53 protein-coding genes and 3 pseudogenes (1 of these 56 cut by a window edge) are annotated in these 56,366 nt (G+C 60.3%); 32 read left to right on the plus strand and 24 right to left on the minus strand.

Annotated elements, in window-relative coordinates; genetic code table 11:
* Window positions 1-264 carry the end of an HAD family hydrolase gene (locus tag PSCI_RS08425; protein WP_045485211.1) on the plus strand. It extends 393 nt beyond the left edge of the window, so 264 of the gene's 657 nt are visible here — the last part of the coding sequence; its start codon lies beyond the left edge, outside the window; its stop codon occupies window positions 262-264.
* 56 nt (window positions 265-320) lie between these two features.
* Here the strand turns inward: PSCI_RS08425 and PSCI_RS08430 are convergent, their stop codons facing one another.
* Window positions 321-1,403: an aminopeptidase gene (locus PSCI_RS08430; protein ID WP_045485213.1), complete on the minus strand. Its 1,083-nt coding sequence runs from the start codon at window positions 1,401-1,403 to the stop codon at window positions 321-323.
* A gap of 89 nt (window positions 1,404-1,492) precedes the next feature.
* Here PSCI_RS08430 and PSCI_RS08435 point away from each other — a divergent pair, with 89 nt between their 5' ends.
* On the plus strand, window positions 1,493-1,909 hold the full coding sequence (locus PSCI_RS08435; RefSeq protein WP_045485215.1) for a PA0061/PA0062 family lipoprotein: 417 nt from the start codon (window positions 1,493-1,495) through the stop codon (window positions 1,907-1,909).
* Here the strand turns inward: PSCI_RS08435 and PSCI_RS08440 are convergent, their stop codons facing one another.
* Together PSCI_RS08440 and PSCI_RS08445 are read right to left on the minus strand one after the other, a co-directional pair.
* Complete coding sequence (locus PSCI_RS08440; protein ID WP_045485217.1) at window positions 1,910-2,143, minus strand: DUF1161 domain-containing protein; 234 nt, start codon at window positions 2,141-2,143, stop codon at window positions 1,910-1,912.
* Window positions 2,144-2,256: 113 nt separating this feature from the next.
* A complete protein-coding gene (locus PSCI_RS08445) occupies window positions 2,257-2,688 on the minus strand; it encodes an OsmC family protein (protein ID WP_045485219.1) in 432 nt (143 codons plus the stop codon).
* Between the two features lie 205 nt (window positions 2,689-2,893).
* Here PSCI_RS08445 and PSCI_RS08450 point away from each other — a divergent pair, with 205 nt between their 5' ends.
* On the plus strand, window positions 2,894-3,895 hold the full coding sequence (locus PSCI_RS08450) for an LLM class flavin-dependent oxidoreductase (protein ID WP_045485221.1): 1,002 nt from the start codon (window positions 2,894-2,896) through the stop codon (window positions 3,893-3,895).
* Window positions 3,896-3,993: 98 nt separating this feature from the next.
* Here the strand turns inward: PSCI_RS08450 and PSCI_RS08455 are convergent, their stop codons facing one another.
* Together PSCI_RS08455 and PSCI_RS08460 are read right to left on the minus strand one after the other, a co-directional pair.
* A complete protein-coding gene (locus tag PSCI_RS08455; RefSeq protein ID WP_045485223.1) occupies window positions 3,994-4,218 on the minus strand; it encodes a DUF1161 domain-containing protein in 225 nt (74 codons plus the stop codon).
* A gap of 123 nt (window positions 4,219-4,341) precedes the next feature.
* On the minus strand, window positions 4,342-4,557 hold the full coding sequence (locus PSCI_RS08460; protein WP_045485225.1) for a dodecin: 216 nt from the start codon (window positions 4,555-4,557) through the stop codon (window positions 4,342-4,344).
* Between the two features lie 175 nt (window positions 4,558-4,732).
* Between PSCI_RS08460 and PSCI_RS08465 the strand changes: the two genes are divergently transcribed.
* Window positions 4,733-5,059: a DUF883 family protein gene (locus PSCI_RS08465; RefSeq protein WP_045485227.1), complete on the plus strand. Its 327-nt coding sequence runs from the start codon at window positions 4,733-4,735 to the stop codon at window positions 5,057-5,059.
* On the opposite strand, the gene PSCI_RS08470 is transcribed toward PSCI_RS08465, so the two are convergent.
* Complete coding sequence (locus tag PSCI_RS08470) at window positions 5,060-6,001, minus strand: LysR family transcriptional regulator (protein ID WP_045485230.1); 942 nt, start codon at window positions 5,999-6,001, stop codon at window positions 5,060-5,062.
* 77 nt (window positions 6,002-6,078) lie between these two features.
* On the opposite strand from PSCI_RS08470, the gene trpB reads away from it, so the two are divergent.
* From trpB to PSCI_RS08485, 3 genes are all read left to right on the plus strand, one after another.
* The gene (gene trpB, locus PSCI_RS08475; protein WP_045485233.1) at window positions 6,079-7,308 is read left to right on the plus strand and encodes a tryptophan synthase subunit beta; all 1,230 of its coding nucleotides are present in this window, start codon (window positions 6,079-6,081) and stop codon (window positions 7,306-7,308) included.
* Window positions 7,305-8,114: a tryptophan synthase subunit alpha gene (gene trpA / locus PSCI_RS08480; RefSeq protein WP_045485236.1), complete on the plus strand. Its 810-nt coding sequence runs from the start codon at window positions 7,305-7,307 to the stop codon at window positions 8,112-8,114. Before trpB ends, trpA begins: the two co-directional genes overlap by 4 nt.
* 214 nt (window positions 8,115-8,328) lie before the next feature.
* Window positions 8,329-8,769 (plus strand): anti-virulence regulator CigR family protein, encoded by a 441-nt coding sequence (locus tag PSCI_RS08485; protein ID WP_045485239.1) that lies wholly within the window; start codon window positions 8,329-8,331, stop codon window positions 8,767-8,769.
* A 185-nt stretch (window positions 8,770-8,954) separates the two neighbouring features.
* Here PSCI_RS08485 and PSCI_RS08490 read toward each other — a convergent pair whose 3' ends face one another.
* Window positions 8,955-9,287 carry a DOPA 4,5-dioxygenase family protein gene (locus tag PSCI_RS08490; RefSeq protein WP_045485242.1) on the minus strand — a complete coding sequence of 111 codons (333 nt, stop codon included), beginning with the start codon at window positions 9,285-9,287 and terminating at the stop codon, window positions 8,955-8,957.
* Between the two features lie 54 nt (window positions 9,288-9,341).
* Window positions 9,342-10,289, minus strand: a complete 948-nt coding sequence (locus PSCI_RS08495) for a choline sulfate utilization transcriptional regulator (RefSeq protein WP_045485244.1) — start codon at window positions 10,287-10,289, stop codon at window positions 9,342-9,344.
* A gap of 111 nt (window positions 10,290-10,400) precedes the next feature.
* On the opposite strand from PSCI_RS08495, the gene betC reads away from it, so the two are divergent.
* The 3 genes from betC (at window position 10,401) to PSCI_RS08510 (ending at window position 14,669) form a co-directional block, all read left to right on the plus strand.
* On the plus strand, window positions 10,401-11,906 hold the full coding sequence (betC, locus tag PSCI_RS08500; protein WP_045485247.1) for a choline-sulfatase: 1,506 nt from the start codon (window positions 10,401-10,403) through the stop codon (window positions 11,904-11,906).
* Window positions 11,907-11,956: 50 nt separating this feature from the next.
* Entirely contained in the window at window positions 11,957-12,883 is a 927-nt protein-coding gene (locus tag PSCI_RS08505) for a choline ABC transporter substrate-binding protein (RefSeq protein ID WP_045485250.1), read from the plus strand.
* A gap of 211 nt (window positions 12,884-13,094) precedes the next feature.
* A complete protein-coding gene (locus PSCI_RS08510; RefSeq protein ID WP_045485253.1) occupies window positions 13,095-14,669 on the plus strand; it encodes a SulP family inorganic anion transporter in 1,575 nt (524 codons plus the stop codon).
* A gap of 8 nt (window positions 14,670-14,677) precedes the next feature.
* Here the strand turns inward: PSCI_RS08510 and aroE are convergent, their stop codons facing one another.
* Both aroE and hemF read right to left on the minus strand, forming a co-directional pair.
* Complete coding sequence (aroE, locus tag PSCI_RS08515) at window positions 14,678-15,502, minus strand: shikimate dehydrogenase (RefSeq protein ID WP_045485256.1); 825 nt, start codon at window positions 15,500-15,502, stop codon at window positions 14,678-14,680.
* Between the two features lie 15 nt (window positions 15,503-15,517).
* Complete coding sequence (gene hemF, locus PSCI_RS08520) at window positions 15,518-16,450, minus strand: oxygen-dependent coproporphyrinogen oxidase (protein ID WP_045485259.1); 933 nt, start codon at window positions 16,448-16,450, stop codon at window positions 15,518-15,520.
* A 155-nt stretch (window positions 16,451-16,605) separates the two neighbouring features.
* Here hemF and PSCI_RS08525 point away from each other — a divergent pair, with 155 nt between their 5' ends.
* Entirely contained in the window at window positions 16,606-17,580 is a 975-nt protein-coding gene (locus PSCI_RS08525) for an NADPH:quinone reductase (RefSeq protein ID WP_045485262.1), read from the plus strand.
* Between the two features lie 260 nt (window positions 17,581-17,840).
* Here PSCI_RS08525 and PSCI_RS08530 read toward each other — a convergent pair whose 3' ends face one another.
* The 3 genes from PSCI_RS08530 to PSCI_RS08540 all read right to left on the minus strand — a co-directional run bounded on the left by PSCI_RS08530 (window position 17,841) and on the right by PSCI_RS08540 (window position 20,683).
* A complete protein-coding gene (locus PSCI_RS08530) occupies window positions 17,841-18,398 on the minus strand; it encodes an L-threonylcarbamoyladenylate synthase (RefSeq protein WP_045485265.1) in 558 nt (185 codons plus the stop codon).
* Between the two features lie 36 nt (window positions 18,399-18,434).
* Window positions 18,435-19,544: a DNA-processing protein DprA gene (gene dprA / locus PSCI_RS08535; protein WP_045485268.1), complete on the minus strand. Its 1,110-nt coding sequence runs from the start codon at window positions 19,542-19,544 to the stop codon at window positions 18,435-18,437.
* Window positions 19,545-19,657: 113 nt separating this feature from the next.
* Window positions 19,658-20,683, minus strand: a complete 1,026-nt coding sequence (locus tag PSCI_RS08540) for a LysM peptidoglycan-binding domain-containing protein (RefSeq protein ID WP_045494048.1) — start codon at window positions 20,681-20,683, stop codon at window positions 19,658-19,660.
* A 171-nt stretch (window positions 20,684-20,854) separates the two neighbouring features.
* Here PSCI_RS08540 and def point away from each other — a divergent pair, with 171 nt between their 5' ends.
* From def to trkA, 4 genes are all read left to right on the plus strand, one after another.
* Window positions 20,855-21,361: a peptide deformylase gene (def, locus tag PSCI_RS08545; RefSeq protein WP_045485271.1), complete on the plus strand. Its 507-nt coding sequence runs from the start codon at window positions 20,855-20,857 to the stop codon at window positions 21,359-21,361.
* Between the two features lie 64 nt (window positions 21,362-21,425).
* Entirely contained in the window at window positions 21,426-22,370 is a 945-nt protein-coding gene (gene fmt, locus PSCI_RS08550) for a methionyl-tRNA formyltransferase (RefSeq protein ID WP_045485274.1), read from the plus strand.
* A complete protein-coding gene (gene rsmB / locus PSCI_RS08555) occupies window positions 22,367-23,704 on the plus strand; it encodes a 16S rRNA (cytosine(967)-C(5))-methyltransferase RsmB (RefSeq protein WP_045485277.1) in 1,338 nt (445 codons plus the stop codon). The genes fmt and rsmB overlap by 4 nt, the downstream gene beginning before the upstream one ends.
* A gap of 61 nt (window positions 23,705-23,765) precedes the next feature.
* Window positions 23,766-25,139, plus strand: coding sequence for a Trk system potassium transporter TrkA (gene trkA, locus PSCI_RS08560; protein ID WP_045485280.1), 1,374 nt, complete (start codon window positions 23,766-23,768; stop codon window positions 25,137-25,139).
* 325 nt (window positions 25,140-25,464) lie between these two features.
* Here the strand turns inward: trkA and PSCI_RS08565 are convergent, their stop codons facing one another.
* Window positions 25,465-26,352 (minus strand): lysophospholipid acyltransferase, encoded by an 888-nt coding sequence (locus PSCI_RS08565; protein ID WP_045485282.1) that lies wholly within the window; start codon window positions 26,350-26,352, stop codon window positions 25,465-25,467.
* Between the two features lie 17 nt (window positions 26,353-26,369).
* Complete coding sequence (locus PSCI_RS08570) at window positions 26,370-26,933, minus strand: DNA-3-methyladenine glycosylase I (protein ID WP_045485284.1); 564 nt, start codon at window positions 26,931-26,933, stop codon at window positions 26,370-26,372.
* Window positions 26,934-27,013: 80 nt separating this feature from the next.
* Between PSCI_RS08570 and glyQ the strand changes: the two genes are divergently transcribed.
* The 9 genes and pseudogenes from glyQ (at window position 27,014) to PSCI_RS08615 (ending at window position 35,841) form a co-directional block, all read left to right on the plus strand.
* Complete coding sequence (gene glyQ / locus PSCI_RS08575) at window positions 27,014-27,961, plus strand: glycine--tRNA ligase subunit alpha (protein WP_045485286.1); 948 nt, start codon at window positions 27,014-27,016, stop codon at window positions 27,959-27,961.
* On the plus strand, window positions 27,958-30,012 hold the full coding sequence (gene glyS, locus PSCI_RS08580; protein ID WP_045485288.1) for a glycine--tRNA ligase subunit beta: 2,055 nt from the start codon (window positions 27,958-27,960) through the stop codon (window positions 30,010-30,012). Before glyQ ends, glyS begins: the two co-directional genes overlap by 4 nt.
* 10 nt (window positions 30,013-30,022) lie before the next feature.
* Window positions 30,023-30,565 (plus strand): D-glycero-beta-D-manno-heptose 1,7-bisphosphate 7-phosphatase, encoded by a 543-nt coding sequence (gene gmhB, locus PSCI_RS08585; RefSeq protein ID WP_045485290.1) that lies wholly within the window; start codon window positions 30,023-30,025, stop codon window positions 30,563-30,565.
* A gap of 68 nt (window positions 30,566-30,633) precedes the next feature.
* Window positions 30,634-31,404: a lysophospholipid acyltransferase family protein gene (locus PSCI_RS08590; protein ID WP_045485291.1), complete on the plus strand. Its 771-nt coding sequence runs from the start codon at window positions 30,634-30,636 to the stop codon at window positions 31,402-31,404.
* A 263-nt stretch (window positions 31,405-31,667) separates the two neighbouring features.
* Window positions 31,668-32,163, plus strand: a pseudogene (locus PSCI_RS08595) (sigma-70 family RNA polymerase sigma factor).
* Window positions 32,160-32,808 (plus strand): annotated as a pseudogene (locus PSCI_RS08600) (DUF4880 domain-containing protein). The pseudogenes PSCI_RS08595 and PSCI_RS08600 overlap by 4 nt, the downstream one beginning before the upstream one ends.
* An 80-nt stretch (window positions 32,809-32,888) precedes the next feature.
* Entirely contained in the window at window positions 32,889-33,731 is an 843-nt protein-coding gene (locus tag PSCI_RS08605) for a TonB-dependent receptor (protein WP_158497585.1), read from the plus strand.
* Window positions 33,732-34,016: 285 nt separating this feature from the next.
* The gene (locus PSCI_RS08610; protein WP_045485297.1) at window positions 34,017-34,382 is read left to right on the plus strand and encodes a TonB-dependent receptor domain-containing protein; all 366 of its coding nucleotides are present in this window, start codon (window positions 34,017-34,019) and stop codon (window positions 34,380-34,382) included.
* Window positions 34,383-34,596: 214 nt separating this feature from the next.
* Window positions 34,597-35,841, plus strand: a complete 1,245-nt coding sequence (locus PSCI_RS08615; protein ID WP_045485300.1) for a sensor histidine kinase — start codon at window positions 34,597-34,599, stop codon at window positions 35,839-35,841.
* Here the strand turns inward: PSCI_RS08615 and PSCI_RS08620 are convergent.
* The 5 genes from PSCI_RS08620 to dnaA form a co-directional block, all read right to left on the minus strand.
* Window positions 35,828-38,071 (minus strand): putative bifunctional diguanylate cyclase/phosphodiesterase, encoded by a 2,244-nt coding sequence (locus PSCI_RS08620; RefSeq protein WP_045485303.1) that lies wholly within the window; start codon window positions 38,069-38,071, stop codon window positions 35,828-35,830. The genes PSCI_RS08615 and PSCI_RS08620 overlap by 14 nt on opposite strands.
* Window positions 38,072-38,359: 288 nt before the next feature.
* Window positions 38,360-40,777, minus strand: a complete 2,418-nt coding sequence (gyrB, locus tag PSCI_RS08625; protein ID WP_045485306.1) for a DNA topoisomerase (ATP-hydrolyzing) subunit B — start codon at window positions 40,775-40,777, stop codon at window positions 38,360-38,362.
* 4 nt (window positions 40,778-40,781) lie between these two features.
* Window positions 40,782-41,885: a DNA replication/repair protein RecF gene (recF, locus tag PSCI_RS08630; RefSeq protein WP_045485309.1), complete on the minus strand. Its 1,104-nt coding sequence runs from the start codon at window positions 41,883-41,885 to the stop codon at window positions 40,782-40,784.
* A gap of 19 nt (window positions 41,886-41,904) precedes the next feature.
* Window positions 41,905-43,008 carry a DNA polymerase III subunit beta gene (gene dnaN / locus PSCI_RS08635; protein ID WP_045485312.1) on the minus strand — a complete coding sequence of 368 codons (1,104 nt, stop codon included), beginning with the start codon at window positions 43,006-43,008 and terminating at the stop codon, window positions 41,905-41,907.
* A gap of 38 nt (window positions 43,009-43,046) precedes the next feature.
* Complete coding sequence (gene dnaA, locus PSCI_RS08640; RefSeq protein ID WP_045485315.1) at window positions 43,047-44,597, minus strand: chromosomal replication initiator protein DnaA; 1,551 nt, start codon at window positions 44,595-44,597, stop codon at window positions 43,047-43,049.
* A 583-nt stretch (window positions 44,598-45,180) separates the two neighbouring features.
* Between dnaA and rpmH the strand changes: the two genes are divergently transcribed.
* From rpmH to PSCI_RS08665, 6 genes are all read left to right on the plus strand, one after another.
* Window positions 45,181-45,315 (plus strand): 50S ribosomal protein L34, encoded by a 135-nt coding sequence (gene rpmH, locus PSCI_RS08645; protein WP_003253163.1) that lies wholly within the window; start codon window positions 45,181-45,183, stop codon window positions 45,313-45,315.
* 14 nt (window positions 45,316-45,329) lie between these two features.
* A complete protein-coding gene (gene rnpA / locus PSCI_RS08650) occupies window positions 45,330-45,734 on the plus strand; it encodes a ribonuclease P protein component (RefSeq protein ID WP_373568444.1) in 405 nt (134 codons plus the stop codon).
* The gene (gene yidD, locus PSCI_RS28505) at window positions 45,727-45,972 is read left to right on the plus strand and encodes a membrane protein insertion efficiency factor YidD (protein ID WP_084709900.1); all 246 of its coding nucleotides are present in this window, start codon (window positions 45,727-45,729) and stop codon (window positions 45,970-45,972) included. The genes rnpA and yidD overlap by 8 nt, the downstream gene beginning before the upstream one ends.
* Before the next feature lie 2 nt (window positions 45,973-45,974).
* The gene (yidC, locus tag PSCI_RS08655; protein WP_045485322.1) at window positions 45,975-47,651 is read left to right on the plus strand and encodes a membrane protein insertase YidC; all 1,677 of its coding nucleotides are present in this window, start codon (window positions 45,975-45,977) and stop codon (window positions 47,649-47,651) included.
* Window positions 47,652-47,727: 76 nt separating this feature from the next.
* Window positions 47,728-49,098, plus strand: coding sequence for a tRNA uridine-5-carboxymethylaminomethyl(34) synthesis GTPase MnmE (gene mnmE / locus PSCI_RS08660; protein WP_045485324.1), 1,371 nt, complete (start codon window positions 47,728-47,730; stop codon window positions 49,096-49,098).
* A 15-nt stretch (window positions 49,099-49,113) separates the two neighbouring features.
* Window positions 49,114-50,550, plus strand: coding sequence for a Fic family protein (locus PSCI_RS08665; protein WP_045485325.1), 1,437 nt, complete (start codon window positions 49,114-49,116; stop codon window positions 50,548-50,550).
* 135 nt (window positions 50,551-50,685) lie between these two features.
* Here PSCI_RS08665 and PSCI_RS08670 read toward each other — a convergent pair whose 3' ends face one another.
* Window positions 50,686-51,318 carry an RBBP9/YdeN family alpha/beta hydrolase gene (locus PSCI_RS08670; protein WP_197540945.1) on the minus strand — a complete coding sequence of 211 codons (633 nt, stop codon included), beginning with the start codon at window positions 51,316-51,318 and terminating at the stop codon, window positions 50,686-50,688.
* 126 nt (window positions 51,319-51,444) lie between these two features.
* On the opposite strand from PSCI_RS08670, the pseudogene PSCI_RS28510 reads away from it, so the two are divergent.
* A pseudogene (locus PSCI_RS28510) lies at window positions 51,445-51,836 on the plus strand (LysR family transcriptional regulator); the annotation flags it as partial.
* 13 nt (window positions 51,837-51,849) lie between these two features.
* The gene (locus tag PSCI_RS30125; protein ID WP_373568445.1) at window positions 51,850-52,005 is read left to right on the plus strand and encodes a hypothetical protein; all 156 of its coding nucleotides are present in this window, start codon (window positions 51,850-51,852) and stop codon (window positions 52,003-52,005) included.
* Window positions 52,006-52,018: 13 nt separating this feature from the next.
* Here PSCI_RS30125 and PSCI_RS08680 read toward each other — a convergent pair whose 3' ends face one another.
* The 3 genes from PSCI_RS08680 to PSCI_RS08690 all read right to left on the minus strand — a co-directional run bounded on the left by PSCI_RS08680 (window position 52,019) and on the right by PSCI_RS08690 (window position 56,007).
* A complete protein-coding gene (locus tag PSCI_RS08680; RefSeq protein WP_045485327.1) occupies window positions 52,019-54,466 on the minus strand; it encodes a TonB-dependent siderophore receptor in 2,448 nt (815 codons plus the stop codon).
* A 96-nt stretch (window positions 54,467-54,562) separates the two neighbouring features.
* Window positions 54,563-55,501 carry a FecR domain-containing protein gene (locus PSCI_RS08685; RefSeq protein ID WP_045485329.1) on the minus strand — a complete coding sequence of 313 codons (939 nt, stop codon included), beginning with the start codon at window positions 55,499-55,501 and terminating at the stop codon, window positions 54,563-54,565.
* On the minus strand, window positions 55,501-56,007 hold the full coding sequence (locus PSCI_RS08690; protein ID WP_045485331.1) for a sigma-70 family RNA polymerase sigma factor: 507 nt from the start codon (window positions 56,005-56,007) through the stop codon (window positions 55,501-55,503). Before PSCI_RS08690 ends, PSCI_RS08685 begins: the two co-directional genes overlap by 1 nt.
* Window positions 56,008-56,366: the final 359 nt, after the last annotated feature.

Genomic DNA, 56,366 nt, shown 5'->3' on the forward strand with positions numbered 1-56,366 from the left:
TACGGCAGCGAGCTGGACGGCACCCGCACCGACAAGGTCGAGCTGATCGCCCACCTGCTGGCCGAAGAGCGACTCGACCCGGCCCAGACCCTGATGATCGGCGACCGCAAACACGACCTGATCGGTGGACGGCGCAACGGCTTGCAGGTCGCGGCAGTGGGTTATGGGTTCGGCAGCGCCGAAGAACTGCTGGCCGAAGCGCCGGAGTATCACTACCCGAGCGTGGCAGAACTGCATCGGGGGTTTATGGCGATCCAATCGTAGGAGCCGCCGGGCGGCGATCCGCTTTAGCCGGGAAGCCTTCGCGGCTAAAGCCGCTCCTACGGGGTAATCGGGGTTACCGGGGCGATCGGTATCAGCGCTTGCAATGCGGCCTGGCGTTCGGTCGGTGCCAGTTTGCCCAGCTGTTCGACCCGCGCGTAAAAGGCCGGCCAGTCGCGGTTGACCTGCGCAAACAACCCGGCAAAAGCCGGCACCCATTGCTCATAAAGGCCAAAGGGCAGCAGTTTGGCGTTGTTCAGCGGCGCATTGATCCAGGCATCGAAGCGCTTGTCGCCCGGCCATTGCTGATCGCGCAGCGCGCGATATTCCTGGCGCAGCCGCTCGAACTCGGCGGCCTTGCGTTCGCGCATCAACGTCGCGGGCAATGGCTGGGTATATAAAGCGCGCAAACGCTGGCGCGTGTCGAGCACCAGGCGGGTCAAAGCCTCGCGCTGCCCGGCGCGGCGCTCACGCACAGCCGGTAACCCACGGGCGGCGCGCCACTGGCGGGTGCCTTCCTGCTCGACGAAGCTGGCATACGACTCGTTGAATGCGGTGTCATCTTTGACATAGAAACGCTGATGGGCCAGTTCATGGAAGATCAGCGTTGCCAGACGCTCGTCACCCCAGCCCAGCATGGTGTTAAGGATCGGATCACTGAACCAGCCCAGGGTCGAATAGGCTTCGATACCGGCCACGAACACATCCTTGCCAGCCTGCCGTTGCAGCGCCGCCTCTCCCCGCGCACCGCCCAGGCTGTAATAGCCGCGATAAGCCACACAACCGGCAATCGGGAAGCAGTGGCTCAACGGGTCCAGCGAAAATTCGTCGGTGGCAAACACATTCCAGACCACGAACGGTCGGCCAATGTCGGCATACAGCCGATAGCTGCGGTTATCCGGCAGGTGCAGTGTTTCGCTGGCAAACCGCCGGGCCTGCTGGGCCAGGGCCAGATGCTTGCGCAATGCCGGGTCACGGCCTGGGTCGGCGATTACATCGGCCACCGGCTCGCGGGCCTGCAATAACTGCCATTGCCCGGTCGCCAACTGGCCGTAGTAGGAAAGACTGGAACAACCGCCGAGCAGCGTTGCCAACAGTATGAGCAGACCACAACGAAGACGCGAAACATCAAGTCCTGGCATACGACGCCCTGAAATACCAATCCTGAAGAGGGTGAGGACAGCGACAGTCGCGGCCACTATCATCGCCACTCGTCTATCTGGAGCCTGTCATGCGTCGCATACTACCTGTTCTGGCCTTCGGCATCCTGAGCGGATGTGCAGGTCCCTTGCCAATCCATGATCCGGCCCTGGCCTGGGTCGATCTCAACACCATGACCGGCAGGCTGGTGATGGCTGACAAGCTCGACGGTGAGAACACCTACGACGGGCGCTATTTCCAGGTGACGCCTGGCCGCCACCAATTGGTGGTGCGCTACGACTATGAGTATCGCTCAGGTGCGGCAATGGGCATGTTCAGTGACGACTACACCGACATCACCTGTTTTATCCATGTCGATTACGATGGTTTCAAGGCCGGGCAGCGTTATCGCCTGCAAGTACGCTCGCTCGCCAATGACATCGAAGCGCGGCTGTATGACGCGCAGCGGCAGGAGGTTGCTCGCGACTCGGACATGCATTGCATCTAATTAGCGGTCGTTATTCTGATAGATGATTTTATGCGTGCCATTGGCGCAACTGCCGACCACCATACTCGGGTCATGAACCTCGTCATTGCTGACGATTTCCAGAGTGTAGGAGGTGACATTATTGGCCTGAATCCGCGCTTCGATTTCATCCTTGAGCTCGTCACAGGATTTCGGCGCGGCCATGGCGCCGGTGGCCAGGAGGGTGCAGGTCAAAGCAGCGAGCAGACGTTTCATGGTCGATCCCTTCGTACAAGGCACACACTGCTGTGCCGATACTGGTTGGACCTGACTACCGCTCATCGAGTTCGCCCACGGCAGTCTGGCGTGATACCAGACTGCCGTATTCATCAATTGACCAGGGTCGCCTGCAGAGTGATCGATGCGTTGAGCACTTTGGAAACCGGGCAACCTTCCTTGGCCTTGGTGGCCAATTCACGGAACTGATCTTCCGTGGCACCGGGGATGTTTGCCTTGAGAATCAGGTTGATTTCAGTGATCGCAAAACCACCTTCCTGCTTCTCCAGTGTCACTTCGGCCTGGGTGTCGATGCTTTTGGCCTTCAGCCCGGCGTCGCCGAGAATCATCGAAAAAGCCATAGAGAAGCAGCCGGCATGCGCAGCGCCGATCAGTTCTTCCGGGTTAGTGCCTTTGCCGCCCTCGAAACGTGCCTTGAAGCCATACGGGGCTTCACGCAACACGCCGGTTTCCGTGGAAATGTGGCCAATCCCTTCTTTCAGGTCGCCTTCCCAATGAGCAGATGCTTTCTTGACGATGGACATGGTCTCTCCTTGTGAACGGGTCATTTTTCGTACAGCAACAAGAGTTCTGAGGCTGGGCCACAGGGGAAGTTCAAAGAGCTAATTCCTACTACTAAGGTAGGAAATTTCATCAGCTGCCATTGAAAACCCATCGCTTGGCCCTCATTGCTTGAGTTATTACGGGCCTTGAGTCCGCTCACGTCACTCAAAGGAGCATGCGCGGCTTATGAAACGCCTGTCCGATATCAAGATTTCCACCCTCGACCTGGTGCCCGTGCGCGAAGACAAAGGCCCGGCCGATGCCTTGCACCGCTCGCTGGACCTGGCCCGACATGTCGAGAAACTCGGTTTCAACCGCTTCTGGGTGGCCGAGCACCACAACATGGACGGCATTGCCAGCTCCGCCACCTCGGTGCTGCTCGGCTATCTGGCCGGCGGTACGTCGACGATTCGCGTGGGGGCCGGTGGGGTGATGCTGCCCAACCATGCACCGCTGGTGATCGCCGAGCAGTTCGGCACCCTGGCCAGCCTGTATCCGGGCCGCATTGATCTGGGGCTGGGCCGGGCGCCGGGCTCGGACCAGATGACCGCGCGTGCGCTGCGTCGGGAGCGCTCGGGCAGTGCCGATGATTTTCCGGATGATGTTGCCGAACTGGTGAAGTATCTGGGGCCGCGTACGCCTGAGCAAAAAGTGATCGCAGTGCCAGGTTATGGCACCGAGGTGCCGATCTGGCTGCTCGGTTCAAGCCTGTTCAGCGCGCAACTGGCCGGAATGCGCGGCCTGCCGTATGCCTTCGCCTCACACTTCGCGCCGCGCTACATGCACGAGGCGATTCGCGTCTATCGCAACCACTTCCAGCCTTCTGAAGTGCTCGATAAACCCTATGTGATGCTGGGTGTGCCACTGGTGGCGGCTGACAGCGATGAGCAGGCCGAGTACCTGGCGACCTCGGTGTACCGGCGCATTCTGGCACTGATGCGCGGCCATAGCCTGGTGCAACGCCCACCGGTACCGGACATGGACGGGTTGTGGCTGCCCCATGAGCGCGAAGCGGTGATGAGCTTTCTGGGCCTGGCCGTGATTGGCGGCCCGGAGAAGATCCGCGCCAAACTGGACGTGCTGCTGGAACAGACCGAGGCCGATGAACTGATCTTCACCTGCGACCTGTTCGAGCACACCGACCGTCTGCGCTCGTTCGAGATCCTGGCGCAGGTGGCCAAGGGCTGATCTGCGGTCCCGTAGGAGCGGCCGGGCGGCGATCCGTTTATCCGCGAAAGCTTCGCTGCTAAAGCAGCTCCTACAAAGCCCGCCTCTGAGCCGGCACCTCAGCCACGCTTGTAGACGATTTCCTTGGTGCCGCCATCGCAGCTGCCGACCACCTGCTGGTCGGTGGCGCTGCCTTTTTCAACTACTTCCAGGCTATAGGACGTAACGCCTTTGGCCTGCAGTTTGGCGTCGATTTCCGACTTCAGTTCTTCACAAGGTTTACCCGCCGCAGCGGCTGTACCTGCCAGAGTCAACAAACCTACCGCCAGCATGAGTCGCTTCATGAGCACATCTCCGTTTTTGACTGCAAAAAGGTGCCCGTGAACGGGCTGAGAAGGTGTCGCGCAAAATAGGGCAGTGAGCCAGTCTGAAGGTTCAGTGGCCGACTCACTCAAATGTGACGTGCTTCAGCTATTGGCAATCCGGAAGCCGACTTTGATGGTGACCTGGAAGTGCGCCACCTTGCCGTTCTCGATATGACCGCGGGTTTCGGTCACTTCGAACCACTCCAGATGGGTCAGGCTTTTGCTGGCTTCGGCCAGGGCGTTGTTGATGGCGTCTTCAATCGAGGTGGTAGACGAGCCGATCAACTCGATCTTCTTGTAGGTGCGATGGTCGCTCATGGCAATTCTCCTTGATGGTCATAACGAGCGTAGCAGGCGTGCCGCTCCCTGTTTCTGTGTGCCCAAGCGCTGCAAAAGTTCAGCCGGCAAAAAGCCGGAGGATTTTCGACTGCACTTTTCAAAAGGGCCGTAGTCGGAATCAACACACGCCACTCATCACTGCAGGAGAAATACCATGGCTAGTTCTTCCCTTCGCAAGGCTTCGCTGCAAAGCGTTGAAGCAGAGATCGAAAGTCTGCTCAAGTCGCTGGAAAGCCTGAAGGCCGATGCATCCGAGGAGTCGCACAAGACCCTCAAGAGCCTCAAGGCCAGTGCCGAACGCGCTCTGGGTCATTCCCGCGGGCTGCTCAGCGATGTCTACGAAGACGTCAAGGTCAAGACCCGGGAAAACGCCATCGCCACCCGCGATTACGCTCAGGACCATCCATGGACCACCGCCGGTGTAGCGGTCGGCGCACTGGGCCTGCTGGCCGCCTACCTGCTGTGCAAACGCGGCGACTGATCAGCGCGCGCTGTTCAACTCCTCGCGTAGCCACTGGGCCAGTTGCCGGGCACGCCCGTCAGCGGCCCGGCGCGGCACCCACAGCGCGAGCTGCGCCGGGGTTTCACTGAACCCCCACGGCGCTGCCAGACGCCCGGCCCGCAGGTCGTCCGCGACCAGCGGCTGTGGCGCAATGGCGACCCCCAGGCCGGCAGCCGCCGCCTCCAGCAAGTAATACAGATGCTCGAAACCTTGCCCGAACCGCAGCGCCTGCGGGTCGATGCCATTGTGTTGCGCCCAGCTTGGCCAGGCCTGTGGCCGTGACGTGGTGTGCAACAACGACTCACTCAGCAACGCCTGGGCCGGCGCCTGGCGCAGTTGCTCAAAACGGGCGAAATGCGGACTGAGTACCGGGCCGATCCGCTCGCGGGCCAGCTCCAGCACCTGCATGTCAGCCGGCCAGGGTGGCTCGGCGAACACCAGCAGGGCATCAAGCCCCGGACGCCGGGGGTCCAGATCGCCTTCACCGGCAGACAAGTGCAAGCGCAGGTCGGGCAACTCGGCATTCAAACGCCCCAGACGCGGAATGAACCAGCGCGCCAACAGGCTGCCGGAACAGCCGAGCACGAACGGTGCGTCGGCGCTGCCCTGGCTCAACTCGGCCGACACGGCACGCAATTTATCGAACACTTCGGCGCTGACATCGCGCAGCCGGATACCGGCATCTGTGAGTTTAAGGCCACGCCCATCCTTGCGCAGCAGGCTGACCCCCCAATGCTCTTCCAGCAGCTTGAGTTGGCGACTTACCGCGCCATGGGTCACATGCAGCTGTTCAGCGGCCTGGCTGACGCTGCCCAGGCGGGCAACGGCCTCGAAGGCACGCAAGGCATTGAGCGGGGGCAAGTCACGGCTCATAACAGTTGAGTTTTCCTGACAGGTTGCGGCGATCTTATCGGTTTTCAGCGCGCCATGCGCTGGTTAAAGTGTACCCATTGCCCATACGGCTCAACTCATTTGCCCCAGTGCACCCGGAGTAGCTCATGACCCAGACCACTTTGCGTAACGGCCCCGATGCCAACGGCCTGTTCGGCTCGTTCGGCGGCCGCTACGTCGCTGAAACCCTGATGCCGCTGATTCTCGACCTGAACCGCGAGTACGAAGCCGCCAAACAGGATCCGACCTTCGCCGAGCAACTGGCCTACTTTCAGCGCGATTACGTCGGCCGTCCCAACCCGCTGTACTACGCCGAGCGCCTGAGTGATGACTTGGGCGGCGCGAAAATTTTCTTCAAGCGTGAAGAGCTGAACCACACCGGCGCGCACAAGATCAACAACTGCATCGGCCAGGTGTTGCTGGCCAAGCGCATGGGCAAGACCCGCCTGATCGCCGAGACCGGCGCCGGCATGCACGGCGTGGCCACCGCCACTGTTGCAGCACGCTTCGGGATCCCTTGCGTGATCTACATGGGCGCGACCGACATCGAGCGTCAGCAGGCCAACGTGTTCCGCATGAAGCTGCTGGGCGCCGAAATCGTGCCGGTCACCTCCGGCACCGGCACCCTCAAGGATGCGATGAACGAAGCCCTGCGCGACTGGGTGACCAACGTCGACAACACCTTCTACCTGATCGGCACCGTGGCCGGCCCACACCCGTACCCGGCGATGGTTCGTGACTTCCAGTCGGTGATCGGCAAAGAAGCCAAAGAACAGATGCTGGAGAAGCAAGGTCGGCTGCCCGACAGCCTGGTCGCCTGCGTCGGTGGCGGCTCCAACGCCATGGGCCTGTTCCACCCGTTCCTGGATGACAGCGGGGTACAGATCATCGGCGTTGAAGCCGGTGGCCATGGCGTCGACACCGACAAGCACGCGGCCAGCCTCAATGGCGGCGTACCCGGCGTGCTGCACGGCAACCGTACCTATCTGCTGCAGAACGAAGACGGTCAGATCGACGACGCCCACTCGATTTCCGCCGGCCTGGACTATCCGGGTATCGGCCCGGAACACGCCTGGTTGCATGAGATTAAGCGCGTCGAATACGTCAGCATCACCGATAACGAAGCCCTCGACGCCTTCCATAAGTGCTGCCGCCTGGAAGGCATCATTCCGGCGCTGGAAACGTCCCACGCCCTGGCCGAAGCCATTCGCCGGGCGCCGACGCTGCCCAAGGATCACCTGATGGTGGTGTGCTTCTCGGGCCGTGGCGACAAAGACATGCAAACCGTGATGAACCACATGGCTGCGGCCGAACAGAACCAGGAGAAGCAGGCATGAGCCGTCTCGAACACCGTTTTGCCCAGCTCAAGGCCGAAGGCCGCTCCGCCCTGGTGACCTTTATCACCGCAGGCGATCCTGGCTACGACACCTCGCTGAAAATCCTCAAGGGCCTGCCGGCCGCAGGCGCCGACGTGATCGAACTGGGCATGCCGTTCACCGACCCGATGGCCGATGGCGTGGCGATTCAGTTGGCGACCCTGCGCGCTCTGGATGCCGGCCAGACCCTGGCGAAAACCCTGCAGATGGTCCGCGAGTTCCGTGCCGACGACAACAGCACGCCAATCGTACTGATGGGTTACTACAACCCGATCCACCGCTTTGGCGTCGAAGCCTTCGTGGCCCAGGCCAAACAAGCCGGGGTCGACGGCCTGATTATCGTTGACCTGCCGCCAGAGCACGACGCCGAGCTGGCGACCCCGGCCCAGGCGTCGGGCATCGACTTCATCCGCCTGACCACTCCGACCACCGACGACGCCCGCCTGCCCAAAGTGCTGGAGCGCAGCTCCGGCTTCGTCTACTACGTATCGGTAGCCGGCGTGACCGGCGCCGGTTCTGCGACCACCGACCAGGTGACTGAAGCCATCGAACGTCTGCGCCGCCATACCACGCTGCCCATCAGTGTCGGCTTCGGCATCCGCACCCCGGAACAGGCAGCGGCCATCGCCAGGCTGGCGGACGGAGTGGTGGTCGGTTCGGCACTGGTCGACCAGATCGCCAAGGCTCAATCGCCAGACAAAGCGATCGATGGCGTGTTGAGTCTGTGCGCCGCGCTGGCCGAAGGTGTGCGAAGCGCTCGGACCTAGGTCGAATTCTTCGCGGCTGAAGCCGCTCCTACGTATACGGTCCGTAGGAGCGGCTTTAGCCGCGAAGGACGTGGTAACGGCTTTGTAAGCCTGGGTAAAGATCCTGATACAGAGGAATTGCGGGGCTTTGCGCCGCTCTAAATGGCAAGACTTGAGGGGTTCACGACTCGTGTCGTGAACCCCTTTTTCATTGCCGCATGCAGGAGCGCCACCCATGAAATTGCCAAACCGCATTGTTGCCGGCCTCGGTATCCTGATGATCAGCGCCAGCACCTTGTTGCAGGCCGCGCCGCCGGATGATCGTGGCCATGGTCGCGACGAGCGCGGCGGTCATCAGCAAGGACCGGCAGACAAACCCGGACGCGGCCATGACAACCATGGCGGTAAAGGCCCACCGCAAGACTTCGGCCCGGTGCGCCAGCAGTTCCAGCAGCACCGCGAGTTAATTGGTCGTGGTCAGCCGTTGCCGCCCCATGTGCACATCGTCAAGGGCAAGCCGCTGCCGCCCGGCTATGGCAAGCGCCTGGATGCCAGGGCGCTGCGCGAACTGCCGCATTATCAGGGCTATGAATGGCGCCGTACCGGCACGGATATCGTATTGATCGCGGTCGGCACCGGGATTGTCTATGCGATTCTCGATGGTGTGCTGAATTGAGGTAATGCCCTTTGGCAGCGCTATGCGCTGCTTTCGCCGGCAGAGCCGCCTCCCACCGGGTTTGCGTCGGATTTATTACTTGAGCAAGACGCAGATCCCGGCGGGGAATCGCCCGGCACAGCTTTATCGCGCAGCTTTAGCGGCGCAGGGCTTCGCGGCTAAAGCCGCTCCTACAGCAAAGCTGTTCAGCGTTCGAACACGTCCAGATTCAGCGGACGTACCGCGCCCATCCAGATCGCATGCGCCGTATGATCGGCCAGTTCGTCGCCGGTCAACGGATGCAGGAACACCACCAGTTGCTTACGATTCAGCGCCAACCACAGCACGATGTCGGCAAAGTCCTTGTGGGCGAATGCCAGCTGGCAGCTCCAGTCCGGATGTGGCCCGACCAATTGCTGATGCACCCGGCCCATCTGGATTTCAAATTTCGCCGTGGCAGCCTCGCACAAGGCGCGGGCCTGGTCGATGGTCTGTGCATCGAAATACACGTGGGCGTGATAGCCGTGGATTTGCGGCATTACCGTGCTCCTTCACATTCAATCAAAGATGCCTCGTTATCCCACGCCAGACGCTCAGACTGCAATCGGCGGCAGTGGCTGACCGGCCAATGACGCCTGGCTATCCGACTGCTCGCTGATCAACCAGTCAACGAATTGCTGGATCAGTGGCAGGCGGCGTTTGCGTTGCGGTAGCACCAGGTAATAACCCGACGCGGACATGACGCTGGCACTGATCGGCCGGCACAGCAGCCCTTGCTCAATCAGGTTATCGACCAGATGCCGCCAGCCCAATGCAACGCCTTGCCCGCCAATGGCAGCCTGGATCAACAGGGTGTAATTGTCGAAGCGCAACTGGCCGGGAGTCGGTGCCTGTTCGATGCCGAGGGCACGAAACACGCCCGCCCAATCGAACCACAGGCTGCCTTGGTTGCGCAGGTGCAGCAACGGCAACTCGCGCAAAACTTCCAGCGCCAGAGGCGGCGGGCAACCACCCAGCAAGCGCGGGCTGCATACCGGAAACACTTCTTCGCTGAACAACCAGTGGCTCTGCCCCTGCTGAAAACGCCCATCGCCGAACAGCACCGCCACATCGATATCGGCGCGCAACATGCCGTGGCTGCGCTCACTGGTGACCAGGCTGACATCCACGTCCGGGTTGAGCTGGTGAAAGCGATGCAGGCGCGGCATCAGCCAGTAGGCGGCAAAGGCAAAATCTGTGGCGACCTGCAGCACTTCATGCTGATGCCGCCGGGTAATGGCGGTCAGGCCAGAATCGATGGACTGCAGACCGGCCTGCACGTGGCTGAACAGTTCTTCTCCGGCCTCGGTCAGGGCGATGCCGCGATACACCCGGTCGAACAGCCGGGTCGCCAGCTGTTCTTCCAGGCGCTTGATCTGCTGGCTGATCGCCGGCTGGGTGGTGCCCAGCTCGCTGGCCGCCGCGGTAAAGCTGCGCGAGCGGGCTGCGGCCTCGAATACCCGCAGCAGGTCCAGTGACTGTCCGCCAAGGCTCTCAAACATAAGCTGCACTTATCCTAGTCATTGCGATGCATGGGCTTTACCGGAAAAACCGCCAGCTCCATGCTGGACTACACCACTTTCGCATAAACCCTCGCAATGGGATGCCGCGCAATGAAACGCAACAACATTCTTTTCATCATGGCCGATCAGATGGCCGCGCCCATTCTGCCGATCTATGCGCCTTCGCCAATCAAGTTGCCCAACCTGAGCCGCCTGGCCCGCGAAGCGGTGGTGTTCGAGGCGGCCTACTGCAACAGCCCGCTGTGCGCGCCATCGCGTTTCACGCTGGTCAGCGGCCAGTTGCCGAGCAAGATCGGCGCCTACGACAACGCAGCGGACTTTCCTGCCGACATTCCGACCTACGCGCACTACCTGCGCAGCCTCGGCTACCGCACCGCGCTGTCGGGCAAGATGCACTTCTGCGGCCCGGACCAGTTGCACGGCTATGAAGAACGGCTGACCAGCGACATCTACCCGGCCGACTACGGCTGGGCGGTGAACTGGGACGAGCCCGATGTGCGCCCAAGCTGGTATCACAATATGTCGTCGGTGTTGCAGGCCGGTCCCTGTGTGCGCACCAACCAGCTGGATTTCGACGAAGAGGTGGTGTTCAAGGCCCAGCAGTATCTATTCGACCATGTGCGCCAGGACGGCGATGCGCCGTTTTGCCTGACCGTGTCGATGACTCACCCGCATGACCCGTACACCATTCCCAAGGCGTTCTGGGACCTGTACAGCGACGACGAAATTCCGATGCCGGTGGCCCACGCCGATCAGAATGCGCTGGACCCACACTCGCAACGGCTGCTCAAGGTCTACGATCTATGGGACAAACCGCTGCCCGAACACAAAATCCGTGACGCCCGGCGTGCCTACTTCGGCGCTTGCAGCTACATCGACCACAACATTGGCAAGCTCTTGCAGACCCTGGAAGACACCGGCCTGGCCGAGGACACCATCATCGTGTTCTCCGGTGACCACGGCGACATGCTCGGCGAGCGCGGCCTCTGGTACAAAATGCACTGGTTCGAAATGGCCGCCCGGGTGCCGCTGCTGATTCATGCACCGGGGCAGTTCGCGGCGCGGCGGGTCAGTGCGGCGGTGTCTACCGCCGACCTGCTGCCGACCCTGGTCGAGCTGGCCGCAGGGCGAGTGGATGACAACCTGCCGCTCGATGGCCGCTCGCTGTTGCCACACCTGCAAGGCAGCGACGGGCATGACGAGGTCTTTGGCGAATACATGGCCGAAGGCACCACCAGCCCACTGATGATGATCCGCCGCGGCACCTGGAAGTTCATCTACTCGGAACAGGACCCGTGCCTGTTGTTCGATGTGCACAACGATCCGCAGGAACAACAAGACCTCAGCCAGTCAGCGGCCCACCGTGCGCTGTTCGAGGCATTTTTGGCCGAGGCACGTGAACGCTGGGACATCCCGGCGATCCACCAACAGGTACTCGCCAGCCAGCGCCGCCGCCGCTTTGTGGCCAAGGCGCTGGCCAGCGGCAAACTCAAGAGCTGGGACCACCAGCCACTGGTCGATGCCAGCCAGCAGTACATGCGCAACCACATCGACCTGGACGACCTGGAGCGCCGCGCACGCTTCCCCACCCCCTGACGCGTTTGATCCGACTTCTGCCAAGACCAATAACTTCAAAGGGCATCTGCATGAAGACGTTATCCGTAGCACTGATGGCAAGCATCCTGACCCTGGGCAGCGCAGCGGCCCAGGCTGACCCGCAAAGCTGCAAGACCGTGAAGATGGCCGATCCGGGCTGGAGCGATATCGCCGCCACCAACGCGGTCGCAGGTCTGTTGCTCGATGGCCTCGGCTACAGCGCCAAGGTCGATACCCTGGCCGTACCGATTGCCTATGGCGGCCTCAAGGACGGCCAGCTGGATGTATTTCTCGGTAACTGGATGCCGGCCCAACAGGGCTTTCATGACAAGTTCATTGCCAGCGGCGAGGTCACGCAACTGAGCAAAAACCTTGAAGGCACCGAATTCACCCTGGCCGTACCGGACTATGTGTGGGAGGCCGGGGTCCATGATTTTGCCGACCTGGAGAAATTCGCCGACAAATTCGGCAAGAAGATCTACGGCATCGGCGCCGGTGCGCCGGCCAACCTGTCGTTGCAGGAAATCATCAAGAACAACGAGTTCAGCCTGGGTAACTGGAAGCTGGTGGAATCGAGCGAGCAAGCGATGCTCGCGGAAGTGAACCGCAATGTGAAGCGCAAGGCGTTCGTGGTGTTCCTCGGCTGGACCCCACACCCAATGAACGTGCAGATCAAAGGCATGCATTACCTCAAGGGCGGCGAGAAATACTTCGGCGCAACCGGCTCGGTCTATACCGTGACCCGCAAGGGCTATGCCCAGGCCTGCCCGAACGCTGCACAGTTGTTCAGCAACCTGAGCTTCACTCTGGACATGGAAAACACCATCATGTCTGAGGTGGTGAGCAACAAAGTCAGCAATCATGACGCCGCCAAAGCCTGGATCAAGGCCAACCCGGCGGTGCTGGAGCAGTGGCTCAAAGGGGTGAAAACCCTGGATGGCCAGGATGGATTGGCGGCGGTAAAGTCCGGACTTTGATCAAGCTGGCACCAGCAACCGGGCGGCGATCCGCTTCAGCCGCGAAGACCGCGCCGCTGCAGCGATCCTCATCAAAAAACTGCAAACCATTGAGTTTTAATGGTTATCCCGTAGGAGCGGCTTTAGCCGCGAAGTTTTCCCGGCTGAAGCCGGTCCTACGGCGCGGCGCCGGGGCGGCAGGTGATCTACAGCCATTCACAATGAGGAACCCATGGGTCGGCTCAAGCGCCACAAGTACCTGCCTTTTCTTGCCTGGCTGCCACAGCAGACCCGCCAGAGTGTCAGCCGTGATGCGTTGGTGGGCCTGAGCGGGGCGATCCTCGCCCTGCCACAATCGATCGCCTATGCGCTGATCGCCGGGCTACCCCCGGAGTACGGACTGTACGCGGCCATTGTGCCGGTGCTGATCGCCTGCTTGTGGGGTTCGTCGTGGCACCTGATCTGCGGCCCGACAGCGGCGATTTCCGTGGTGCTGTACGCCAGTGTCAGCCCGCTGGCGGTGCCGGCCAGCCAGGATTACATCGCCCTGATTCTGCTGCTGACCTTCATCGCCGGGGCGTTCCAGATGCTGCTGGGGCTGATGCGGTTCGGCGCGCTGGTCAACTTCGTCTCGCACTCGGTGGTGGTCGGTTTCACCCTCGGCGCGGCAATCGTCATCGCCCTTGGCCAACTGCCCAACCTGATGGGCCTGAGCCTGCCCAGCCAGAGCACCGCACTGAACAGCTTCATGGCGCTGATGACGCATGCCGGTGAACTGGACCCGGTATCACTGGCGCTGGGCGTACTGACTCTGGCGCTGGGCATGCTGCTCAAAACTCTGGTGCCGCGCTGGCCCACCTTGCTGATTGCCCTGGTTGCCAGCAGCCTGCTGGTCTGGCTGTGGCCGTCGCTGTTCGGTCACGTGCCGCTGGTCAAGGCATTCGTCGGCCACCTGCCGCCGTTCAGCCCGCTCACTGTGGATCTGGAACTGATTATTCGCCTGCTGCCGACTGCCGTCGCCGTGGGCATGCTCGGGCTGGTCAACAGCCTGTCGATTGCCCGCTCGCTGTCGGCGCGCTCGCAGCAGATGATCAACGCCAACCAGGAAGTCCGTGGACAGGGCCTGTCAAACATGGTCGGTGCGCTGTTTTCCGGCTACCTGTCGGCCGGCTCGTTCACCCGCGCCGCGCTCAGTTATGAGGCCGGCGCACACTCGCAACTGGCCGGGGTGTTCTCGGCGCTGTGGGTGGCGCTGTTCGCGGTGGCAGGCGCCGGGCTGATCGCGCACATTCCGGTTCCGGCCATGGCCGCCTCAATCCTGTTGATCTGCTGGGGGCTGGTGGATCGCAAGAGCATCGCCGCGCTGTTGCGGGTCAACCGTTCAGAGTTCTTCGTCATGCTCCTGACCTGCGTGGCGACACTGCTGATGGAGCTGCAAACCGCAATTTACGCCGGGGTACTGGCTTCGCTGTTCTTCTACCTCAAGCGCACCTCACAGCCGCAAGTTCAGCAATGGCGCGACGGTGACCAGGAAATCCTGCGCTTTGGCGGCTCGATCTTCTTCGGCGTCAACCACTACCTGCAAAGCCGCCTGCAGCGCACCGAAGGTCAGCATGTGGTGATCGAGGCCCAGCACATCAACTTCATCGACTACTCCGGGGTCGAAATGCTGCACCAGGAAGCCCGGCGGCTGGGCAAACAGAACCGCAGCCTGACCCTGCGCAACGCCCGGCCCCATGTGGTTGAAGAGTTGCAGAAGCTGGAGGGCGTCGAGCAGTGCCCGGTCAGGTTCGAGGCTTCGCGCTGAGCAGCGGATCAGCCCTGGGCCAGTAGCCGGCGCATTTCAGCCAGCACCGGTGCCGAGTCAGGGCGAACCCCGCGCCACAACACAAATGCTTCAGCGGCCTGTTCGACCAGCATGCCCAGGCCGTCCACCACGCGCACGGCGCCGTGTTCGCTGGCCCAGCGGCAGAAGGCGGTCGGCTCTTTGCCGTACATCATGTCGTAGCAGAAGGTCACGCCCGGCTCGATCAGGCTTGGCGCAATCGGCGGCAGCTCGCCGGACAGGCTGGCCGAAGTGGCATTGATGATCACGTCCACCGGCTCTTCAAGCCAGTCAAAGCCGCTGGCCGACAGCGGCCCCAGATCAGCAAATTCGCGGGCCAGTTGCTCGGCCTTTTCCACGGTACGGTTGGCAATCACCAGGACCTCGGGTTGCTCGGCCAGCAGCGGCTCCAGCACGCCGCGCACGGCACCACCGGCCCCCAGCAGCAGGATGCGTTTGCCGCGCAGCGCCAGGCCGCAGTTGACGGTCAGGTCACGCACCAGCCCGGCACCGTCAGTGTTGTCACCCAGCAAGGTGCCGTCGGCCTGCCTGGCCAGGGTGTTCACCGCACCGGCGCGGCGGGCGCGCTCGGTCAACTGGTCGGCGAGGGCGAAGGCTTGCTCTTTGAACGGCACAGTGACGTTACCGCCCCGGCCAGTCGCAAAGAAGTCCCGGGCATAGTCGGCAAAACCGTCCAGCGGTGCCAGTGCGGTGTTGTAGTCCAGTTGCTGGCCGGTCTGCTCGGCAAACAGGCGGTGAATCAGCGGCGATTTGCTGTGGCCGATGGGGTTACCGAAGACGACGTAGTGGTCCATTGGGCTTCCTGTTGATCACTGGGTCTGGTCGGGCGCGGCGAGGGCCAGCCAGTCGCGGTCCTGCAAGAAATAGTCGGTCAGGCGTGCTTCTTCGCTGCCCGGTGCGGCTTTCCAGTCGTAGCCCCAGCGTACCTGCGGCGGCAGGGACATGAGGATCGATTCGGTACGCCCGCCCGATTGCAGGCCGAACAGCGTGCCACGGTCGTAGACCAGGTTGAACTCGACATAACGCCCACGGCGGAACTCCTGGAATTCGCGCTGTTGCACGGTCCAGGCAGCGGCCTTGCGGCGGCGCACGATGGGCAGGTAGGCCTCCAGGTACGCATCGCCGATGGCGCGCATGAAGGCGAAGCTGGTGTCGAAGTCCCACTGGTTCAGGTCATCGAAGAACAGCCCGCCAATGCCGCGCGGCTCGTTGCGATGCTTGAGGTGGAAATAGCTGTCGCACCAGGCCTTGTAGCGTGGGTACACGTCGGCACCGAAGGGTGCGCAGGCGCGTTCGGCGACCTGGTGCCAGTGGATGCAGTCTTCCTCGACGCCATAGTAAGGGGTCAGGTCAAAGCCACCACCGAACCACCAGACCGGTTCTTCGCCTTCTTTTTCGGCGATAAAGAACCGCACGTTGGCATGCGAGGTCGGCACGTACGGGTTGCGCGGGTGGATCACCAGCGACACGCCCAGCGCCTGGAAGCCGCGCCCGGCCAGCTCGGGCCGATGGGCACTGGCCGACGGCGGCAGGCTGCTGCCAAATACATGGGAAAAGTTGACGCCGCCTTTCTCGACCACCGCGCCGTTCTCGATGACCCGGGTACGGCCACCGCCCCCGGCTTCACGGGCCCAGGCATCTTCGATGAAGTGCGCGCCACCGTCTTCATGCTCCAGCGCGGCGCAGATACGGTCTTGCAGGTCGAGCAGATAGGCTTTGACGACTTCGGTACGGCTATTCATGGCGCTCCCTAAAAACGTCTGGAGCCCGGACTACAAGGGCTCCAGGCAAAGTGGCGGGTAGCATAACATCGCCTGCAATGGCTTCGCAGTTGACGTGCGTCACATGAAAGGGTCCGATAGGGAAGACAGTGGATCCAACATCATGGAGAGAGCACATGGCAAAGCGTATCCAGTTCAGCAAGACGGGTGGCCCTGAAGTCCTTGAGTACGTCGACTTCGAACCCGCCGAGCCAGGCCCACAGGAGGTGCGAGTACGCAACCGGGCCATCGGCCTGAACTTCATCGATACCTATTACCGCAGCGGGCTGTACCCGGCACAACTGCCCAGCGGTCTGGGCAATGAAGGCGCAGGTGTCGTCGAGGCGGTGGGCAGTGAAGTAAGCCGTTTCAGTGTCGGTGACCGGGTGGCCTATGGCACCGGCCCGCTGGGCGGCTACAGCGAATTTCATGTCTTGCCAGAAGCCAACCTGATCAAGCTGCCCGATGCGATCAGCTTCGAGCAGGCCGCCGCCGTGCTGCTCAAGGGTCTGACCACCCAGTACCTGCTGCGCCAGACCTACCAGATCAAACCCGGTGAAACCTTCCTGTTCCATGCCGCTGCCGGCGGCGTCGGTTCGCTGGCCTGCCAGTGGGCCAAAGCGCTGGGCGCCAACCTGATCGGTACGGTCAGCAGTGCGGAAAAAGCCGCTCACGCCAAGGCCCTGGGCGCCTGGGAGACCATCGACTACAGCCATGAAGACGTGGCCAAGCGGGTGCTGGAATTGACTGACGGCAAGAAGTGCCCGGTGGTCTATGACAGCGTGGGCAAGGACACCTGGCTGACCTCACTCGATTGCGTGGCGCCGCGTGGCCTGCTGGTCAGCTTCGGCAATGCCTCGGGCGCGGTGACCGGCGTCCACTTGGGGCTGCTGGCCCAGAAAGGTTCGCTGTACGTCACCCGACCAACCCTGGGCAGTTACGCCAACACCCCGCAAAGCCTGCAGAGCATGGCCGATGAGCTGTTCGACATGCTGGCCTGCGGCAAGATCAAGGTCAACGACATCCAGCAGTACGCCCTGCAGGATGCAGCCCAGGCACAGACCGAACTGGCGGCGCGCCGCACCACCGGTTCGACCATCCTGATTCCTTGATCGGCCTGGTGGGAGACTCTATGGCTCTGTGCAAGTCTTTCGGTTTGTCTGTGGACATGCCATAGCATTCGTGGGCTGAGCCGACTCCCACCGGGTTTGTGCCTGGCCCAAGTGCTCGGCACAACGCCGACCCAGTGGGAGCTAGCCTGCTAGCGAAGACGGCGGTGCATTCGCCACAAATACTGTGATTTTACTGGTCTCGTCGCGAGCAGAGCTCGCTCCCACAAAGATTTGTGGTGCTTAATCGAGCAGTATTGACTCTAGCCGGGACGAACCACCTGCCCGGTCGCCAGATCACGGATCACGCTTGGATTACGGCGCCCGCCCAGGCTGCCGCCGAGCACGTGGTCGATCTGGCCGCGGAAGTATTGCTCGACCCGCAACCGTGAACGCGCGGCAGGGCGGCCCGCCGGGTTGGCGGAGGTGGAAATCAGCGGCCCGACCAGTGCGCACAGCTCGCGCACCTGCGGGTGGCTGGTGACCCGCAGGGCTACGGTGTCGTGTTGGCCGGTGACCCATTCGGGCAGCAGGTTCTGGTGTGGCACCAGCCAGGTATTCGGGCCGGGCCAGGTACTGGCCATGCGATCAATCCAAAGCTCGGGGAAGTCCTCGAACAAAAAGTCGAACTGGCGAATATTGTCCGCGACCAGAATCAGGCCCTTATCCACCGGCCGTGATTTGATTGCCAGCAGCCGCCAGACCGCCTCTTCATCCCAAGGATCACAGCCCAACCCCCAAACCGCTTCGGTTGGATAGGCAATCACCGCCCCGGCTCTGACTTCACGAGCGGCTTGTTGCACACGCCAACTGTTGACCATTGCTGTCTCTCCAATAGATTGGGCGGCAGTGTACCCTTAGTCACCGGCAGCGAACCATCGCCCGCCCTCACAACTGACCCGGCCTTCAAGCTCCAGCTCAGTCAGCGCGGCCAGCACTCTGGATAATGCCCAGCCACTGCTGAGCATCAGACCCTCGCTGGTCTGCGGCGCGGCATGCAACAGGGCCAGCAGCGGATGGGCGGCTGGTGCCGGAAGTGCAGGCTCGACCACCGTGCTTGCCACCTGCCAGTGACGCAGACCTTCAAGGATGTGTTCGACGCTTTCCACCAATGTTGCGCCATCGCGAATCAATTGGTGACAACCCCGTGCACCGGGATGATGAATCGACCCCGGTATCGCATACACCTCACGGCCTTGCTCGGCGGCCATCCGGGCGGTGATCAGCGAGCCGCTGCGCACGCTGGCCTCAACCACCAGCACCCCCAACGACAGACCGCTGATGATCCGGTTGCGGCGCGGAAAGTTGGCTGCTTGCGGACCTGCATCAAGGGGAAACTCGGAAATGACTGCACCACGCTGCTCGATCATGCGTCTGGCCAGGGCGTGATTGCGCTGTGGATAAAAATTTTCCAGCCCCGTGCCCAACACCCCGATGGTAGAGCCACCCACGTCCAGCGCAGCCTGATGCACAGCCCCATCCACCCCCAGCGCCAGACCGCTGGTGATCACCAATCCGCCAGCCGCCAGACTGCGGGCAAAGGCACTGGCGGTGTCCAGCCCCGGCTTTGAGGCACGGCGGCTGCCGACCATTGCCAGTTGCGGGCGCTCGAGCAAAGCAGGGTCGCCCGCGATGAACAACAGCGGTGGCGGGTCGGCGATTTCAGCCAGCAGGGCAGGGTAGGCAGGGTCGTCCCACATCAGTAAATACTGGCCCGCACGCTCGATCCAGGCCAGCGCAGCGCTGGCCCCATCGCGCACCAAAGGGGCACGCCGGGCTTCGCTGCTGGCCTGGGGCAGACGCAAGGAACGCCAGGCACTGGCCGGTGCCGCCAGCGCCGCACTGGCACTGCCGAAGGCTTCGATGAGTCGGGTAAAGCGAGCCGGGCCGATATCAGGTAACCGGTGCAAGCGCAGCCGGGCTTCAAGTTCAGCCGGTGAAACTGAGTGATTTTCAAACAATGGCATACGATCATCCCTGATCCGCAGCGCACCGATACACGTGCGCAACCTGTGGATAACTCTGTGAACAACGCTGTAAAAGTGAACGCTCCCTGTTCACCCATACAGGCTGTGCAGAATCAGGGATTACGTACCTTGTCCATGATGCTCAACGACCGGTTGGCGTGCAGGACCAAGGCGTAACTGAGCTTGTCATAGGTGCGGAACACCATCAGCAACCCGGACCGCTCGTCCGGAATTTTCACCTGCCCGCCGGTGATCCGGTCGCGCACGTGTTCGCCGGTTTTGTAGATCGCCAGCACATTGCCTTCTGCCAGGCCATCCAGACGGCCCTTGTCGAGGGTCACCACGTCGTTGACGCCGATCTGCGTCACGCCGCGAGGCACATCGATGATCAGCCCGTCGATGGTCGAGGCGGGCGCAGTGGGCATGAAGGTCGAGTTGATCGGCCGCTCTTCGCTGGCGAACAGCCGGTCACCAAGGCGCACTTCCTGGGTCGAGCGCTGCATGACCAGGGTTGAGATGTCGCCTTCGCTGGCGACCACTTCGCCACTGCCGATATCGTCGGCATTGATGCCGAGAATTTCCTTGGTCTCAGGGTCGGTGTAGACCTTGCCCTGGCGAAAGATGCCGTAGATGGTGTGGGTATTGTCCAGCTCGCCACGGGCGTAGATCCGGTCGCCCTGACCACTGAGCACCCGCTCGGCATTACCGGCGACGATGTACGGCGCCTGGCGGAACTGATCAGCGCTGTTGACGATCCGGTTGCTGAGCAGAAAAGCGTTGATCGCACCCAACGGGATGCTGGGGATGGCCTCGACAGTCGGTGAGCTGCGCACCCGTGGCGAAAGCTTGACCGTGCCACGCGATTCGCCGCGCCCCAGCACCACCTGCGGCTTGCCGTCGACATAAGTAAGGCTCAGGGTGTCGCCGGGGTAGATCAGGTCAGGATCCTGAATACCGGGGTTGGCGCGCCAGATCTCTTTCCAGCGCCATGGCTCACGCAGAAATTTACCGGAAATGTCCCACAGCGTGTCACCGGCTGTAACGGTGTAACTCTGTGGATGGCCATCCCTGAGTTGCACTTGCGCCTGCACCAGACCAGTGGCTGTCAACAGCAGCAGGGCGAGTAGTGTTTTCCTCATGCGGTGAATCCCTTTATCATGTGGCATCGCTTGACTGGAAGACGACCTGAACCCGCCTCCTGGCGCACGCCCACAGCCGTGTTCTGATTCGTGTCAGGCGCAGTGGAGAAAAGGCGTTCCGCGCCTGGCAGCCAGTCCTGACTTTACCCTATCAGTGCAGCACTTACGTATATGGCCATCCTAAACATTCTCGAATTCCCCGATGCGCGCCTGCGCACCATCGCCAAGCCGGTGACGGTCGTGGACGACGCCATCCGCCAGTTGATCGACGACATGTTTGAAACCATGTACGAAGCACCTGGCATCGGTCTGGCAGCCACCCAGATCAACGTCCACAAGCGCATAGTGGTCATGGACCTGAGCGAAGACCGCAGCGAGCCGCAGGTCTTCATCAACCCGGAGCTTGAAACCCTCAGCGAAGACATGGGCCAGTATCAGGAAGGCTGCCTGTCGGTGCCCGGCTTCTACGAAAACGTCGACCGCCCGCTGCGGGTCCGGGTCAAGGCCCTTGACCGTGACGGCCAGCCTTACGAGTTGATCGCCGAAGGCCTGCTGGCGGTGTGCATCCAGCACGAGTGCGACCACCTCAACGGCAAGCTGTTCGTGGACTACCTGTCGACCCTCAAGCGTGACCGGATCAAGAAGAAGCTGGAAAAACAGCACAAACAGAAAGCCTGATCCGTTGTCACTCACCAAAAGGCCTGTCACGGGCCTTTTGCTTTTTTTATGGAACGAGAAGCCCATGACTGAGCCACTGCGCATCGTCTTCGCCGGCACCCCGGAATTTGCCGCCGAACACCTCAAGGCCCTGCTCGACAGCCCTTATCAGATCGTGGCGGTCTATACCCAGCCCGACCGCCCGGCCGGCCGTGGGCAAAAGCTCATGCCCAGCCCGGTCAAGCAGTTGGCCCAGCAGCACAACGTGCCCGTGCTGCAGCCACCGACGCTGCGTGATGCCCAGGCCCAGGCCGAACTGGCCGCGCTGCAGCCCGACCTGATGGTGGTGGTCGCCTATGGCCTGATCCTGCCGCAAGTGGTGCTGGATATCCCGCGTCTGGGCTGCATCAACAGCCACGCCTCACTGCTGCCGCGTTGGCGCGGTGCGGCGCCGATCCAGCGCGCCGTGCAGGCCGGTGACGCCGAAAGCGGGGTCACGGTGATGCGCATGGAGGCAGGCCTTGATACCGGTCCCATGCTGCTCAAGAGCGTCACCCCGATCAGCGCCGACGACACCGGCGGCAGCCTGCATGACCGTCTGGCCGAACTCGGCCCACCTGCCGTGCTGCAAGCGATTGCCGGCCTGGCAGACGGCTCGCTGACCGGCGAAGTCCAGGACGACAGCCTGGCCACCTATGCCCACAAACTGAACAAGGATGAAGCACGCCTGGACTGGAGCCGCCCGGCCATTGAGCTGGAGCGTCTGATCCGTGCGTTCAATCCCTGGCCGATCTGCCACAGCACCCTAGCTGGCGAAGCCCTCAAGGTGCTGGCTGCCAGCCTGGCCGATGGCAGCGGCGTGCCGGGCACCATCCTCGACGCCAGCAAGGACGGCCTGTTGGTTGCCTGTGGTGAGCAGGCGCTGCGCCTGACCCGCCTGCAACTGCCGGGCGGCAAAGCGCTGAACTTCGCTGACCTGTTCAACAGCCGCCGCGAGAAATTCGCCACCGGTACGGTACTGGGCCAATGAACCCGCGTCTGGCTGCCGCCAAAGCCCTTGCCGCCGTGATCAGTGGCAAGGCATCGCTGAACAGTTCGCTGCCCGCGCAATTGGACAAGGTCGAGCCGCGTGACCGTGGCCTGACCCAGGACCTGGCCTTCGGCACCGCCCGCTGGCAACCGCGCCTGTCGGCACTGGCCGCCAAATTGCTGCAAAAGCCCTTCAAGGCCGCCGATGCCGATGTCGAGGCATTGCTGCTGATCGGTCTGTACCAGCTGTTCTACAGCCGGATCCCGGCACATGCCGCCATCGGTGAGACCGTGGGCTGCGCCGACAAGCTGAAAAAATCCTGGGCCAAGGGCCTGATCAACGCGGTACTGCGCCGTGCCCAGCGCGAAGGTCAGGCGCTGCTGGCTGAACTGGAACACGACCCGGTGGTGCGTACCGCCCACCCGCGCTGGCTGCAAAAAGCCCTGAAAGCCGCCTGGCCAGAACAATGGGAAGCCATCAGCGCGGCGAACAATGCCCACCCGCCGATGATCCTGCGGGTCAACCGCCGCCATCACGACCGGGCCGGGTATCTGGAGCTGCTCAAGGCCGCCGCGATCGAGGCGCAGCCCTGCCAGTTCAGCCAGGACGGTATCGTGCTTGCCGAGGCCACCGACGTGCGCAATCTGCCGGGCTTTGCCGAGGGCTGGATCAGCGTGCAGGATGAAGCCGCCCAATTGGCCGCCGACCTGCTGCAACTGGCGCCGGGGCAACGGGTACTGGACGCCTGCTGCGCACCGGGCGGCAAGACCTGCCACCTGCTGGAAGTCCAGGCAGATCTGGCTGGTGTGGTCGCCGTCGATCTGGAAGCCAAGCGGCTGGTACGGGTGCGCGAGAACCTTGACCGCCTGGGCCTCGATGCCGAGCTGATCGCCGCCGACGGCCGCGACACTGCGCAATGGTGGGACGGCAAACCGTTCCAGCGCATCCTGCTCGACGCCCCGTGCTCGGCCACCGGCGTGATCCGCCGTCACCCGGACATCAAACTGACCCGCCAGGCCGACGATATCCCGGCCCTGGCTACGCTGCAGGGCGAACTGCTCGATGCGCTGTGGCCGACCCTGGAAGTGGGCGGCATCCTGCTGTACGCGACCTGTTCGACCCTGCCGACCGAAAACACCGACGTCATCGGCGCGTTTCTGGCCCGCACAGCGGGTGCCCGCGAACTGGACATCGCCGGCCAGCAAGGCCAGCCAGCGGCAGGCATCAAGCAACCGCATGGTCGCCAGTTGCTGGCTCAAGAGGGTGGGCATGATGGTTTCTATTACGCAAAACTGATCAAGATCGCAGCTGAACGGACGACACCTCATATATAGGAGTGGCGCCTTCGCATCTGAAGCCGCTCCTACACAGATCCAGACTCTCAGGAGTTAAAGGTTGAAAATCATCATCCTCGGTGCAGGGCAGGTTGGCGGCACGCTGGCCGAACACCTGGCCAGCGAAGCCAACGACATCACCGTGGTCGACACCGACGGCGACCGCCTGCGCAATCTGGGCGACCGCCTGGATATCCGCACCGTGCAGGGTAAGGGCTCGTTTCCGACCGTGCTGCGCCAGGCCGGCGCCGACGATGCCGACATGCTGGTGGCGGTCACCAACAGCGATGAGTGCAACATGGTTGCCTGCCAGGTGGCCTACACCCTGTTTCATACCCCGACCAAGATTGCCCGGGTCCGCGAGTCAGCCTACCTGACCCGCGGCGAGCTGTTCGACAACGACGCCATTCCGGTGGACGTGCTGATCAGCCCCGAGCAGGTGGTGACTCATTACATCAAGCGTCTGATCGAACAGCCCGGCGCCTTGCAGGTGATCGACTTCGGTGAAGGCAAGGCGCAACTGGTAGCGACCAAGGCCTACTACGGCGGGCCGCTGGTCGGCCAGCAACTGCGTCAGCTCAAGGCGCACATGCCCAACGTCGAAACCCGCGTGGCAGCGATCTTCCGCCGTGACCGGCCGATCCTGCCCAAGGGCGACACGGTGATCGAAGCCGACGATGAGGTGTTTTTCATCGCCGCCAAGGCCGACATTCGCGCGGTGATGGGCGAGATGCGCCGGCTCGACGAGAACTACAAACGCATCGTCATCGCCGGCGGCGGCAACATCGGCGAACGCCTGGCCGAAGCCATTGAAAGCCGCTATCAGGTCAAGATCATCGAGATGAGCGCGGCGCGCTGCCGCTACCTTTCGGAAAATCTCAACAGCACCGTGGTGTTGCAAGGCAGCTCGTCAGACCGCGACCTGTTGATGGAAGAGAACATCGGCGACACCGACCTGTTCCTGGCCCTGACCAACGATGACGAAGCCAACATCATGTCGTCGCTGCTGGCCAAACGCATGGGCGCGCGCACCGTCATCACCCTGATCAACAACCCGGCCTATGTCGACCTGGTGCAGGGCGGCGAAATCGACATCGCGGTCAGCCCGCAGCTCGCCACCATCGGCACCCTGCTGGCCCACGTGCGCCGTGGCGATATCGTCAGCGTGCATTCATTGCGCCGCGGCGCAGCAGAAGCCATTGAACTGGTGGCCCACGGTGATGCCAAGTCGAGCAAGGTGATTGGCCGCGCCATCAAGGACATCAACCTGCCCAACGGCACCACCATCGGCGCGATCATTCGCGACGAAGAAGTACTCATCGCCCACGACAGCACCGTGATCGAATCGGGCGACCACGTGATCATGTTCCTGGTGGACAAGAAATACATCCGCGATGCCGAGCGGCTGTTTCAGGTGGGATTGAGTTTTTTCTGATAGCCAGGAAATTTCATACGCAAGAACCAGAGACGTCCTGTAGATGCAATTTGGTAGGGTACACGCCAATTCCCTTACCTTTTCAAGGCCGGTACTGCCACGAGATCAAGTTTCAAAACCGTGCGTCTGGTTCTCTCTCTGGAGCATTGTTGGGCGTAGCGGCAGCCAATGCTTTTCTGGGCGTCGATCTTTCCGGGGAGATCGTCGCTGGTGTTGTCGGGACAGGGGGTGCGTTGGCCTTTTTGAGAACCGTAGGAGCGGCTTCAGCCGCGAAGCCCTCTCGCTGCTAAAGCAGCTCCTACGGGGCAAATCTGTCACTGGTTCATCAATACCAGCGTGCCTCGCCAGGCGGGCGTTTCTTGAAGCGTTTCATGCTCCACATGTACTGGCTCGGGTAGGCGCGTACGTACTTTTCCACCACCTGGCTCATCGCCGCCGCAGCGGTTTCGGTGTCGGTGCTGTACATCGCCTCAGGGGCGGCTTCGAGCACCACCTTGTAGCCTGAGCCATCCGGCAGGCGCATGGCGTGCAGGAATACGCCGACCGCTTTACCGCCGGCGAGCATGTTGGGCACGAACTTGCTGGTCAGGGCTACAGTGCCGCAAAACGGCACGAAGATACCCGCCGATTCAGCCGGCTCCGGGTCGGCGGGAATGCCCACCTGGCCGCCCTTGCGCACTTCCTTGATGACGCTGAGGATGCCTTCCTTGGTCGACGGCGCAACCCGGTTGCCCAGCTGTACACGTTGCTTGCGCAGTAGTTCATCCACCGCCTTGAGCTTGGGCGGCCGGTAGAAAATGATCGGTTTGCACTGGCTGCAATAGAAGTGATTGAGCACTTCCCAGTTGCCCAGATGGCTGGTGATACCCACAACGCCCTTGCCTGAAGCCAAGGCATCCTTGAGGACATCCAGACCTTCGACCTCGCGCACCAGGTCAATGGATTTTTGCGCCGGCCAGATCCACGCACAGGCGCTTTCGGTCAGGGTCTTGCCGATGTCCATCAGGCTGCGACCGACCAGCTGCTCGCGCTCGACGTCGTTCAGCTCTGGGAAACACTTGGTCAGGTTGATGCGCACCACGTCACGCGAGCGGTTGGGCAGCTTCCACATCAGCCAGCCAATCGTCGAGCCTACCGCTTGTACGGCACGCCAGGGCAGCAGGGCAAACAGGCGCAACGCCCCGACCATCAGGGCGCCTTTGAATTTTTCCACGAGTCACTCTCCTGATTTCAGCCGGCCATTGTACCCGTCAGCGCCCGATAGCGATCACAATCGGTCGTATGATCCATGACCATGCCGCTGGCCTGCATGTAGGCGTAGCAGATGGTCGGGCCGACAAAGGTGAAGCCGGCTTTCTTCAGCGCCTTGCTCATCGCTTCGGCCTCGGCGGTAATCGCCGGCACCTCGCTGCGATCCTTGAAGTGATTGACCTTGGGCACGCCACCGACGAATGACCAGAGCAAGGCGACCGGATCGTCCAGTTGCAACCAGGCGCGGGCGTTGCGCCGGGCGGCGTTGAGCTTGAGGCGGTTGCGAATGATGCCCGGCTCCTGCATCAACTGCTCGATGTACTCATCGCTCATGTCGGCCAGTTGCTGCACATCGAAACCGAACATCACCTCGCGGTAACGGGCGCGTTTTTTCAGGACCGTGATCCATGACAATCCGGCCTGGAACCCTTCGAGCAACAGCAGTTCGAACAACTTCTGCGCATCGCGCAGTGGCACGCCCCATTCGTGATCGTGATAAGCGATATACAGCGGGTCTTCATTGCACCAAAAGCAGCGTGTCATAAACCTCCCACAGGCCGATCCACGAACGAATCGGGTATACTCCCGCCCTTTCGAATCGCAGCCCAGCACAGGTGAATTTTGTGAGCCAGCCTACGCCAGCCGTGCGTACCTTCCAAGACTTGATCCTCGCCCTCCAGCAATACTGGGCCGATCAAGGTTGTGTGGTGCTTCAGCCCTACGATATGGAAGTGGGCGCCGGTACTTTCCACACCGCCACGTTTCTGCGCGCCGTAGGCCCGGAGACCTGGAACGCCGCCTACGTTCAGCCGAGCCGCCGCCCTACCGACGGCCGTTATGGTGAAAACCCCAACCGCCTGCAGCACTACTACCAGTTCCAGGTGGTGCTCAAGCCCAACCCCGACAACTTCCAGGAGCTGTACCTGGGCTCGCTCAAGCACATCGGCCTCGATCCGCTGGTGCATGACGTACGGTTCGTCGAGGACAACTGGGAGTCGCCGACGCTGGGCGCCTGGGGGCTGGGCTGGGAAATCTGGCTCAACGGCATGGAAGTTTCGCAATTCACCTACTTCCAGCAGGTCGGCGGTATCGAGTGCTACCCGGTAACCGGCGAGATCACCTACGGTCTGGAGCGTCTGGCCATGTACCAGCAGGGCGTGGACTCGGTCTACGATCTGGTCTGGGCCGACGGTCCGTTCGGCAAGGTCACCTATGGCGATGTGTTCCACCAGAACGAAGTGGAGCAATCGACCTACAACTTCGAACACGCCAGCGTCGACAAGCTGTTCGAGCTGTTCGATTTCTATGAAGGTGAAGCCCAGCGCCTGATCGGTCTGGAGCTGCCGCTGCCGAGCTATGAAATGGTGCTCAAGGCGTCGCACACCTTCAACCTGCTCGACGCCCGCCGGGCAATCTCGGTGACGGCACGTCAGCAGTACATTCTGCGCGTGCGTACCCTGGCCCGCGCCGTGGCCCAGGCTTACCTGCAATCGCGGGCCAAGCTGGGCTTCCCGATGGCGGCACCTGATCTGCGCGACGAAGTATTGGCCAAGCTGGAGGCTGCACAATGAGTGCTCAAGATTTTCTGGTTGAACTGGGCACCGAAGAACTGCCACCCAAGACTCTGGGCAGCCTGGCCGATGCATTTCTGGCCGGCATCGAAAAGGGCCTGCAGGCCGCTGGCCTGACCTACAGTGCCAGCCAGGTCTACGCCGCACCACGCCGCCTGGCGGTACTGGTCACAGGTCTTGCCAGCCAGCAACCGGACCGCAGCGTGAATCTGGACGGCCCGCCGCGCCAGGCTGCGTTCGACGCCGAAGGTAACCCGACCCAGGCCGCACTTGGCTTTGCCAAGAAGTGCGGGGTGGATCTGGCCGAGATCGACCAGAGCGGCGCCAAGCTGCGCTTTGTGCAGAACATCGCGGGCAAGCCGACCACTTCGCTGCTGCCAACCATCGTCGAAGATTCGCTCAACGACCTGCCGATCGCCAAGCGCATGCGCTGGGCCGCGCGCAAGGAAGAGTTCGTGCGTCCGACCCAGTGGCTGGTGATGCTGTTTGGTGACCAGGTCGTCGATTGCACGATTCTGGCCCAGACCGCTGGCCGTCTGTCCCGTGGCCACCGCTTCCATCACCCGGAAGATGTGCGTATCAGCTCGCCGGCCGGCTACCTGACCGACCTGCGTGCCGCATACGTACTGGCTGACGCCAACGAGCGTCGGCAGATCATCAGCAAGCGTGTTGAAGAACTGGCTGCCCAGCAGCAAGGCACCGCCATCGTGCCGCCAGCCCTGCTCGACGAAGTGACCGGCCTGGTCGAATGGCCGGTGCCGCTGGTCTGCTCCTTCGAAGAGCGCTTCCTGGAAGTGCCTCAGGAAGCGCTGATCACCACCATGCAGGACAACCAGAAGTACTTCTGCCTGCTGGACGCCGAAGGCAAGCTGCTGCCGCGCTTCATCACCGTGGCCAACATCGAAAGCAAAGACCCGTCGCAAATCGTCCACGGTAACGAGAAGGTCGTGCGTCCACGCCTGACCGACGCCGAGTTCTTCTTCAAGCAGGACAAGAAGCAGAAGCTCGAAAGCTTCAACGAGCGTCTGAAAAACGTGGTGTTCCAGGCCCAACTGGGCAGCGTCTACGACAAGGCCGAGCGGGTTTCGAAACTGGCTGCCTACATCGCCCCGCGCATCGGCGGCGATGCTCAGCGTGCGGCACGTGCCGGTATCCTGTCCAAGTGCGACCTGTCCACCGAGATGGTCGGCGAGTTCCCGGAAATGCAGGGCATTGCCGGTTACTACTACGCCAAACACGACGGTGAGCCGCACGATGTGGCCCTGGCGCTGAACGAGCAGTACATGCCACGTGGCGCCGGCGCTGAACTGCCGTCGACCCTGACCGGCGCGGCAGTGGCCATCGCCGACAAGCTCGACACCCTGGTCGGCATCTTCGGTATCGGCATGCTGCCGACCGGCAGCAAAGACCCTTACGCGCTGCGTCGTGCGGCCTTGGGCATCCTGCGCATCCTGATCGAGAAACAACTCGACCTGGACCTGATCGACACCGTGAAATACGCCGTCGGCCAGTTCGGCGCCAAGGTCAAGGCCGCAGGCCTCGCCGATCAGGTTCTGGAGTTCATCTTCGACCGGCTGCGTGCGCGTTATGAAGACGAAGGCATCGAAGTGGCGGTGTACCTCTCGGTACGTGCCCTGCAACCGGGTTCGGCACTCGACTTCGACCAGCGTGTACAAGCCGTTCAGGCGTTCCGCAAACTGCCGCAGGCTGCCGCGCTGGCAGCGGTGAACAAGCGGGTATCGAACCTGCTGAGCAAGGCCGAGGGCAAGGTTGCCTCGACCATCGAGCCGAAGTACTTCGACAACGCCAACGAGTTCTCCCTGTACTCGGCCATTCAACAAGCCGATCACGCCGTGCAGCCAATGGCCGCCGAGCGTAAGTACAACGAAGCGCTGACCCGTCTGGCCAACCTGCGCGAGCCGGTCGATGCGTTCTTCGAAGCGGTGATGGTCAATGCCGAAGACGCCAACGTGCGGGCCAACCGCTACGCGCTGCTGGCGCGTCTGCGCGGCCTGTTCCTGGGCGTGGCTGATATCTCGCTGCTGGGCTGAGGAGTAAACAGTGAAACTGCTGATTCTCGATCGTGACGGGGTGATCAATCAGGACTCCGACGCCTACATCAAGTCGGTGCAGGAGTGGATCCCCATTCCCGGCTCGATCGAGGCCATCGCAGAACTGAGCAAGGCCGGCTGGACGGTGGCGGTTGCCACCAACCAGTCCGGTATTGCCCGAGGTTATTACGACCTGGCCACCCTGGACGCCATGCACGCGCAATTGCGCAAGCGGGTGGCCGAGCAGGGCGGCGAGGTTGGCTTGATCGTCTATTGTCCACATGGCCCGGATGCCGGTTGCGATTGTCGCAAGCCACTGCCGGGCATGCTGCACACCATTTCCCGGCACTATGGCGCAGACCTCAAAGGCCTGTGGTTCGTGGGCGACAGCAAGGGTGACCTGCAGGCGGCGCTGGCCGTCGAAGCTCAACCGGTGCTGGTATTGACCGGCAAGGGGCAAAGAACGATAGACGGCCAGCTCCCGGCCGGCACGCTGGTTTTCGATGACCTGGCGGCGGTTGCCAGGCAACTTATCCACACCCGTGCTGGCTGAGACCTGCCTCCGGCATTCTTCATCACACGCGCAATGAACGGGCCGCTGCCCGCTAGGTAAACGTCAGCATGTCGATCATTCAGACCATCAGGATCTTTATCTTTTACCTGTGCCTCGGCGGCAGTGCCTTGCTGTGGTGTTCGCTGAGCTTTTTCGTTGCGCCGTTCCTGCCGTTCAAACAGCGCTACCGCTTCATCAACGTGTATTGGTGCCGCTTCGCCCTGCTGCTGGTGCGCAGCATCCTGGGCATCAAGGTCAAGGTCTCCGGCCAGGAGCATGTGCCTGAAACGCCCTGCGTGATCATCTCCAACCACCAGAGCACCTGGGAAACCTTTTTCCTGTCGGCGTACTTCTCGCCACTGAGCCAGGTACTCAAGCGCGAACTGCTGTACGTGCCGTTCTTCGGCTGGGCGATGGCCATGCTGCGCCCGATCGCCATTGACCGCGACAACCCCAAGGCGGCGCTCAAGCACATCGCCAAGAAGGGTGACGAACTGCTCAAGGACAAGGTCTGGGTACTGATCTTCCCGGAAGGCACTCGCGTGCCCTACGGCAAGGTTGGCAAGTTCACTCGTGGCGGAGCCTCGCTGGCAGTCAATGCCGGCCTGCCGGTCCTGCCGATTGCCCACAACGCCGGCAAGTTCTGGCCTCGTGATGGCTGGGGCAAAACGCCGGGCACCATCGAGCTGGTGATCGGTGCCCCGATGCAGGCTGAAGGTACGGGCCCACGCGCCATTGCCGAGCTCAATGAGCGGGTTCAGGCCTGGAACGAGGCCACCCAGCGTGCTCTGGGCTCCCCCGCCACACCGCTGACAGGCGAAGAAAAAGTGCCTGCCTGAAATTGTGGATAACCTGTGTGCGAATTTTCTGAAACTCGCGAATATTTTCAATAACTCACTGATTTACATGCTTATTTCTATAAGTCATCAGTGAGCTGAAAACGTGCATAAGTTTTTTCCTGATTGAACCGGCGCCTCTCAAGGCGCCGGTTTTTTTATGCGTCTCATCCGGGTCATTTCCATCACGATTGATCTATTCAGCATCAGCGCAATTGAATTGCGATCAATTCTTAAATGCATCCAGAATGGACAGGCCGGTGCGTATGGAAACCTCGCCACTCGACACCCTATATCGCGATCATCATGGCTCGCTGCAAAGCTGGCTGCGTCAGCGCCTGGGTGACCGTGAACAGGCGGCCGATATCGCTCAGGATACGTTCCTGCGCCTGCTGGTCACCCGGCGGATGCCCGGAATGGGGGGAGGGGCGCATGTATCTGGCGCAGATCGCCCGCAATCTGGTGATCGACCAGTGGCGCCGCCAACGTATCGAGCAGGCCTACCTGCAAAGCATCGCCGGGCTGGCGGAACCGGAGTCGCCGAGCCTGGAAACCCGGGCCATGATCATCGAAACCCTGATACAGATCGACCAGATGCTCGACAGCATGCTAGGCAAGGTTCGCGAGGCATTTGTGCTGTCGCGCTTCGAGGGGCTGGATTATGCGCAGATTGCCGAACGCCTGCAGGTCAGCGTCAGCTCCGTACAGAAGTACATGCTGCGCGCCATCAATGCCTGTTATCAGGTGCTGTACGCCGAATGAGCCACGGCCAGGAAGCGCCGATTGCCCCGGCCATCGTCGAGCAGGCCAGCCACTGGTTGATGCTGCACTGGAATGGCGAACTCGATGCAGAGCAGCACCAGCGCTTCATCGAATGGCAGGCCGCCGACGCCGAACACCGCCGCGCCTGGCAACGGTTTGAACGCTTGCAAGGCACCTTGGCTGGAGTACCGGCCATTGATAGTGGAAACCGTCGTCGGCGAGATCCAGGCGCTGGGCACGCGCTTCTCTGTGTATGAAGTGGCTGGCGGCAGCCGTGTCGAACTGTTCGAAGGCGAACTGGAGCTGCGTCCCCGACACGCCCCGGCCGCTCGTCTACAGGCAGGACAACAGCGCTGGTTCAACGCCGAACAAATGGGGCCGCTCGATCGCGCGGATCCCAATGCCATTGCCTGGACTCAGGGCCGCCTTGTTGCCGAGCGTGTGCCCCTCGGCCAGTTTCTTCACGAGCTGTCGCGCCACCGTCCCGGCGTGCTGCGTTGCGACCCGGCGGTCGCTGCACTGCCACTGACCGGCGTGTTCCCCTTGGACGATACCGACCGGGTGCTGCTGGCGCTGCAGCAATCGCTGCCGGTCAAGGTCCAGCGCCTGAGAGCCTATTGGGTAACCGTAGGACCGCGATACTGACCGAACACCCCGTGCGCTGCGCAGCTTATAAAATTATCGATCCCGGCTTGTCGGTTTTCCCGCCTCGCTCGGGATACCTCTTGAAATCAATAACCAAGCATTCTCAAGGGGGAAATAATCAGAATGCTGTACTTGCCCGCCACACCGCGCTCCAGACTCAGCCTTTCGATCCGTCACGCCCTGGTTGCCAGCCTGTTGGCCGGTGTACCGGCGCTACCTGCGTGGGCCGCCAGCACAGCGCCGGCGCAACAGCAGCAGAGCCGTACCTATGCTATGCAATTGCGGCCGGCAGCCTGGATCAGGTGCTTAATCGCTTTGCCAGCGAGTCGGGGATATTGCTTTCCGTTGACGGGACGTTAACGGCAGGCAAGCGCAGTCCGGGGCTTAATGGCAGCTATGGGGTAAGGGAAGGGCTGGCAAAGCTGTTGGCAGATACCGGATTGCAAGCGATCAATAGCGGCGGCAATTACACGCTGCAAAAGGTGATAGAGGCGGGCGATGCGGTTGTCTTGGGCGCGACCGATATCAACGCTCGAGGGCTGGGGGCGACCACCGAGAACACGGGGTCCTACACCACCGGCTCAATGCAAACCGCTACGAAACTGGCGTTAACAATGCGTGAGACACCTCAATCGGTGAGTGTCGTGACACGCCAGCAGATGGATGACGCCAGCCTGACCACTGTGCAGGAGGCTATCAGCAAGACTCCAGGGCTGACGATGCAGAAGATCGGCCCGGAGCGCTACACCTTTTACGCGCGTGGCTTTCAGATCAACAGCCTATTGTATGACGGACTGCCGACCTTACTGGGGACTGCGGCAGACGCTATCACACCTGCCAACCTGGCGATGTACGACCGGGTGGAAGTTACCAGGGGAGCCACGGGACTGGTGCAGGGTTCGGCCCCGTTGGTGTACTTGTGAATGTCGAACGCCGACAGAAAACGACCGTGCTCACGAATCGAGCGACAGCTCAACTCGTTTACGTAGTTCCACACAAAATTCACAGCACGAGAAGCTTCACTCAGCTGCGCTGCGTGCTTGTCTCGCACTCGAATCTTGAGGGTTTTGGTCGCTTTCATTTCAGTAATGAAATACAGAATAGGGGCGGTTTTGTGGATTTTAATCCCTATGACCGCTTCGCGGTGGCGCTTTCATCCCCCACCTGAAGGAAGGGGCTTTTCGCGCCAGCTCGGTAAAGATTCGGGAGTGTTCGAGCGAGGTGATCTATTCGACACCGACGTGCCACGCCACCAGTTCAAGCTCAGCACCATGTATAAGCTCCCCAATCAGTGGGAACGCTGGCGCGTAGACGGCAGCCTGTATGCTCAAAGCTCGATTTTTAACAAAGGCACTACGGCAGGGGTGGGCTATGAAATCGAGCAGGCTGCCTACTACATTGTCGATCTCAATGCCGGCTACAAAGCTTCCGAGCACCTGGATCTGCGTTTTGGTTTGAACAATGTCTTCTACAAGAAGTACTACCAGACGATCTCCCAGAACACCTCCAGCTGGCCAACTGCATTCTACGGCGACCCGCGCAATATCCAGGTGACCGCCAGTTACAGATTCTAAACCGGTTTCAGCCTCCACCCTGTTCAGATATAGGACCCTGACAGCCGCCTGCTGCCGGGGTTCTTCGTCTGCCTGCTGCACCCAGTGTTTCACGTGGAACATTCCGTGCTCTGGACAGAGCAGGACAACATCTCGGGCTTTGCTAGGCTAGACTCCCGCCATCATCCTGCCCACCACCTGGCCGTCCCCCTTGGTCCAGTGAGGAAGTCGCACCATGAATGATCTCTTCAACATGCTGACCGATGACCGGTTCATGCCCCACGGTCACTGCTATTTCTGGCGGCCCGACTTGCTGTGGGCCAACGTGTTGTCCGACAGCCTGATCACCCTGAGTTACATCAGTATTCCGTTTGCCTTGCTGTACTTCATCCGTAAGCGCAAGGACATTCCCTTCGACTGGATATTCGTCTGTTTCGGTGTGTTCATCCTGGCCTGCGGCGCGACCCATGTGATGGAGATCATCACCATCTGGTATCCGTATTACTGGATCTCCGCTTTCATCAAGGTCATCACTGCGACGGCATCGCTGCTTACGGCCATTATGCTGATCAAGCTGATACCGCTGGCGTTGAAGATTCCCAGCCCGTCACAACTGGCCAAGGTCAATGAAGAGCTGCGCGCAACCCAGGCCGAACTGATCGCCACTGCACGCCAGGCGGGCATGGCGGAGATCGCCACCAACGTCCTGCACAACGTCGGCAATGTGCTTAACAGCGTGAATGTCTCGGCGCAGGTGCTGCGGGAAAAGATTCGTGGCTCGAAAGGCCAGGGCGTCTCGAAGGTGGTGCAACTGCTCAATGAGCATACTCATGACCTGGGCGATTTCATGAGCCACGACCCGAAAGGGCAGATGCTGCCGGGCTATCTGAACAAGCTGGCCGAAGCCATGGAAGCCGAACAACAGAGCCTGCTCGATGAACTTGCGCTGCTGACCAAAAGCATCGACCACATCAAGGATATCGTCGCCACCCAGCAGTCTTACGCAGGCAGTTCCAGCTTCATGGAACCGGTGCAGTTGCGCGACCTGATCGAGGACGTGGTGCGCATCTGTGATGTGTCACTGGCCCGCCACACCATCACCTTGGTCAAGGACTTCCGCGACGTTCCAGAGATCAATCTCGACAAGCACAAGGTCCTGCAGATTCTCGTCAACCTCATCAATAATGCCAAGCAAGCCCTCGAACCGGTCAAGGATCACCCCAGCCAAATCGTATTGCGGATGGAGGCCGATGAGGCCGAGATCAAGATCGAGGTAGCAGATAACGGTGAAGGCATTCGCGAGGAGAACCTTGCCCGAGTCTTCGAACATGGCTTCACCACTCGAGCGTCGGGCCACGGGTTTGGCCTGCACAGTTGCGTCCTCGCCGCCAGGGACATGGGCGGCAGCCTGACCGCTCGCAGCGAGGGGCAGGGCAAAGGGGCATCCTTCACCTTGGCACTGCCCATCACTCAAGGTTGATATGGCCCTCGGCTAATAGCTCACCGGCATGCTCGCTGTTCACGGCCTCACTGAAGTAATAGCCGTGAGCGGCGACGGTCGAGCCGGTGGAGATCAACGCGTTTCTCTGTTCCAGCGTCTCCACGCCTTCAGCGATCACTCCGATGCCGACTTCGTTGGCAAAGTTGATGATGGTCCGCAGAGTGATCGCGCTGTGAAAATCATCCCGTGCATGGGTCACAAAGATCGGTGCAAGTTTGAGCCGGTTGACCCGGAAGGTCTTCAGATAATCGAAAGACGAGTAATCAGTACCAAAGTCATCAATAGCGATCTTGATACCCAACTCGCGCAGTTTCGGGAGCACGTCGTTATGGGTCCACTTGGTGTGCGCCAGAGTGGCCTCGGTGACATCCAGCTCAAGATCCGATGGCTGTAGCTGCCAACAATTGATGGTCTGGATCACTTCACTGACGAACTCGCTACCACGCTTGAGCTGGGTCAGCGACAGGTTGATGGATATTACCGGTGGCGCGATCTGCCGCTGCTGCCATTCGCGCATCTGCTTGCAGGCCTGGTTAAGTACCCATTGCCCGACCGCCACGATGGTGCCGGCCTTTTCCGCTGCCGATACAAACTCGCCGGCATCGAGTAAACCGCGAACCGGGTGGTGCCAGCGCAGCAAGGCTTCCATCCCCAGAATGGCGCCGGTCTGCAGGTCGATCTCCGGCAAGTAGTACAGCTCAAGTTCTTCGCGGATCAGCGCCTGCTTGAGCTCGGCAATCAAGGTAATCCGGCTGCTGAGCTCCTCATTGATGTCTTCCGAGTGGAAGTGATACCGATTACGGCCGGTTTCCTTGGAGCGGTACAACGCCATATCAGCCTGGCTCAGCAAGCTCTCGGCGCTGGCACAGCCTGGCGCATAGGTACTGATGCCGATGCTGGACGACACATACAGGTCATGGCCATCCAGATGATAAGGCTGCATCAGGCGACTGTTGAGCTTCATGGCCAACGCAGCCGCATTGGCTGGATCGCCCATCTCCAGTTGCAGGATGGCAAACTCATCGCCGCCCAGACGCGCCACCAGATCGCTCTCCCGGGTGCATTCGCTCAGACGTCGAGCCGTTTCCCGTAACAGCAAATCACCCACCACGTGTCCGAGGGTGTCGTTGATGCGTTTGAAGTGATCGAGATCCAGATAGAACACCGCGAACGACATCGCACCGCGCTCAGCAGCCGCAAACGCATAGCGCAGACGCTCCATCAGAGTCGCCCGGTTGGCGATGCCGGTCAGGCCATCGATACGCGCCAGCTGCGAGATCTTTTCTTCGGCCTGCTTGCGCTCGGTGATATCAATAATGATGCCTTCGATCTCCAGCAGCCTGCCGCTGTTGTCACGCACCGGCACATAGCGATTCTCGACCCAGCGATAGTCATCGGAGCCGGTCCGCAGCCGGAACTCAATGGAAGCCCCTTGGGCGCCTTTATCAAGAACCCAGCCCATGGCCTCATTGACCTTGTCCTGGTCCTCGGGATGTATCAGCGTCTGTGTCCAGTCGGCTGAGGCCAGCAATGCAGCGCGCTGGTGACCGAACTTGGTGATGTTGTGCGAGATGTACATCAGCGGAAATGACGGCTGGCCACGTAGCCGGTAGAGGATGGTCGGGCTGTTCTGCACGATGATATTGGCATCGGACAAGTCCCGCGTTCGCTCCTGCACCGCTTGCTCCAGCAGGTTCATCTTGCGCTGCGCCTCTTCGGTCATCTGCCACTTGACCGTCATGGCCCTGGCCATCTGCACGATTTCGATAGGATCGAAAGGCTTCTTGAGGATCAGCAGCCGGTCGCCCATGTCGACCCGACCAGTCATCTCTTCCAGAGAGTAGTCCGAGTAGGCTGTGCACAGCACCACCTGTAAACGTGAGTCGACCTGCCATAGATGCTCAAGGGTCTGCAGACCATCCCAACCGGGCGGCATGCGCATATCGATGAAGGCCAGGGCATAAGGACGCCCGGCAGCCAGCGCCTGCTCCACCAGAGCGAGGGCCTCCTGGCCCTGATAAGCGCTGTCGAGTTCAAACTCCGATGCACGCTCGGAAGTATTGGGGCTGCCAAACAGAAGCGCTTCGGCTTGGGCCAGATCATCTGCGGCCTCGTTGCGAGGGCAGAGGATCTTGCGAAAATCACCGTGAATCGAGGGTGTATCGTCGATGATCAGGATACGCCGGTTAAGACTGGAAGCCGGGGTCATCGCACACGCTCCAACATCCGAATAGCAGAGGAACAGTCAGTCATGCATCTTTCATCCTTGAACCCATGCGGCGCCGGGCAAGCCGGGGAGGCGTGGTGCATGACCTGCCGAGCTGACACAAGACCAGCTAAAGACAGAGGGTAGCACGGCCTAGCCTGTGTGCCCGTCGGTGTCCCGAGAGGCGCGAGAGCATGATGCCTGCGCTCCAGCAGCAAAAAGCCCCCGACAGCGTTGCTGTCGGGGGCTTTTCAAGTGCCCATCACAAGCATGGGCCAACAGCGCCAAGCCTCAGAAGTCGAGGTTGGCGACCGCCAGTGCGTTGCTTTCGATGAAGTCCCGGCGTGGCTCCACCGCGTCGCCCATCAGGGTGTTGAAGATCTGGTCCGCCGCGATGGCGTCTTCGATCGTCACTTTGAGCATGCGACGGACAGTCGGGTCCATGGTGGTTTCCCACAGCTGGTCCGGGTTCATCTCGCCCAATCCTTTATAGCGCTGGATGGTGTGGCGCTTGGTGCTCTCGGTCATCAGCCAGTTCAGGGCATCCTTGAACTCGGTCACTGGCTTCTTGCGCTCACCCCGTTGCACGTAGGCGCCTTCATCCAGCAGCGAGCTGATCTGCGCGCCCAGGGTCGTGATGCTCTTGTAGTCATTGCTGCCGAAGAAGTCACGGTTGAAGGTGACATAGCTCGACAGACCATGCGAGATCAGCTCGACTTCCGGGAGCCAGATATTGCGCTCACGGTCTTCGCGCAAGCTGGCCTTGTAGACCAGACCCGACTTCTCGACAGAGCGCAGACGTTCTTCGAACTTGCCCAGCCAGGCTTGCATCGCGGCGTGATCCGAGAGCTGCTCCAGCGACACTGCCTGCAGGTAGATGAAGTGCTCGGTCAACTCCTGAGGGTACAGGCGCGACAAGCGCTTGAGGGTCTTCATCACCCCACGGAACTCATTGACCAGGCGCTCCAGCGCCTCGCCGGAAATACCCGGTGCTGATTCGCTGAGGTGCAGGCTGGCATCTTCCAGAGCCGACTGGGTCATGTATTCTTCCATGGCGTCGTCGTCTTTGATGTACTGCTCTTGCTTGCCTTTCTTGACCTTGTACAGCGGCGGCTGAGCGATGTAGATATAGCCGCGCTCGATCAGCTCTGGCAACTGACGGAAGAAGAACGTCAACAGCAGGGTACGGATGTGCGAACCGTCGACGTCAGCATCGGTCATGATGATGATGTTGTGATAACGCAGCTTGTCGATGTTGTACTCTTCGCGGCCGATACCGCAGCCCAGTGCGGTGATCAGCGTGCCGACTTCCTGCGACGAGATCATCTTGTCGAAACGTGCTTTCTCGACGTTGAGGATCTTGCCCTTGAGCGGCAGGATTGCCTGGGTCCTGCGGTTACGACCTTGTTTGGCCGAGCCACCCGCAGAGTCACCCTCCACCAGGTACAGTTCGGAAAGGGCAGGGTCTTTCTCTTGGCAGTCGGCCAGTTTGCCCGGCAGGCCGGCGATGTCCAGCGCGCCCTTGCGGCGAGTCATCTCACGGGCCTTGCGCGCCGCTTCACGGGCACGGGCAGCATCGAGCATCTTGCCCACGACAGCCTTGGCTTCGTTGGGGTTTTCCAGCAGGAAGTCAGAGAAGTACTTGCCCATCTCCTGTTCCACCGCGGTTTTAACCTCGGACGAAACCAGCTTGTCTTTGGTCTGCGAACTGAACTTCGGATCCGGCACCTTGACCGAGATGATCGCGGTCAGGCCTTCACGGGCATCGTCACCGGTGGTCGCGACCTTGTGTTTCTTGGCCAGACCTTCCTGCTCGATATAGTTGTTCAGGTTGCGCGTCAGGGCCGAACGGAAACCCACCAGGTGAGTACCGCCGTCGCGTTGCGGGATGTTATTGGTGAAGCACAACAGGTTCTCGTTGAAGCTGTCGTTCCACTGCAACGCAACCTCAACGCCCACGCCATCATCGCGCTGGACGTTGAAATGGAAGACCTGGTTCACGGTGCTCTTGTTGGTGTTCAGGTATTCAACGAAAGCACGCAGGCCGCCTTCATATTTGAACAGTTCTTCCTTGCCGGAGCGCTCGTCCTTGAGGACGATACCCACGCCGGAGTTCAGAAACGACAGCTCGCGAATACGTTTGGCGAGAATGTCCCAACTGAAGTGGATGTTCTTGAAGGTCTCAGCCGAAGGCTTGAAGTGGATCTGGGTGCCGGTGGTTTCACTTTCACCGACGATTTTCATCGGCTCTTGTGGAACACCGTGGACGTAGGTCTGCTCCCAGATTTTGCCGCTGCGGCGGACGGTCAGCTGCAGTACTTCGGACAGGGCGTTAACCACCGACACACCCACACCGTGCAGGCCGCCGGAAACCTTGTAGGAGTTGTCGTCGAACTTACCGCCGGCGTGAAGCACGGTCATGATGACCTCTGCTGCCGAAACGCCTTCTTCTTTGTGGACGTCTACCGGAATACCGCGACCGTTGTCGCGTACGGTAATAGACTCGTCCGGATGGATGATCACACTGATGTCGTCGCAATGGCCAGCCAGCGCTTCGTCGATCGAGTTATCAACCACCTCGAATACCATGTGGTGCAGACCGCTGCCATCGTCCGTATCGCCGATGTACATCCCGGGACGCTTGCGTACGGCATCCAGTCCTTTCAGTACCTTGATACTGGAGGAGTCGTACGTTTGGTTTTCGCTCATGCAATCACTCCCGATGGTCGTGGGTCTGGGTGATACGACCTTGTTCCACGTGGAACAAAGCAACTGGCGTTTCCGTTTGCCAGCCTTCGCTCAATAATTCGTGATCTACACAGGTGATGAACACCTGGCAGCGTAAGTCTTCCAGCAAGCGGCAAAGTGCACGGCGATGCTGGTCATCCAATTCAGATGGCAAATCATCTACCAGATAGATGCACTGGCCTCGGCGCGCCTGGCTAACCAGGTGTCCTTGGGCAATCCGTAAAGCGCAGACCACCAGCTTTTGCTGTCCGCGGGAGAGAATGTCTGCCGCGTTGTGAGCGCCCAGCCTCAGGCGCAGATCTGCTCGTTGCGGGCCGGCCTGGGTATGGCCCATCTGCTGGTCGCGGTGCAAAGAGGCGGCGAGCACCGTGCTCAGCTCTTTCTCTTTGTCCCACCCGCGGTAATAGCTGAGGGTCAGACCTTCCAACTCGACAAGATCGCTCAATGTCTTTTCAAAGACCGGTTTGAGTGCCTTGATATAGGCACGCCGGAATTCATCGATCTCGTTACTGGCCAGGCACAGTTCCCTGTCCCATGCTGCTTGCGAAGCGGTGTCAAGTGTACCACGCCGCAGCCACGAGTTTCGCTGCCGCAGGGCTTTCTGCAGGCGCTGCCAAGTGGCCATAAAGCGAGGTTCCACGTGGAACACTCCCCAATCGAGAAACTGCCGACGTATCTTCGGTGCGCCCTCAAGCAGGCGAAAGCTGTCCGGATTGATCAACTGTAAGGGCAGAGTTTCGGCCAGTTGCGCTGTGCTGCGCGCATTCTGACCATCAATACGAATCTGAAATTCCCCTTGCCGATCACGAGAGATACCCAGGTTGCTATGGCCACCTTCAGCCAGTTCGACCTGACCAAAAACCGTGCAATTGGGTTGCTCGTATTGAATGACCGGAAGCAGCCGGGTGCTGCGAAACGAGCGAGCCAGACCCAGCAGGTGAATGGCTTCCAGCACGCTGGTCTTGCCGCTGCCATTGGCGCCGTGAAGGATGTTGATACGTGCGGAGGGGGAGAAGGTCACCGGGTGCAGATTGCGCACCCCGGTGACCGAGACGCGGCTGAGAGACATCGACTGAGTCTGGGGTCAGTTACAGACGCATCGGCATGACGACATAGGCAGAGTCATCGTTATCCGATTCCTGCACCAGCGCGCTGCTGTTGGAGTCGGAAAGGATCAGACGAACCTGTTCAGTGGTCATGACACCCAGCACATCGAGCAGGTAGCTGACGTTGAAGCCAATCTCCAGCGCACTGCCGTTGTACTCCACGCTGATCTCTTCTTCGGCTTCTTCCTGCTCAGGGTTGTTGGCCTGAATCTTCAACTGACCGGCTGCCAGCTGCAGGCGGATGCCACGATACTTCTCGTTGGAAAGAATCGCCGTACGGCTGAACGCTTCGCGCAATGCCTGACGGTCACCCAGTACCAGCTTGTCACCACCCTTGGGCAGCACGCGCTCGTAATCCGGGAACTTGCCATCGACCAGTTTGGACGTGAAGGTGAACTCGCCGGTGGTCGCACGGATGTGGTGCTGGCCAAGAACGATGCTGACCAGACCATCCTGCTCGGTGAGCAGGCGCGCCATCTCCAGAATGCCTTTGCGTGGCACGATGACCTGGTGACGCTCGGTCTCACCGATCTCTGCTGCCATCGAGCACATGGCCAGGCGGTGACCGTCGGTGGCCACGGCACGCAGGATGCCGGTGCTGACTTCCAGCAACATGCCATTGAGGTAGTAACGAACATCCTGCTGAGCCATGGCAAAGCTGGTGCGTTCGATCAAACGGCGTACCTTGCTCTGCACCAACTGGAAAGTCAGCGAGCCAGGGCCTTCTTCCACCGCCGGGAAATCATTGGCTGGCAGCGTAGAAAGCGTAAAACGGCTACGGCCAGCCTTGACCAGCAGTTTGGCGTCATCAAGCTTGATATCGATGAGCGCGTCGTTAGGCAGACTCTTGCAGATATCCATCAGCTTGCGCGCCGGTACGGTGATCTCACCCGGCTCGGCAGGCTCTTCCAGCTGGACGCGGCCAACCAGCTCTACTTCCAGGTCAGTACCGGTCAGCGACAGTTGCTGGCCTTCGACGACCAGAAGCACGTTGGAAAGCACCGGCAAGGTCTGACGGCGTTCGACTACGCCGGCGACCAATTGCAGAGGTTTCAACAAGGCTTCGCGTTGAATGGTGAAATGCATGGTCTAGTCCCTTGCCTCGATAAACAGCACTGGCGTCATCATGTGGTCAATGTACGCAGCAGGTTCTTGTAGTCCTCGCGGATATCCGCGTCGGATTCCTTGAGTTCGTTGATCTTGCGGCAGGCGTGCAACACCGTGGTGTGGTCACGTCCGCCAAATACGTCGCCAATCTCGGGCAGGCTGTGGTTGGTCAGCTCTTTGGAAAGCGCCATGGCCACCTGCCGTGGTCGGGCCACCGAGCGCGAACGACGCTTGGACAACAGATCAGAGATCTTGATCTTGTAGTACTCGGCGACAGTGCGCTGGATGTTATCCACACTGACCAGTTTGTCTTGCAGCGCCAGCAGGTCCTTCAGCGACTCGCGGATCAGCTCGATGGTGATGTCGCGGCCCATGAAGTGCGAGTGCGCAATAACGCGCTTGAGCGCGCCTTCGAGTTCCCGAACGTTGGAACGAATGCGCTGGGCAATGAAGAACGCAGCATCATGCGGCAGGTCGACCTTGGCCTGATCGGCCTTCTTCATCAGGATCGCCACCCGGGTTTCCAGTTCCGGCGGCTCGACCGCGACGGTCAGACCCCAGCCGAAACGGGACTTGAGCCGCTCTTCCAGCCCTTCAATTTCCTTGGGGTAACGGTCGCTGGTGAGAATCACCTGCTGCCCACCCTCAAGCAATGCGTTGAAGGTGTGGAAAAACTCTTCCTGGGAACGCTCCTTGCGGGCGAAGAACTGAATATCGTCGATCAGCAATGCGTCGACCGAGCGATAGAAACGCTTGAACTCGTTGATTGCATTGAGCTGCAGCGCCTTGACCATGTCGGCCACGAAACGCTCCGAATGCAGGTACACAACCTTGGCATTGGGATTCTTTTTCAGCAGGTGGTTGCCCACCGCATGCATCAAGTGAGTCTTACCCAGGCCGACCCCACCATAAAGGAACAGCGGGTTATAGCCGTGCTTGGGATTATCGGCGACTTGCCAGGCAGCAGCGCGCGCCAGCTGGTTCGACTTGCCTTCAACGAAGTTCTCGAAGGTGAAGGTGCGGTTCAGGTAGCTGGTGTGCTTGAGCGCGCCTTCGACCTGCACGGTGCGCTGTTCAGTGCGTACCGGAGCCTGTGGCGGGTTGGCGCCGGCCAGCGGATCGAAACTGTCACGCGACGGTTCATCAAGACCATCGAGTGGCGGGGCCTGCACAGGTGCGGGCGCTGCCACAGGTGCCGGGGCTTGTACCGACGCAGATCCTGAATGGCCCGCCGTGTCGACGCTCGCCTGGGCGTTGTGCGAAGCAGCGGCAGCAGCAGCCGCTGCCAAAGGCGCGTTGGGTGCCGCACGGGGCGCCGAACTGCGCTTGCTGCCTATTAATAAGGAAAGCGCAGGCGCCATGCCTTGACCACGCTCGCCGAGAAGCTCGAGCAGACGCCCCAGGTACTTTTCGTTGACCCAGTCAAGTACGAAGCGATTTGGTGCATAGACACGCAGCTCGTCGCCTTCGGCTTCGACCTGTAGTGGACGGATCCAGGTATTGAATTGCTGGGCAGGCAGCTCATCGCGCAAAAGCTCCACGCACTGCTGCCAAAGTTCCACTGACACGGATATCCCCTGAGTTGAAAGCCGCTGAGGCAAAAACAGCCGCCATTGTAACGATCAGCCGCTGACTTATCCACATGTAGGTGGCTGCCGCTTCGTAAGAAATGATCATCGGAGCCATACATCAGCCGACGACCGGTGCCGGCTAAGCTCTGTGGATAACTGCCATTCAGCTCTTTGCATAACTCAGGGTCGAGCCCTGTGTATAACCTGGCTGTGCATAAAAAGCGCTTTCACACACAGCTTATGCGCACTCGCAGCACAGTCACAGCACCGTTTCTCGACAGACTTATGAATCGCTGTACATCATGACTTACGTGGCCTGTAATGAGTTATCCACAAACAAGGCGTTGACTAAGCTTAACAAGCTTTGCAAAAAAGCTTTATATAGGTCCTCTTTTATTTCTATAGCTGAGTGGTTCACCAAAGCGATCAGAATGATCCTGGTCATGGCTAATAAAGGAAAATGACCAGATAGAAGGAAAAGCTGGTTGGAAATTGACCTGCACGCCGGCTTTCACTAGAATCGCCGGTCTCTAAAAACGGGGCCATTCCGGCCTTCAGTGCACAAACCAGGTAACACGCCATGAAACGTACTTTCCAACCCAGCACTATCAAGCGCGCCCGCACCCACGGTTTCCGCGCCCGTATGGCCACCAAGAACGGCCGTGCAGTCCTGTCGCGTCGTCGCGCCAAAGGCCGTAAGCGTCTGGCTATCTGATTTCCGCGGCACAGGTGGTGAGTCAGGACTTCAGTCGGGAAAAGCGTCTGCTTACACCCCGGCATTTCAAGGCAGTCTTTGACTCCCCAACCGCCAAGGTTCCGGGGAAAAATCTCCTGATCCTTGCACGCGACAACGATCTGGATCATCCCCGTCTAGGGCTTGTGATCGGAAAGAAGAGCGTCAAGCTCTCAGTACAGCGCAACCGTTTGAAGCGCCTGATTCGCGACTCATTTCGCCTGCACCAACACAATCTGGTGGGTTGGGATATCGTGATCGTCGCGCGTAAAGGCATGGGTGACCTGGATAACCCTGAATTGATCCAGCATTTCGGCAAACTCTGGAAACGTCTGGCCCGTAGCCGGCCTGTTGCACCAGTCCAAACCGAACCTGCAAGGGTAGACAGTCCAGATGCGTAAGCTGGCACTCGTACCGATCCAGTTTTACCGCTATGCCATCAGTCCTTTGATGGCCAGTCACTGTCGTTTCTTCCCCAGTTGCTCCTGCTACGCCTACGAAGCCATTGATAATCATGGTCTTGTGCGCGGTGGATGGCTGACCCTGAAACGTCTTGGTCGCTGTCATCCGTGGAACCCCGGTGGTTATGACCCGGTTCCACCAGTTTCCAACCCCCGTTCTTCTTCGATGGCCGAGTAATCATGGATATTAAACGCACGATCCTGATCGGCGCCCTGGCAATCGTGACCTACGTCGGCGTTCTGAAATGGAACGAAGACTACGGCCAGGCTGCCCTGCCGAACCAGACTGTTGCTGCCAGCACCAATAGTGCAGCCGATGTACCTGCGGCCAGCAATGCGCCCGCGAACACCGACGTTCCTACCGCTCCAGGCAGTGCTCCGGCACCTGTCGAAACACCGGCGGTGGTCAGCAAGGATCTGATTCAGATCAAGACCGATGTGCTCGAAGTGGCCATCGACCCGGTCGGGGGTGATGTCGTCCAGTTGCGGCTGCCGCTGTACCCACGCCGTCAGGACCGCCCGGATGTTCCTTTCCAGCTGTTCGACAATGGCAATGAGCGGGTTTTCCTCGCGCAAAGCGGTCTGACCGGCACCAATGGTCCGGATGCACGCTCCATTGGTCGTCCTGTTTACACTTCGACACAGAAAAGTTATCAACTGGCTGATGGCCAGAAAGAACTGGTCGTCGAGCTGAAGTTCTCCGACAACGGCGTCAACTACACCAAGCGCTTCACCTTCGAGCGCGGCATGTACGACCTCAACGTCAACTACGTTGTGGATAACCAGAGCGCCCAGGCGTGGACCGGTAACCTCTACGGCCAGCTCAAGCGTGACGCCAGCTCCGATCCATCGTCGACCACTGCCACCGGCACTGCCACTTATCTGGGGGCGGCCCTGTGGACCCCATCGGAACCTTACAAAAAGGTCTCGATGAAGGACATCGACAAAGGCCAGGTGCGTGAAAACGTACAGGGCGGCTGGGTTGCCTGGCTGCAGCATTACTTCGTGACGGCCTGGATTCCAGACCATAACGCCAACAATGCCATGCAGACCCGCAAGGACAGCCAGGGTAACTACATCATTGGTTTCACCAGCCCGGCGCTCAACGTAGCACCTGGCACCCAGGGTGAAACCGGCGCGACGCTGTATGCCGGTCCGAAAAGCCAGGCGGTGCTCAAAGAGTTGTCCCCAGGCCTGGAGTTGACTGTCGACTACGGCTTCCTGTGGTTCATTGCCCAGCCGATCTTCTGGTTGCTGCAACATATCCACAGCCTGCTGGGTAACTGGGGCTGGTCGATCATCGTCCTGACCATGATCATCAAGGGCTTCTTCTTCCCGCTGTCGGCCGCCAGCTACAAATCCATGGCCCGCATGCGCGCCGTGGCACCGAAGCTGACCGCGCTGAAAGAGCAATACGGTGACGATCGCCAGAAGATGTCCCAGGCGATGATGGAGCTGTACAAGAAAGAGAAGATCAACCCGCTGGGTGGATGCTTGCCGATTCTTGTCCAGATGCCGGTATTCCTGGCCCTGTACTGGGTTCTGCTGGAAAGCGTCGAGATGCGCCAGGCGCCATGGATCCTCTGGATCACTGACCTGTCGATCAAAGACCCGTTCTTCATCCTGCCGATCATCATGGGCGCGACCATGTTTATCCAGCAGCGTCTGAACCCGACGCCTCCGGATCCGATGCAGGCCAAGGTGATGAAAATGATGCCAATCATCTTCACCTTCTTCTTCCTGTGGTTCCCGGCTGGTCTGGTTCTGTACTGGGTTGTGAACAACACCCTGTCGATCATGCAGCAGGCTTACATCACGCGTAAGATCGAGGCCGCTACCAAGAAGGCCGCCGCTTGATCTAACCTGTGATCGTGTTTGACAAGACGCCCCCTCGTGGGGCGTTTTGCTATCTGTCAGTTTTTCAGGAGTCCGCATGAACGCCCCCCGTGAAACCATCGCTGCTATCGCCACCGCGCAAGGACGGGGAGGCGTCGGCATTGTGCGGATTTCCGGCCCGTTGGCGGCCAAGGCCGCGCAAGCCATCACCGGCCGCGAACTCAAACCGCGCTACGCCCACTACGGGCCTTTTGCCGATGAACAAGGCCAGGTGCTCGACGAGGGCATCGCCCTGTACTTCCCGGGGCCCAACTCGTTCACCGGCGAAGATGTTCTGGAACTTCAAGGGCATGGCGGCCCGGTGGTGCTGGATATGCTGCTGCAACGCTGCGTGCAACTGGGCTGCCGTCTGGCCCGCCCCGGTGAATTCAGCGAGCGGGCTTTTCTCAATGACAAACTCGACCTGGCCCAGGCCGAGGCGATCGCTGACCTGATCGAAGCCAGCTCGACCCAGGCGGCACGCAACGCATTGCGCTCACTGCAAGGCGCCTTTTCCCAACGTGTGGATAACCTGACTGAGTTGCTGATTGGCCTGCGTATGTACGTCGAGGCCGCGATCGACTTCCCGGAAGAGGAAATCGACTTCTTGGCTGACGGCGTGGTGCTGGGCAAGCTTGATGCAGTACTTGCGATGTTATCCACAGTCCTGCATGAGGCCGGGCAGGGCGCCTTGCTGCGTGACGGCATGACCGTGGTCATCGCCGGTCGCCCCAACGCCGGCAAGTCCAGCCTGCTCAACGCATTGGCCGGTCGAGAAGCGGCCATCGTCACCGACATCGCCGGCACCACCCGCGATGTGCTGCGTGAACATATCCACATCGACGGCATGCCGCTGCACGTGGTCGACACCGCCGGGTTGCGCGATACCGAGGATCAGGTCGAACTGATTGGCGTCCAGCGCGCCCTCAAGGCCATTGGTGAAGCGGATCGCATCCTGCTGGTCGTCGATGCCACGGCGCCGGAAGCCACCGATCCGTTTTCTCTGTGGCCGGAGTTTCTAGAACAGCGCCCAGATCCGGCCAAGGTCACCCTGATTCGCAACAAGGCCGATCTCAGTGGCGACCTGATCGGCCTGCAAACCAGTGACGACGGGCATGTCACTATCAGCCTGAGCGCCAAATCGGCCGGCGAAGGCCTGGATCTGCTGCGCGAACACCTCAAGGCCTGCATGGGTTATCAACAGACCTCAGAAAGCAGCTTCAGCGCCCGCCGCCGCCACATTGATGCATTGAATCGCGCCAGTCGCCTGCTCGAACACGGCCACGCACAGCTGACCCTGGCCGGTGCCGGCGAACTGCTCGCAGAGGACCTGCGCCAGGCTCAGCAGGCACTCGGCGAGATCACCGGCGCGTTCAGTCCGGATGAATTGCTGGGCAGGATCTTTTCCAGTTTCTGTATTGGTAAGTGAGTAGAGAGCCGGCCAATGAACGAAGCCCAATTACTGTCACGACTGGCCTGTGGTGAAGACAGCCGCCATCAGTTCAAGCGCGACGCGAGCAACGTAGACAGTATGGCCGCTGAGCTGGCAGCGTTCGCCAACAGTGGCGGTGGCACGTTGTTCATGGGCGTCAATGATGATGGCTCACTGGCCGGCCTGGATGGTTCAGCGGTGCGCCGCTTGAATCAGTTGCTGGGCAACGCCGCTTCTCAGCACGTGCGCCCACCGATCCATCCTTTGACCGAGAACGTTCTGACGGCCCAGGGCTTGGTAATTGTGGTGACGGTGCCCGATGGCCTTGCCAAACCTTATGTGGATAACCAGGGGCGCATCTGGGTCAAGCAGGGTTCGGACAAACGCCATGTAACGGCACGAGAAGAAATGCAGCGCATGTTCCAGCGCGCCGGGTTGGTGTATGCCGATGTAGTGCCTGTAACGAACACATCCGCTGTAGATATTGATGAAAAGGCCTTTCAGGCCTATTTCAATCGGCGTTATGGCCAGCAACAAGAGTGGATTGGCCTGCCGCTGGAGCAGTTGCTGCAGAATATCGGGCTCGGCGATGGCCAAGAGTTGAATCTCGCCGGGCTGATGCTGTTCGGGCGTTATCCACAACGTTGGCGCCCTGCGTTCGGCATCAAGGCCGTAGCCTTTCCAGGCACCCAACTGGCCGACACACGGTATCTGGACAGCGAAGATATTGGCGGCACGCTCGCCGAACAGTTCCGGGACTGCTTTGCATTCATCCGCCGCAACCTGCACCACGTACAACGCGGCCGTGGCTTCAATACCCTAGGTGAACTGGAGATTCCTGAAGCTGCTCTGGAAGAACTGTTGGTCAACGCCTTGATCCATCGTGATTACTTCACCAGTGCCTCGATCCGGCTGATGATCTTCACTGATCGCATCGAGATCGCCAGCCCTGGGCATTTACCCGACAGCCTCGACGTCACAGCCATCCTTCAGGGGCGGACCAATCGTCGTAATCCAACCCTGACAGAACATGCAGCGCATCTGCTGCCTTATCGCGGCATGGGCAGCGGCATTGCACGAGCACTGCAACAATGGCCGCGCATCGACTTGCTCGACGACCCGCGCGGCAATCAGTTCAGTGCCGTTATCTGGCGTCCTGAAGCCGAGTGGCAAGGGGCTACCCCCCAAGTCACCCCCCAAGTCACCCCCCAAGTCACCCCCCAAGTCACGGACGAAGTTCAACGTCTGCTCGGTGTGCTTCAAGGTGAACTGACCCGCGCTGAAATTCAGACAGCTCTGGGCCTGAAAGACAGAAAGCATGTGCACAACGCCTATCTGCGTCCGGCACTGGAGGCGGGTCTGGTGGCCATGACCTTACCAAACAAGCCGCTCAGCAGACTGCAACGCTACTACCTGACCGAGTTGGGCAAGAGCGCGCTACAGCGTTAAGAAGTTATCCACAAGTCATGTCAAACACCGGCTTATGGGAATGGATTTTATCCTCGCTGTGGCTATTCGCGGCTGAAGCCGCTCCTACGGTGGGGGCTGCAGCCGCGAGCTTTCTCGTACCCTACAAACACCCGCTCATTGCTGACGCATCAGCCGCTCAAGCTCATTGAGCAATGCCGGAAACTCACTGTAGCCATCGTCCTTGAGAAAATGCCCACCTTCCGGCAGAAGAACAAACTGCGCGTCAAGCTGCCGGGCCAGTCGCTGGCTGAAGGGCGCGGGCACCACGACATCGTTCGCGGCTGCGATCACCATCCGCGTGTGGGTAACTCTGATGATCTTCGCGTAGTCCAGATCTGGACGCAGGAACGGGTCCAGTTCGGGGATATTCGACAAATGTTCATTGAAGCCAGAGACCAGCACGATGCCGCCAATTGTGGATAAGTCCTGGCGGTCAGCCAGATAGCGCAGCACCGCGATACTTCCCAGGCTATGGGTCACGAACCAGGTATTGCGGTCGGCGTGGATAACTTGCTGTTGCAGGGTCTGCTGCCATTGGTCGGGCCGGGGAGCAGCGGAGTTCGGCATATCGAGCACCGACACCTTCACGCCCTGACTTTGCAAACGCTGCTTGAGCCAGGCAAACCAATGGCTGTCAGGCGATGCGCCATAGCCGTGGACGATGTAGACCTGCTTGTCTTGCGTCGGGGTCTCGGCAAAAACCGGCATGGCCAGCAACAAAGCCAACAAGGCAGTAATGATCCGCATGATTGGCACCTCGTGTGGATAACTTGAATGCTATTGACCACCGAGATTGAAAAATCGCCAATTGCAGAAAAATATCGCTACATTCCTGATCTTTAAGGACCATAGATCCTGAATCGAGGATGCTGAATGAACAGCCTGAACGGCTTTGGCGTGTTTGTGCAGGTGGCCGAAACCCGCAGTTTCGTCGCTGCGGGCCGTGTGCTGGGTTTTCCGCTTCTGCGGTGGGCAAGAGTGTGGCCCGGCTTGTGGAAAAACTCGGCGTACGGCTGTTTCATCGCAGTACCCGCGGTATTGCCCTGAACGCAGAAGGGGCGATGCTGCTGGAGCTAAGCCAGACGACTGCATAGCCTCAAGGCCGCCTGCGAATCAGCCTGCCGATGCTGGGAACGAGGTTCTTATCCACATTGAGCGATTTCGTGGCCTGTTATCCACAGATCGAACTGGATCTGGATTTCAGCGACCGGATCGTCGATGTCATTGAAGAAGGCTGTGATGCGGTGATCCGTACCGGTACGCCTGCAGGATTTTGCCGTGCAACAACCATTGGCCGACGGTCGGCTGTGCAGGGTGCCGCCCGATTACCTGCAGCAGACCCGCACCTTTCATATCCTGTGGCCGGCCAGCCGGCATTTGTCCCCTAAGGTGGGTGCCCTGGTGGACTTTCTTTGCGCCCGGCTGGCGGCCTGACAGTTATCCACAGTTACCAGTTATAAGACACCGTACCGAGCAATGTGCGGCTGTCGCCCCAGTAGCAACGACCCGCATCGTTACAGCCCGAGACGTACTCTTTGTCGAACAGGTTGCGGGCATTCAGATCCAGCGACCAATGGCGGTCGATCTGGTAGCCGATGGCGGCATCGACCAGGGTGACTTCACCGGCGTTCAGGCGGCCATACAGTGCGGGCTGGGTATAAGCGAAGGTGCTGTCAAAGTAGCGCACGCCACCACCCACCGACACACCGCGCAATGAGCCTTCGAGAAAGCGGTATTTGGCCCACGCCGAGGCCTGGTTACGAGGTACACCGGTCATCTGATGGCCTTCGATCAACGAACCTGGCGCGTCTTTGGTGACGCGCGCATCGGTGTAGGTGTACGAGGCGGTGAGATTCAGGTTGCGGCTGATATCACTGTTGATTTCCAGCTCCACGCCTTTGGAGCGGCTTTCGCCCACCTGCCGGTAAGTCGAGGTGCTTGCATCCAGGCAAGTATCGTCTTCTTTGCGCAGGTCGAACACCGATGCGGTCATGGCCGTGTTCCAGCCAACCGGCTCGTACTTTATCCCCAGCTCGACTTGGGAACTGGTGATCGGGTCCAGCGGTGCACCGCCATTGGAGATTTGCTGAACCGGCACGAACGCTGTGGAATAACTCGCATAAGGGGTCAGACCGTTGTCGAAACGGTACATCAGCCCGCCCTGCCAGGTGAACTTGCGGTCATCGCCGTTGACCCCGCCAGCCGGAGCCAGTTTGTTGCGAAAGTCGCTTTCAACCCAGTCCTGACGGCCGCCCAGCAGAAAGATCCAGTTGTCCCAGGTACTCTGCAGCTGGGTGTAAACGCCCTGCATCTGCTGGGTGAGCAGGGTGTTCTGCACGGCTATGGAGGTTACCGGGTCACGGGCGTAGACCGGGTTGAAGATATTGATCTGCCCGGCGGCACCGGCATTCCAGTCCTGATTGAACGAGGTCCGATCGTAGCTGGCGCCGACCAGCAGCGTATGGTCCACGGGACCGGTGCTGAATTTGCCCTCAAGCTGGTTATCCAGCGAGTAGACCATGGACTTGTTGAAGCGCTCGTAGGCGGTAACGTTGAGCTGGGTGCCGTAGCCGCCGTTGTTCAGGCTGCCTGGCCAGGTTTCATGACGCGTGATGCGCGACTGCAGGTAGCGTGAATTCTGGCGGAACTGCCAGTCATCGTTGAAGCTGTGGATAAATTCGTAACCCAGACTCCAGGTTTCCCGCTCGAAGGTGTTCCAGCCTGGTACGCCCAGCATGGTGTCCTTGTCGAGCTTGCCGTTGGGGTTGCGCAGCAGGGTGCCAGCCGCCGGCAGCCCCAACTCCATGTTGGTATGGTCCTTCTGATAGTGGCTGAGCAGCGTCAGATGCGTCGCGTCGTCAATATTCAGGGTCAGGGAGGGGGCGATGTAGATACGATCATCCGGCACATGGTCGGTCTGGGTATCAGCCTTGCGCCCCAGCATCACCACGCGGCCCTGCACATTGCCGGCCTCGTTCAACGGCCCGGAGATATCCACAGCCAACTGGCGGCGGTTGTTGGAGCCGTAGCTGAGCTGTACTTCACCCTGTGGGGTGGCGGTCGGGCGTTTGCTGACCAGGTTGACCAGCCCGCCGGGGGCGTTTTCGCCATACAGGATCGAGGATGGCCCGCGGAAGATTTCCACACGCTCCAGCCCATAGGTATCGGTGGTGGTGTCATAACGATTGCCCTGCACCCGCAAGCCATCGCGTAACAGCCCATAGCCGTAGTCGGTGGCATTGAAGCCACGAATGAAGAACAGATCACCGGCCAGGCTGTCGCCGGCGGCGAAGGGCGGGGCGAAAATGCCTGGCACATAGCCCAGTACTTCCGTGAGGGTCTGGGCTTTCTGGTCTTTGATGCGTTGCTGGGTGACCACCGACACCGAGCGCGGCGTTTCGCTCAACGGCGTACTGGTCTTGGTCCCGGCGCGACTGTTCTGTGCCTTGTAGCCGGTATCGCTGGCGCTGTCCTGTGCATAACTGCTCAGCCCGGTGCCATGCACGTCAGTGTCGGCCAACACCACAGAGCCACCGGTCGGGATGGCTTGCAGCACATAGCTGCCCGGCGCCTGAGCAACGGCCTGCAAGCCGGTACCTTGCAGCAACAGGGCAAACCCTTGCTCGATCGAATACTGACCTTGCAGTCCCTGGGTACGGCGGTTACCGGTTTGTGTCGGCGAGAACGACAGAATCACATTGGCCTGGGAGGCAAACTGGCTCAGCGCGTTATCCACAGGCCCGGCGGCCACTGCAAAGCGTTGTACGGTGCTTTCGGCCATGGCCTGACTGGCGAGCAGTGGATAAACAAACGTACCGCCCAGCAGCAGGCTGTAGGTGAAGCAGTGGCGACCCAAGTACTGACGACCATAAAACGGTATCGAAGCGAAGCGCATGCGTATGACCCTGAGAGTGACGATAGTCCGCGGTGACCGCGATTAATGGAAGGGCCGGGCCAGAATCGAAAAAGATCACCTGCTGCAGAAATTTTTTCAGGTGGTGTGGCGCACCGTGATCAAGTAGCGGGTGAAGTAGCGCACTTCTATAGGCAAAGTCGCTTGCAGATTGGCCAGCACGGCATCAATGGCATCCAGACGCAGGGTGCCGGAAACCCTCAGCAGCGCCGCACGCTCGTCGCAGCGCAGCAGGCCTTGGCGATAACGTCCAAGCTCGGCCAGCACATCGCCCAAGCGGGCGTTGAGCACCACCAGTTGTTTATCGACCCAGGCCACATCCGAGGCGCGGTAGATATCCACAGCACGGCAGGCATGGCGGTCAAAGTCAGTGCTTTCACCAGCCTTGAGCATCAGCGGTTTATCCACAGTGGCATCAGGATGAATGCTGACCTGATCCTGCAGAACACCAACATGGGTCAACCCTGACAGCTGACGTACGGTAAACCGGGTCCCCAAGGCCTGCACATGGCCCTGGGCAGTGCGTACCCGCAGCGGTCGCGGATCGCCACGTTTGCTGGTCTGCAGCAGAATTTCGCCGCTGCGCAGATGAATCAAACGTTGCTGTTGATCGAAATACACGTCGATGGCGGTATCGGTATTGAGATAGATCTGACTGCCATCGGCCAGTTCGATACGTCGCTGCTCACCCGTTGCAGTACGGTAATCGGCCCAATAGTCCAGATGCTGACGGGTATTCCAGCCCAGATAACCGGTGGCCGAGGCCAGCAGTACCAGCTTCAACACCTGACGGCGCTGACGGGTTGTGGATAACGCCCGACGGGTCATGTCACCGGGGATAACCCCCAGGCTGTGCTGCAATTGTTCGATCTGATTCCAGGCCATCCGATGGGCAGGATCACTGGCCAGCCAGCACTGCCAGGCCAGGGTCTGCTCTGCCGTGGCCGGTTGCGACTGGAACTGCACATACCAGGTCGCCGCTGCTTCCAGAGTCTTGCGATCCATGCCCTTGGCCATCACAGCTCAGCCATGACCAGCGAACACTCGGTAAGCGCCCGGACCATGTGTTTCTTGATCGAGGTCAGCGACAATCCCAACTGATCGGCGGCTTGTTGATAAGTCAGCCCGTCGACCTGGGTCAGCATGAAAATCTTCTGGGTCCGAGCGCCCAGGCTGGCCAGCGCCTTATCCACTGCCATCAGTGTTTCGATAATCAACGCTTTCTCTTCTTCGCTGACCACCAGCACCTCAGGCATTGCCGCCATGCTGTCCAGCCACGCCTGTTCAATGGCCCGACGCCGGTAGCGGTCGATCACCAGGCCTCTGGCAATCGTCGCCAGATAGTCACGAGACTCACGAATCTGCCCCGCATTGCGTGCAGCCAAGACCCGCACAAAAGTGTCATGGGCCAGGTCGGCGGCATCGCTGGTGCTGGAAAGCCTGCCTTTGAGCCAGCCATACAGCCACGAGTGATGCTGTTCGTAGATCAATCGGACGGCAGCCATGTGGATGGAAGAGGACATAAGCGGGCATCAGCAAGAGGGTTAATGATAATGGCTATTATTAGCCTCTGAAGGGCAGTGGAACAATAGCCGATAATGCAGGTTTATCCCCAATGCGCTTATGCACAGCCACCCAATGGCCCACTCCGTCCTGCCCGTGAGAAAAACTCAATCTGTTATCCAGAGGCCAAAATAAGCCCTGTGAATAAGTCGGCCTTAGCCCGGTTGATAAGCCTGCTCGAAACCTGAAGAAAACTGCCCCTGTGGAAAAGAAGCACTTTAATCCACAGGATCAAACAGGTTATCCAAGCCCCTCAAGGCCACATGGTCACAGACTTCAAAACCTCTGTACAGTACGGATTACAATGCCTACAGAGCTT

Source organism: Pseudomonas sp. StFLB209, from assembly GCF_000829415.1.
Taxonomy (GTDB): Bacteria; Pseudomonadota; Gammaproteobacteria; order Pseudomonadales; family Pseudomonadaceae; genus Aquipseudomonas.

Excerpts from the sequence above, each read along its gene's own strand:
- PSCI_RS08430 (WP_045485213.1), bottom strand. The coding sequence starts at position 1,403 with ATGCCAGGACTTGATGTTTCGCGTCTTCGTTGTGGTCTGCTCATACTG.
- PSCI_RS08435 (WP_045485215.1), top strand. The coding sequence starts at position 1,493 with ATGCGTCGCATACTACCTGTTCTGGCCTTCGGCATCCTGAGCGGATGT.
- PSCI_RS08440 (WP_045485217.1), bottom strand. The coding sequence starts at position 2,143 with ATGAAACGTCTGCTCGCTGCTTTGACCTGCACCCTCCTGGCCACCGGC.
- PSCI_RS08445 (WP_045485219.1), bottom strand. The coding sequence starts at position 2,688 with ATGTCCATCGTCAAGAAAGCATCTGCTCATTGGGAAGGCGACCTGAAA.
- PSCI_RS08450 (WP_045485221.1), top strand. The coding sequence starts at position 2,894 with ATGAAACGCCTGTCCGATATCAAGATTTCCACCCTCGACCTGGTGCCC.
- PSCI_RS08455 (WP_045485223.1), bottom strand. The coding sequence starts at position 4,218 with ATGAAGCGACTCATGCTGGCGGTAGGTTTGTTGACTCTGGCAGGTACA.
- PSCI_RS08460 (WP_045485225.1), bottom strand. The coding sequence starts at position 4,557 with ATGAGCGACCATCGCACCTACAAGAAGATCGAGTTGATCGGCTCGTCT.
- PSCI_RS08465 (WP_045485227.1), top strand. The coding sequence starts at position 4,733 with ATGGCTAGTTCTTCCCTTCGCAAGGCTTCGCTGCAAAGCGTTGAAGCA.
- trpB (WP_045485233.1), top strand. The coding sequence starts at position 6,079 with ATGACCCAGACCACTTTGCGTAACGGCCCCGATGCCAACGGCCTGTTC.
- trpA (WP_045485236.1), top strand. The coding sequence starts at position 7,305 with ATGAGCCGTCTCGAACACCGTTTTGCCCAGCTCAAGGCCGAAGGCCGC.
- PSCI_RS08485 (WP_045485239.1), top strand. The coding sequence starts at position 8,329 with ATGAAATTGCCAAACCGCATTGTTGCCGGCCTCGGTATCCTGATGATC.
- PSCI_RS08490 (WP_045485242.1), bottom strand. The coding sequence starts at position 9,287 with ATGCCGCAAATCCACGGCTATCACGCCCACGTGTATTTCGATGCACAG.
- PSCI_RS08495 (WP_045485244.1), bottom strand. The coding sequence starts at position 10,289 with ATGTTTGAGAGCCTTGGCGGACAGTCACTGGACCTGCTGCGGGTATTC.
- betC (WP_045485247.1), top strand. The coding sequence starts at position 10,401 with ATGAAACGCAACAACATTCTTTTCATCATGGCCGATCAGATGGCCGCG.
- PSCI_RS08505 (WP_045485250.1), top strand. The coding sequence starts at position 11,957 with ATGAAGACGTTATCCGTAGCACTGATGGCAAGCATCCTGACCCTGGGC.
- PSCI_RS08510 (WP_045485253.1), top strand. The coding sequence starts at position 13,095 with ATGGGTCGGCTCAAGCGCCACAAGTACCTGCCTTTTCTTGCCTGGCTG.
- aroE (WP_045485256.1), bottom strand. The coding sequence starts at position 15,502 with ATGGACCACTACGTCGTCTTCGGTAACCCCATCGGCCACAGCAAATCG.
- hemF (WP_045485259.1), bottom strand. The coding sequence starts at position 16,450 with ATGAATAGCCGTACCGAAGTCGTCAAAGCCTATCTGCTCGACCTGCAA.
- PSCI_RS08525 (WP_045485262.1), top strand. The coding sequence starts at position 16,606 with ATGGCAAAGCGTATCCAGTTCAGCAAGACGGGTGGCCCTGAAGTCCTT.
- PSCI_RS08530 (WP_045485265.1), bottom strand. The coding sequence starts at position 18,398 with ATGGTCAACAGTTGGCGTGTGCAACAAGCCGCTCGTGAAGTCAGAGCC.
- dprA (WP_045485268.1), bottom strand. The coding sequence starts at position 19,544 with ATGCCATTGTTTGAAAATCACTCAGTTTCACCGGCTGAACTTGAAGCC.
- PSCI_RS08540 (WP_045494048.1), bottom strand. The coding sequence starts at position 20,683 with ATGAGGAAAACACTACTCGCCCTGCTGCTGTTGACAGCCACTGGTCTG.
- def (WP_045485271.1), top strand. The coding sequence starts at position 20,855 with ATGGCCATCCTAAACATTCTCGAATTCCCCGATGCGCGCCTGCGCACC.
- fmt (WP_045485274.1), top strand. The coding sequence starts at position 21,426 with ATGACTGAGCCACTGCGCATCGTCTTCGCCGGCACCCCGGAATTTGCC.
- rsmB (WP_045485277.1), top strand. The coding sequence starts at position 22,367 with ATGAACCCGCGTCTGGCTGCCGCCAAAGCCCTTGCCGCCGTGATCAGT.
- PSCI_RS08570 (WP_045485284.1), bottom strand. The coding sequence starts at position 26,933 with ATGACACGCTGCTTTTGGTGCAATGAAGACCCGCTGTATATCGCTTAT.
- glyS (WP_045485288.1), top strand. The coding sequence starts at position 27,958 with ATGAGTGCTCAAGATTTTCTGGTTGAACTGGGCACCGAAGAACTGCCA.
- PSCI_RS08590 (WP_045485291.1), top strand. The coding sequence starts at position 30,634 with ATGTCGATCATTCAGACCATCAGGATCTTTATCTTTTACCTGTGCCTC.
- PSCI_RS08615 (WP_045485300.1), top strand. The coding sequence starts at position 34,597 with ATGAATGATCTCTTCAACATGCTGACCGATGACCGGTTCATGCCCCAC.
- PSCI_RS08620 (WP_045485303.1), bottom strand. The coding sequence starts at position 38,071 with ATGACCCCGGCTTCCAGTCTTAACCGGCGTATCCTGATCATCGACGAT.
- gyrB (WP_045485306.1), bottom strand. The coding sequence starts at position 40,777 with ATGAGCGAAAACCAAACGTACGACTCCTCCAGTATCAAGGTACTGAAA.
- recF (WP_045485309.1), bottom strand. The coding sequence starts at position 41,885 with ATGTCTCTCAGCCGCGTCTCGGTCACCGGGGTGCGCAATCTGCACCCG.
- dnaN (WP_045485312.1), bottom strand. The coding sequence starts at position 43,008 with ATGCATTTCACCATTCAACGCGAAGCCTTGTTGAAACCTCTGCAATTG.
- rpmH (WP_003253163.1), top strand. The coding sequence starts at position 45,181 with ATGAAACGTACTTTCCAACCCAGCACTATCAAGCGCGCCCGCACCCAC.
- yidD (WP_084709900.1), top strand. The coding sequence starts at position 45,727 with ATGCGTAAGCTGGCACTCGTACCGATCCAGTTTTACCGCTATGCCATC.
- yidC (WP_045485322.1), top strand. The coding sequence starts at position 45,975 with ATGGATATTAAACGCACGATCCTGATCGGCGCCCTGGCAATCGTGACC.
- mnmE (WP_045485324.1), top strand. The coding sequence starts at position 47,728 with ATGAACGCCCCCCGTGAAACCATCGCTGCTATCGCCACCGCGCAAGGA.
- PSCI_RS08665 (WP_045485325.1), top strand. The coding sequence starts at position 49,114 with ATGAACGAAGCCCAATTACTGTCACGACTGGCCTGTGGTGAAGACAGC.
- PSCI_RS08670 (WP_197540945.1), bottom strand. The coding sequence starts at position 51,318 with ATGCGGATCATTACTGCCTTGTTGGCTTTGTTGCTGGCCATGCCGGTT.
- PSCI_RS08680 (WP_045485327.1), bottom strand. The coding sequence starts at position 54,466 with ATGCGCTTCGCTTCGATACCGTTTTATGGTCGTCAGTACTTGGGTCGC.
- PSCI_RS08685 (WP_045485329.1), bottom strand. The coding sequence starts at position 55,501 with ATGGCCAAGGGCATGGATCGCAAGACTCTGGAAGCAGCGGCGACCTGG.
- PSCI_RS08690 (WP_045485331.1), bottom strand. The coding sequence starts at position 56,007 with ATGTCCTCTTCCATCCACATGGCTGCCGTCCGATTGATCTACGAACAG.